At 39.8% G+C, this 57,152-nt stretch carries 66 protein-coding genes (1 of these 66 running past the window's edge); 18 read left to right on the plus strand and 48 right to left on the minus strand.

Translation table 11 applies throughout. The features are described 5' to 3' along the window. Positions 1-63: 63 nt before the first annotated feature. A complete protein-coding gene (rpmF, locus tag A374_RS12705) occupies positions 64-237 on the minus strand; it encodes a 50S ribosomal protein L32 (RefSeq protein WP_007202619.1) in 174 nt (57 codons plus the stop codon). Positions 238-295: 58 nt separating this feature from the next. Continuing rightward, a complete protein-coding gene (locus A374_RS12710; RefSeq protein ID WP_007202620.1) occupies positions 296-817 on the minus strand; it encodes a YceD family protein in 522 nt (173 codons plus the stop codon). A 144-nt stretch (positions 818-961) separates the two neighbouring features. On the opposite strand from A374_RS12710, the gene A374_RS12715 reads away from it, so the two are divergent. Then, positions 962-2,179 (plus strand): nucleotidyltransferase, encoded by a 1,218-nt coding sequence (locus A374_RS12715; protein WP_007202621.1) that lies wholly within the window; start codon positions 962-964, stop codon positions 2,177-2,179. Between the two features lie 47 nt (positions 2,180-2,226). On the opposite strand, the gene A374_RS12720 is transcribed toward A374_RS12715, so the two are convergent. Further along, entirely contained in the window at positions 2,227-3,273 is a 1,047-nt protein-coding gene (locus A374_RS12720; protein WP_007202622.1) for a SepM family pheromone-processing serine protease, read from the minus strand. Continuing rightward, positions 3,266-4,057: a patatin-like phospholipase family protein gene (locus tag A374_RS12725; protein WP_007202623.1), complete on the minus strand. Its 792-nt coding sequence runs from the start codon at positions 4,055-4,057 to the stop codon at positions 3,266-3,268. Before A374_RS12725 ends, A374_RS12720 begins: the two co-directional genes overlap by 8 nt. Positions 4,058-4,171: 114 nt before the next feature. Between A374_RS12725 and ylbJ the strand changes: the two genes are divergently transcribed. After that, entirely contained in the window at positions 4,172-5,374 is a 1,203-nt protein-coding gene (ylbJ, locus tag A374_RS12730) for a sporulation integral membrane protein YlbJ (protein WP_040340580.1), read from the plus strand. Here ylbJ and coaD read toward each other — a convergent pair. Next, positions 5,371-5,859 (minus strand): pantetheine-phosphate adenylyltransferase, encoded by a 489-nt coding sequence (gene coaD / locus A374_RS12735; protein WP_007202625.1) that lies wholly within the window; start codon positions 5,857-5,859, stop codon positions 5,371-5,373. The two genes, ylbJ and coaD, sit on opposite strands and share 4 nt — an antisense overlap. A gap of 2 nt (positions 5,860-5,861) precedes the next feature. Further along, a complete protein-coding gene (rsmD, locus tag A374_RS12740; protein WP_007202626.1) occupies positions 5,862-6,440 on the minus strand; it encodes a 16S rRNA (guanine(966)-N(2))-methyltransferase RsmD in 579 nt (192 codons plus the stop codon). A gap of 355 nt (positions 6,441-6,795) precedes the next feature. Between rsmD and A374_RS12745 the strand changes: the two genes are divergently transcribed. Then, positions 6,796-7,173 (plus strand): DUF7147 family protein, encoded by a 378-nt coding sequence (locus tag A374_RS12745; RefSeq protein WP_007202627.1) that lies wholly within the window; start codon positions 6,796-6,798, stop codon positions 7,171-7,173. Between the two features lie 38 nt (positions 7,174-7,211). Here the strand turns inward: A374_RS12745 and A374_RS12750 are convergent, their stop codons facing one another. Both A374_RS12750 and A374_RS12755 read right to left on the minus strand, forming a co-directional pair. Continuing rightward, positions 7,212-7,487, minus strand: coding sequence for a YlbG family protein (locus A374_RS12750; RefSeq protein WP_007202628.1), 276 nt, complete (start codon positions 7,485-7,487; stop codon positions 7,212-7,214). 257 nt (positions 7,488-7,744) lie between these two features. Continuing rightward, positions 7,745-8,185, minus strand: a complete 441-nt coding sequence (locus tag A374_RS12755) for a YlbF/YmcA family competence regulator (RefSeq protein WP_007202629.1) — start codon at positions 8,183-8,185, stop codon at positions 7,745-7,747. A gap of 148 nt (positions 8,186-8,333) precedes the next feature. On the opposite strand from A374_RS12755, the gene A374_RS12760 reads away from it, so the two are divergent. Further along, positions 8,334-9,098 (plus strand): ATP-grasp domain-containing protein, encoded by a 765-nt coding sequence (locus tag A374_RS12760; RefSeq protein ID WP_007202630.1) that lies wholly within the window; start codon positions 8,334-8,336, stop codon positions 9,096-9,098. A 22-nt stretch (positions 9,099-9,120) separates the two neighbouring features. Here the strand turns inward: A374_RS12760 and A374_RS12765 are convergent, their stop codons facing one another. Both A374_RS12765 and ylbD read right to left on the minus strand, forming a co-directional pair. Then, positions 9,121-9,372 (minus strand): YlbE-like family protein, encoded by a 252-nt coding sequence (locus tag A374_RS12765; RefSeq protein WP_007202631.1) that lies wholly within the window; start codon positions 9,370-9,372, stop codon positions 9,121-9,123. A gap of 15 nt (positions 9,373-9,387) precedes the next feature. Then, complete coding sequence (gene ylbD, locus A374_RS12770) at positions 9,388-9,828, minus strand: spore coat protein YlbD (protein ID WP_007202632.1); 441 nt, start codon at positions 9,826-9,828, stop codon at positions 9,388-9,390. A 167-nt stretch (positions 9,829-9,995) separates the two neighbouring features. On the opposite strand from ylbD, the gene A374_RS12775 reads away from it, so the two are divergent. Then, positions 9,996-10,496 carry a PaaI family thioesterase gene (locus A374_RS12775; protein ID WP_007202633.1) on the plus strand — a complete coding sequence of 167 codons (501 nt, stop codon included), beginning with the start codon at positions 9,996-9,998 and terminating at the stop codon, positions 10,494-10,496. A 49-nt stretch (positions 10,497-10,545) separates the two neighbouring features. Here the strand turns inward: A374_RS12775 and A374_RS12780 are convergent, their stop codons facing one another. Then, positions 10,546-11,562 carry a CAP domain-containing protein gene (locus tag A374_RS12780; protein WP_007202634.1) on the minus strand — a complete coding sequence of 339 codons (1,017 nt, stop codon included), beginning with the start codon at positions 11,560-11,562 and terminating at the stop codon, positions 10,546-10,548. Between the two features lie 233 nt (positions 11,563-11,795). Here A374_RS12780 and A374_RS12785 point away from each other — a divergent pair, with 233 nt between their 5' ends. Then, a complete protein-coding gene (locus tag A374_RS12785; RefSeq protein WP_007202635.1) occupies positions 11,796-12,143 on the plus strand; it encodes a YugN family protein in 348 nt (115 codons plus the stop codon). Positions 12,144-12,173: 30 nt separating this feature from the next. On the opposite strand, the gene A374_RS12790 is transcribed toward A374_RS12785, so the two are convergent. The 8 genes from A374_RS12790 to A374_RS12825 form a co-directional block, all read right to left on the minus strand. Further along, positions 12,174-13,025, minus strand: coding sequence for a cytochrome c oxidase assembly protein (locus tag A374_RS12790; protein WP_007202636.1), 852 nt, complete (start codon positions 13,023-13,025; stop codon positions 12,174-12,176). A gap of 78 nt (positions 13,026-13,103) precedes the next feature. Further along, complete coding sequence (locus A374_RS12795) at positions 13,104-13,445, minus strand: cytochrome C oxidase subunit IV family protein (protein ID WP_007202637.1); 342 nt, start codon at positions 13,443-13,445, stop codon at positions 13,104-13,106. A 3-nt stretch (positions 13,446-13,448) separates the two neighbouring features. Continuing rightward, on the minus strand, positions 13,449-14,069 hold the full coding sequence (locus A374_RS12800; protein WP_007202638.1) for a cytochrome c oxidase subunit 3: 621 nt from the start codon (positions 14,067-14,069) through the stop codon (positions 13,449-13,451). Next, the gene (gene ctaD / locus A374_RS12805) at positions 14,069-15,874 is read right to left on the minus strand and encodes a cytochrome c oxidase subunit I (protein ID WP_050979752.1); all 1,806 of its coding nucleotides are present in this window, start codon (positions 15,872-15,874) and stop codon (positions 14,069-14,071) included. The genes A374_RS12800 and ctaD overlap by 1 nt, the downstream gene beginning before the upstream one ends. 69 nt (positions 15,875-15,943) lie before the next feature. Further along, positions 15,944-16,918, minus strand: a complete 975-nt coding sequence (gene coxB / locus A374_RS12810; RefSeq protein WP_050979753.1) for a cytochrome c oxidase subunit II — start codon at positions 16,916-16,918, stop codon at positions 15,944-15,946. A 540-nt stretch (positions 16,919-17,458) separates the two neighbouring features. Next, entirely contained in the window at positions 17,459-20,905 is a 3,447-nt protein-coding gene (gene pyc / locus A374_RS12815; protein ID WP_007202641.1) for a pyruvate carboxylase, read from the minus strand. Between the two features lie 33 nt (positions 20,906-20,938). Next, positions 20,939-22,096 carry a putative lipid II flippase FtsW gene (gene ftsW / locus A374_RS12820; protein ID WP_007202642.1) on the minus strand — a complete coding sequence of 386 codons (1,158 nt, stop codon included), beginning with the start codon at positions 22,094-22,096 and terminating at the stop codon, positions 20,939-20,941. Positions 22,097-22,244: 148 nt separating this feature from the next. Next, the gene (locus A374_RS12825; protein WP_007202643.1) at positions 22,245-22,526 is read right to left on the minus strand and encodes an Fpa/YlaN family protein; all 282 of its coding nucleotides are present in this window, start codon (positions 22,524-22,526) and stop codon (positions 22,245-22,247) included. A 142-nt stretch (positions 22,527-22,668) separates the two neighbouring features. On the opposite strand from A374_RS12825, the gene A374_RS12830 reads away from it, so the two are divergent. After that, entirely contained in the window at positions 22,669-23,166 is a 498-nt protein-coding gene (locus A374_RS12830; protein ID WP_007202644.1) for a hypothetical protein, read from the plus strand. Between the two features lie 53 nt (positions 23,167-23,219). Here the strand turns inward: A374_RS12830 and A374_RS12835 are convergent, their stop codons facing one another. After that, positions 23,220-24,551 carry a PhoH family protein gene (locus A374_RS12835; RefSeq protein WP_007202645.1) on the minus strand — a complete coding sequence of 444 codons (1,332 nt, stop codon included), beginning with the start codon at positions 24,549-24,551 and terminating at the stop codon, positions 23,220-23,222. A 221-nt stretch (positions 24,552-24,772) separates the two neighbouring features. On the opposite strand from A374_RS12835, the gene A374_RS20070 reads away from it, so the two are divergent. Together A374_RS20070 and A374_RS19570 are read left to right on the plus strand one after the other, a co-directional pair. Continuing rightward, positions 24,773-24,973 (plus strand): YlaI family protein, encoded by a 201-nt coding sequence (locus A374_RS20070; protein ID WP_007202646.1) that lies wholly within the window; start codon positions 24,773-24,775, stop codon positions 24,971-24,973. Further along, on the plus strand, positions 24,963-25,400 hold the full coding sequence (locus A374_RS19570) for a hypothetical protein (protein ID WP_007202647.1): 438 nt from the start codon (positions 24,963-24,965) through the stop codon (positions 25,398-25,400). Before A374_RS20070 ends, A374_RS19570 begins: the two co-directional genes overlap by 11 nt. A gap of 36 nt (positions 25,401-25,436) precedes the next feature. On the opposite strand, the gene A374_RS12845 is transcribed toward A374_RS19570, so the two are convergent. The 3 genes from A374_RS12845 to typA are packed head-to-tail and all read right to left on the minus strand — an operon-like array spanning position 25,437 to position 27,917. Beyond that, a complete protein-coding gene (locus A374_RS12845; RefSeq protein ID WP_007202648.1) occupies positions 25,437-25,709 on the minus strand; it encodes a hypothetical protein in 273 nt (90 codons plus the stop codon). Beyond that, positions 25,706-26,056: a YlaH-like family protein gene (locus tag A374_RS12850; protein WP_007202649.1), complete on the minus strand. Its 351-nt coding sequence runs from the start codon at positions 26,054-26,056 to the stop codon at positions 25,706-25,708. Before A374_RS12850 ends, A374_RS12845 begins: the two co-directional genes overlap by 4 nt. Positions 26,057-26,078: 22 nt before the next feature. Next, positions 26,079-27,917, minus strand: a complete 1,839-nt coding sequence (typA, locus tag A374_RS12855) for a translational GTPase TypA (protein ID WP_007202650.1) — start codon at positions 27,915-27,917, stop codon at positions 26,079-26,081. A gap of 177 nt (positions 27,918-28,094) precedes the next feature. Here typA and A374_RS12860 point away from each other — a divergent pair, with 177 nt between their 5' ends. Continuing rightward, the gene (locus A374_RS12860) at positions 28,095-28,283 is read left to right on the plus strand and encodes a YlaF family protein (RefSeq protein ID WP_007202651.1); all 189 of its coding nucleotides are present in this window, start codon (positions 28,095-28,097) and stop codon (positions 28,281-28,283) included. Here the strand turns inward: A374_RS12860 and A374_RS12865 are convergent. The 3 genes from A374_RS12865 to A374_RS12875 all read right to left on the minus strand — a co-directional run bounded on the left by A374_RS12865 (position 28,280) and on the right by A374_RS12875 (position 29,913). After that, positions 28,280-28,753, minus strand: coding sequence for a GNAT family N-acetyltransferase (locus A374_RS12865; RefSeq protein WP_007202652.1), 474 nt, complete (start codon positions 28,751-28,753; stop codon positions 28,280-28,282). The two genes, A374_RS12860 and A374_RS12865, sit on opposite strands and share 4 nt — an antisense overlap. Then, a complete protein-coding gene (locus tag A374_RS12870; RefSeq protein ID WP_007202653.1) occupies positions 28,746-29,555 on the minus strand; it encodes an inositol monophosphatase family protein in 810 nt (269 codons plus the stop codon). The genes A374_RS12865 and A374_RS12870 overlap by 8 nt, the downstream gene beginning before the upstream one ends. A gap of 169 nt (positions 29,556-29,724) precedes the next feature. Next, positions 29,725-29,913, minus strand: a complete 189-nt coding sequence (locus A374_RS12875) for a hypothetical protein (protein ID WP_007202654.1) — start codon at positions 29,911-29,913, stop codon at positions 29,725-29,727. Between the two features lie 222 nt (positions 29,914-30,135). On the opposite strand from A374_RS12875, the gene A374_RS12880 reads away from it, so the two are divergent. After that, a complete protein-coding gene (locus A374_RS12880; protein ID WP_007202655.1) occupies positions 30,136-30,774 on the plus strand; it encodes a YktB family protein in 639 nt (212 codons plus the stop codon). Between the two features lie 78 nt (positions 30,775-30,852). Here the strand turns inward: A374_RS12880 and A374_RS12885 are convergent, their stop codons facing one another. Next, on the minus strand, positions 30,853-31,833 hold the full coding sequence (locus A374_RS12885) for an NAD(P)H-dependent flavin oxidoreductase (RefSeq protein ID WP_007202656.1): 981 nt from the start codon (positions 31,831-31,833) through the stop codon (positions 30,853-30,855). Positions 31,834-31,958: 125 nt separating this feature from the next. Between A374_RS12885 and A374_RS12890 the strand changes: the two genes are divergently transcribed. After that, positions 31,959-33,437 (plus strand): aminotransferase class I/II-fold pyridoxal phosphate-dependent enzyme, encoded by a 1,479-nt coding sequence (locus A374_RS12890; RefSeq protein WP_007202657.1) that lies wholly within the window; start codon positions 31,959-31,961, stop codon positions 33,435-33,437. A gap of 85 nt (positions 33,438-33,522) precedes the next feature. Here A374_RS12890 and A374_RS20075 read toward each other — a convergent pair whose 3' ends face one another. The 4 genes from A374_RS20075 to A374_RS12905 form a co-directional block, all read right to left on the minus strand. Then, positions 33,523-33,627, minus strand: coding sequence for a GapA-binding peptide SR1P (locus A374_RS20075; protein ID WP_007202658.1), 105 nt, complete (start codon positions 33,625-33,627; stop codon positions 33,523-33,525). Between the two features lie 146 nt (positions 33,628-33,773). Continuing rightward, positions 33,774-34,415 (minus strand): nicotinate (nicotinamide) nucleotide adenylyltransferase, encoded by a 642-nt coding sequence (nadD, locus tag A374_RS12895; RefSeq protein WP_007202659.1) that lies wholly within the window; start codon positions 34,413-34,415, stop codon positions 33,774-33,776. 12 nt (positions 34,416-34,427) lie between these two features. Continuing rightward, entirely contained in the window at positions 34,428-35,897 is a 1,470-nt protein-coding gene (locus tag A374_RS12900; RefSeq protein ID WP_007202660.1) for a nicotinate phosphoribosyltransferase, read from the minus strand. Positions 35,898-35,918: 21 nt separating this feature from the next. Further along, the gene (locus tag A374_RS12905; RefSeq protein ID WP_007202661.1) at positions 35,919-36,458 is read right to left on the minus strand and encodes a cysteine hydrolase family protein; all 540 of its coding nucleotides are present in this window, start codon (positions 36,456-36,458) and stop codon (positions 35,919-35,921) included. 162 nt (positions 36,459-36,620) lie between these two features. Here A374_RS12905 and A374_RS12910 point away from each other — a divergent pair, with 162 nt between their 5' ends. Then, positions 36,621-37,043 carry a DUF1885 family protein gene (locus A374_RS12910; RefSeq protein WP_007202662.1) on the plus strand — a complete coding sequence of 141 codons (423 nt, stop codon included), beginning with the start codon at positions 36,621-36,623 and terminating at the stop codon, positions 37,041-37,043. 49 nt (positions 37,044-37,092) lie between these two features. Here the strand turns inward: A374_RS12910 and lpdA are convergent, their stop codons facing one another. The 4 genes from lpdA to pdhA form a co-directional block, all read right to left on the minus strand. Continuing rightward, entirely contained in the window at positions 37,093-38,505 is a 1,413-nt protein-coding gene (gene lpdA / locus A374_RS12915) for a dihydrolipoyl dehydrogenase (RefSeq protein WP_007202663.1), read from the minus strand. Positions 38,506-38,509: 4 nt separating this feature from the next. Continuing rightward, positions 38,510-39,787: a dihydrolipoamide acetyltransferase family protein gene (locus A374_RS12920; protein WP_007202664.1), complete on the minus strand. Its 1,278-nt coding sequence runs from the start codon at positions 39,785-39,787 to the stop codon at positions 38,510-38,512. 101 nt (positions 39,788-39,888) lie between these two features. Then, complete coding sequence (locus A374_RS12925) at positions 39,889-40,866, minus strand: alpha-ketoacid dehydrogenase subunit beta (RefSeq protein WP_007202665.1); 978 nt, start codon at positions 40,864-40,866, stop codon at positions 39,889-39,891. Between the two features lies 1 nt (position 40,867). Next, a complete protein-coding gene (gene pdhA / locus A374_RS12930) occupies positions 40,868-41,947 on the minus strand; it encodes a pyruvate dehydrogenase (acetyl-transferring) E1 component subunit alpha (RefSeq protein WP_007202666.1) in 1,080 nt (359 codons plus the stop codon). Between the two features lie 531 nt (positions 41,948-42,478). Here pdhA and def point away from each other — a divergent pair. The 3 genes from def (at position 42,479) to rnjA (ending at position 45,267) form a co-directional block, all read left to right on the plus strand. Then, entirely contained in the window at positions 42,479-43,033 is a 555-nt protein-coding gene (def, locus tag A374_RS12935; RefSeq protein ID WP_007202667.1) for a peptide deformylase, read from the plus strand. Positions 43,034-43,383: 350 nt separating this feature from the next. Next, positions 43,384-43,593, plus strand: a complete 210-nt coding sequence (locus A374_RS12940) for a DNA-dependent RNA polymerase subunit epsilon (RefSeq protein ID WP_007202668.1) — start codon at positions 43,384-43,386, stop codon at positions 43,591-43,593. Between the two features lie 3 nt (positions 43,594-43,596). Next, a complete protein-coding gene (gene rnjA, locus A374_RS12945; protein ID WP_007202669.1) occupies positions 43,597-45,267 on the plus strand; it encodes a ribonuclease J1 in 1,671 nt (556 codons plus the stop codon). A gap of 92 nt (positions 45,268-45,359) precedes the next feature. Here rnjA and A374_RS12950 read toward each other — a convergent pair whose 3' ends face one another. Both A374_RS12950 and A374_RS12955 read right to left on the minus strand, forming a co-directional pair. Next, complete coding sequence (locus A374_RS12950; RefSeq protein WP_007202670.1) at positions 45,360-46,013, minus strand: potassium channel family protein; 654 nt, start codon at positions 46,011-46,013, stop codon at positions 45,360-45,362. A gap of 123 nt (positions 46,014-46,136) precedes the next feature. Further along, a complete protein-coding gene (locus A374_RS12955) occupies positions 46,137-46,679 on the minus strand; it encodes a peroxiredoxin (protein ID WP_007202671.1) in 543 nt (180 codons plus the stop codon). 228 nt (positions 46,680-46,907) lie between these two features. On the opposite strand from A374_RS12955, the gene A374_RS12960 reads away from it, so the two are divergent. Further along, entirely contained in the window at positions 46,908-47,729 is an 822-nt protein-coding gene (locus A374_RS12960; protein WP_007202672.1) for a mechanosensitive ion channel family protein, read from the plus strand. 32 nt (positions 47,730-47,761) lie between these two features. On the opposite strand, the gene A374_RS12965 is transcribed toward A374_RS12960, so the two are convergent. The 7 genes from A374_RS12965 to ccpC form a co-directional block, all read right to left on the minus strand. Then, on the minus strand, positions 47,762-48,340 hold the full coding sequence (locus A374_RS12965) for a DUF1648 domain-containing protein (protein ID WP_007202673.1): 579 nt from the start codon (positions 48,338-48,340) through the stop codon (positions 47,762-47,764). Next, entirely contained in the window at positions 48,337-48,609 is a 273-nt protein-coding gene (locus A374_RS12970; protein WP_007202674.1) for an autorepressor SdpR family transcription factor, read from the minus strand. The genes A374_RS12965 and A374_RS12970 overlap by 4 nt, the downstream gene beginning before the upstream one ends. A 100-nt stretch (positions 48,610-48,709) precedes the next feature. Continuing rightward, complete coding sequence (locus tag A374_RS12975) at positions 48,710-50,020, minus strand: hemolysin family protein (RefSeq protein WP_040340583.1); 1,311 nt, start codon at positions 50,018-50,020, stop codon at positions 48,710-48,712. A gap of 137 nt (positions 50,021-50,157) precedes the next feature. Continuing rightward, positions 50,158-50,403 carry a YkuS family protein gene (locus A374_RS12980; RefSeq protein ID WP_007202676.1) on the minus strand — a complete coding sequence of 82 codons (246 nt, stop codon included), beginning with the start codon at positions 50,401-50,403 and terminating at the stop codon, positions 50,158-50,160. Positions 50,404-50,544: 141 nt separating this feature from the next. After that, positions 50,545-51,672 carry an N-acetyldiaminopimelate deacetylase gene (locus tag A374_RS12985; protein ID WP_007202677.1) on the minus strand — a complete coding sequence of 376 codons (1,128 nt, stop codon included), beginning with the start codon at positions 51,670-51,672 and terminating at the stop codon, positions 50,545-50,547. Between the two features lie 10 nt (positions 51,673-51,682). Next, entirely contained in the window at positions 51,683-52,402 is a 720-nt protein-coding gene (gene dapD / locus A374_RS12990) for a 2,3,4,5-tetrahydropyridine-2,6-dicarboxylate N-acetyltransferase (protein ID WP_007202678.1), read from the minus strand. A 48-nt stretch (positions 52,403-52,450) separates the two neighbouring features. Continuing rightward, positions 52,451-53,338: a transcriptional regulator CcpC gene (gene ccpC, locus A374_RS12995; RefSeq protein ID WP_007202679.1), complete on the minus strand. Its 888-nt coding sequence runs from the start codon at positions 53,336-53,338 to the stop codon at positions 52,451-52,453. Between the two features lie 121 nt (positions 53,339-53,459). On the opposite strand from ccpC, the gene A374_RS13000 reads away from it, so the two are divergent. Next, positions 53,460-53,822 (plus strand): VOC family protein, encoded by a 363-nt coding sequence (locus tag A374_RS13000; RefSeq protein WP_007202680.1) that lies wholly within the window; start codon positions 53,460-53,462, stop codon positions 53,820-53,822. Between the two features lie 2 nt (positions 53,823-53,824). Here the strand turns inward: A374_RS13000 and A374_RS13005 are convergent, their stop codons facing one another. The 4 genes from A374_RS13005 to A374_RS13020 all read right to left on the minus strand — a co-directional run. Beyond that, entirely contained in the window at positions 53,825-55,327 is a 1,503-nt protein-coding gene (locus A374_RS13005) for an MDR family MFS transporter (protein WP_007202681.1), read from the minus strand. Positions 55,328-55,382: 55 nt separating this feature from the next. Next, positions 55,383-56,126: a glucose 1-dehydrogenase gene (locus A374_RS13010; RefSeq protein WP_007202682.1), complete on the minus strand. Its 744-nt coding sequence runs from the start codon at positions 56,124-56,126 to the stop codon at positions 55,383-55,385. 584 nt (positions 56,127-56,710) lie between these two features. Next, positions 56,711-56,923 carry a hypothetical protein gene (locus tag A374_RS13015; RefSeq protein WP_007202683.1) on the minus strand — a complete coding sequence of 71 codons (213 nt, stop codon included), beginning with the start codon at positions 56,921-56,923 and terminating at the stop codon, positions 56,711-56,713. 107 nt (positions 56,924-57,030) lie between these two features. After that, positions 57,031-57,152, minus strand: partial view of a hypothetical protein gene (locus A374_RS13020; protein ID WP_007202684.1) — the 3' end only. Its footprint extends 241 nt past the window's final position; 122 of the gene's 363 nt are visible here — the last part of the coding sequence; the start codon falls outside the window, past its right edge; it ends in the stop codon at positions 57,031-57,033.

Below are 57,152 nucleotides of genomic sequence, written 5' to 3' on the forward strand. Positions count from 1 at the left end.
AAAAAAAGGCCTTTAAAAAAAAAAAAAAAAAAAAACGAAGAGCGTAATGCTCTTCGTTTTTCTTTACTTGCTGATCACTTCTTTTCCTTTGTAAGAACCGCACTCACGGCATACTCGGTGAGAAAGTTTGTATTCTCCACATTGCGGACATTTAACCATACCAGGCATTTCTAATTTGTAATGCGTACGACGCTTTGCTTGGCGGGTTTGGGAAGTTCTACGAAAAGGTACTGCCATGTTATCCACCTCCTTAAAAAATAATGAATCAATTGGCTCACCATGAAGATGAACCAATTTATGATTTGTCTTTGTCAAAAAACTTTGCCAGATCCGCTAATCGTGGATCAATTCGGTTGTTCCGATCTTCATCCGTCACGATTTGCCACCCTTCACCTTCAGGCGGGGCCTTCACGTCTTTCGTGGCGGGATCAGCAACGACTTTCATCGGCTTCTCCAAGAGAATAAGTTCCTCAATACAAGGAAGCAAATCTAAATAATGTCCTTCCACTGTATGTAAGTTATCTTCTTCTGAAGGAACCGTGAAGCCAGGGTCTAGAAGAAAGATTTCAGTCGTTTTTATCAAAAACGGAGTAACAACGTCAGCCAGTGTATTGGCACAAGGAAGCGTCATTTCCCCTTGGATTGTGAAGTAAAATGTGGCTCTCTGACGGTTAATGTCCGCATGACCTGTAAGATGGACCGGTGTTATGCGGCGAATTTCCGGATCAAGTGATCGAATGTTAGAGACATCCACATACTCGTCAAATTCAAGCGGTTTTCGATAAAAATTCTTTAATTCCTGTAATGACCATTTCATCTAATTTCACCTCAAGGCAACAGTAATAATTATATCGACCATAAAAAGAAATGTCAACATAATATCTTTACAGTCTGTCTTTTCACTTCGTCCCTTTCCAGTTACACTAAAGGAGTCTATAACTTTGTAACGGGAGGGCTTCGTTTGAACACTTGTGGAATTGTTGTTGAATATAATCCGTTTCACAACGGTCACTATTATCATTTACAACAATCGAAAAAACAAACAAAAAGCGACGTAATGATCGCTGTGATGAGCGGTAATTTTTTACAACGGGGTGAGCCCGCCATCATTTCCAAATGGAAACGTGCAGAAATGGCACTCTACAGCGGTGTCGATCTTGTCGTTGAGCTTCCGTATGTGTTCGCAGTTGCTCCTGCACCAATTTTTGCGAAAGGCAGCATTTCTCTTTTAGCTGCACTTGGCGCAAATACCCTCTGTTTTGGTAGTGAGTCGGGGTCGATTGATTTATTTTATCATACGCTGGAGCAATTGAATACGAAAGGAGCACAATATGATCAGTTCTTGCAAACTTTTCTGAAACAAGGACAATCATTTCCAAAGGCTGCCTCTAATGCAGCACAAGCGTTACACATTAAAAATGGGGTCGATTTGACGTTACCAAATAACATTCTAGGCATGGAATATGTAAAAGCCATTCAAAAAGATCATCCATTGATTCAGGCTCAAACGATTTTACGGAAAGGAGCGTCCTATCACGAGACGAATTTAGAAGCGGATCCGATTGCGAGTGCAACAGCCATTCGAACGACGATCGCAAAGGAGGGCGCTCTAACAGACCGTGTATTAGCAACGATGCCTCCTTCTTCAGCCGCTGTATTACAGCAAGAATGGGAAAAGAATCACATAATGACATGGGATGCTTTGTATCCTGCTCTTCGCTACAAATTGCTATCAACTGATGAAAGTGCCATAGCCGCTTTATACGAAGTAGAAGAAGGGCTTGAACACCGTTTAAAGAAAGCTGCCCTGCAGTGTGATACCTTTACTGATTTTATGACGCATATTAAAACGAAGCGCTATACGTGGACGCGCCTACAGCGAATGTGCTTGCATATTCTTCACAATTTGGCGAGAGAACAAGCGAAACAGTGGATGGTTAACGGACCCGCTTACGTGCGCATTTTAGGGATGAGTAGCAAAGGCCAAGAGCATTTACGTCGCATAAAAAAAGCCATTCCTTTACCGCTCGTTACAACTGTTTCAAAATGTGATCATGAGATGCTCGCCTTTGAGCAACAAACCGCTGCCGTATACCATAATGCCAATGATCCAAACCATGCCTCAGAACTCATTAAAGCTGAATATAGCACTCCCCCTCTCCAACGAGAAAAAGCATAGCAAAAAATCGAACGCTTGCAAAAGCAAGCGTTCGATTAAGGTTATGTTTATAATTTTTTTAAATAATCAAGTGCATCTGACATCGTTTTAACAGGAATGATTTTCATTTTTGTATCAATGTCTTTAGCCGCTTCAACCGCATCGCGATAATTATGCTCGCGAACAGGCGCAAAGAAAATTTCTGCACCTGCTTGATCAGCAGCGACGATTTTTTGTTGAATACCGCCAATAGGACCTACTTCTTCTTTGACATTCATTGTACCTGTTCCCGCAATTTTATGACCTTTTGTAAGGTCACCTTTCGTTAATTGATTATAGATTTCCAACGAGAACATAAGGCCTGCAGAGGGACCGCCAATTTCACTTGTTTTAATAGTAATAGCTGGTGTGACTTTTACATCAACATCGGTTAAGGGATATGTAATGCCAATACCAGCGCGCTTTTCCTTACTGTTGCCCGCATATTTTTTCGGAAAACTAGCTAACGGCACAGTAGCCAAAAATAACTTTTTCCCGCGCTGAACTTTAAAATGTGCTTCCTCGCCGGCTTTTTTCTTCTCTAAAGCCGCTAGAAGTGCTTCTGATGTTTTAATTGTTTTTCCTTCTAAAGCGATAATTTCATCGCCAGCTTTTAATTTCTTTTCAGCCGGCATACCCGGAATCACACCTGTAATGTAGACCCCTTTATTGATTACTTTCACCGTTTTACCTGCTTTTTTGTATGCCACAATTTTCGCTGCAGTTTGAGAATCATGCATCATTTTTAATTGTCGCATGTTGTATTCTTCGTCACTTTCATTATCGAAACGCACGTTATCGATCGGTAAAAGTTCTCGATACTTACTAAACTTTGCGATCAAATATTGAGGAATATTGGCCTTACCAATCCGAACGGTCGTAAGCATAAACGAGCCCTTTTCATTATGGTCACCACCATCAACCTTAATGATGGGAGCTAATTCATTGGCACTACCCGGTGAGGTAACGTAATAAGGAAGCGGATAAAGGGCAATCACGAGTGCTAATACGAGCACCGCAAGCAGCGTGTAGCCGTTTAGCCATCTTCTTTTTTTACGTACTTGTCGATCATTCATGATTTTTCTCCTTCCAAACTTCAATGCTTTGAAGTATTGTATCAATTTGACGCTTACCCGCTTCTTCACCGATTGCGATTATTTCATTTACATTTTTAAAAGCAGTCGAGCTATATTGTTCTACCATCGGACGAATCATAACATCAGCAGAAATTTCATGGTATTTAACAATTTCTCTTTGCATAATATCAATGCTTTGAACAATTACATCGAGAATAGAAGTCATCATCGGCTGCGCCTTAAAATGAGAAATGTCAACAGCAATTACAATATCTGCTCCCATCTCACGAACTACTGCAGCTGGTACCCGCTCAATCACACCACCATCAACAAGCAATCGCCCATCTACTTTTTCAGGCACAAATATGCCAGGAATTGAAATGCTCGCCCGCACAGCGTCTGCTATCGATCCTTTACGAAATACAACCTTTTCCCCTTTTGCAAGATCGGTTGCTACAATGGCTAGTGGGATGATAGAATCTTCAATATTTTTGTGATGTGATAATAAACGTATGAGTTCTTTTACTTTTTTACCGGAGACGAAACCCATTTTTGGTACTGTATAATCCATATAATACTTTCTTTTAAACAAAGTTGCCATTTTTATGAGATTTTCATTGCTATGCCCGAGTCCAACCATCGCTCCAACGAGCGCACCCATACTGCTGCCCCCGATCAAATCAATGGCTATATTATTCTCACGAAGCGCTTTTATAACACCAATATGAGCAAATCCTCGTGCGCCTCCAGATCCTAGTGCTAAGCCGATTAGCGGCTTTTTCATACTGTACGCCTCCTCGCTCTTTCATTAACATATGGTCTAAAAAACAGCTCTATACGTATAAATATATAGCGATGGACAAGTGATTAAGATTTTTGCATGGAAACGGGGGATACGATGAAGTGGAGCGTTACTAAATCCGTCTTTTTGGCTATATGCGGCGTGACTCTAGCTATTTCAGTGATGATTTTTCCTAAGCAATCGTTTGAAGCGTCCTTAACGGGGTTAAAAATGTGGTGGGACGTTGTGTTTCCCTCACTGTTGCCATTTTTTATTCTATCTGAACTATTAATCGGCTTTGGTGTCGTTCACTTTGTCGGTGTCTTATTTGAACCACTCATGCGTCCTTTATTTAAAGTTCCAGGAGCTGGGGGCTTCGTATGGGCAATGGGTCTCTCTTCAGGGTTTCCTGCTGGCGCAAAGCTGACTTCGCGCTTATGGCAAGAAAAAGTAATTACAACAACTGAAGCCGAACGGCTCGTTTCTTTTACAAATAGCTCTAATCCTTTATTTATATTCGGTGCGGTATCCGTTGGTTTTTTTAAAGATCCTGCTCTTGGTATTATTTTAGCACTTGCTCACTATATTGGAAATTTTTTCGTTGGCCTCACCATGCGTTTTCATGGAAACGAACCGGGCACTCCACAACCAGAACAGCGAGAAAAAAGAAGTCCTCTGCAAAAAATGCATGAGGCACGCATCAACGATGGCCGGCCAATTGGTAAGCTACTAGGCGATGCCATTCAATCCTCTACCACTACGTTATTGGCGATTGGTGGATTTATCATTTTATTTTCCGTTATTAATAAAGTGCTAACACTTCTTCTTGTTACACCACTAGTGGCAGAAGGTCTTGGGCATATTCTTTCCATTTTTTCATTACCTGACTCGTTAAGCACACCTTTTATTAATGGGTTATTTGAAATTACAACGGGCAGTCGGTTAACGAGTCTAGCAAGCAGTTCTTTATTTGCTAAATGCATCATTGCTAGCTTTATTTTGGCGTTTAGTGGTTTCTCTGTACAAGCACAAGTTGCTAGCATTCTTGCCGAAACCAACATTCGCTTTTCTCCTTTTTTTGCGGCTCGTCTTTTGCATGGTCTATTCGCTAGCGTCCTTGCTGCTATTTTATTTCCAATACTGTATGCAAAAGAAACAAACGCCGCCATTACAACATGGGCAACAACGCACCTTTCTGCCAGTACAGATTCTCTTTGGGCTTTCGTTGTACAAGGAGGCGCCTATGTCACATTAGGAACGTTAGTTTGCTCTATTTTATTGTGGGGATTACGGCATTCAAAAAACCCTCGTCTTCATTAACGAGGGGATTGAAATTTCTGTTTTAAAGCGTCTTGGACACAAGGTGGCACAAGATCCTCAACAGAAGCATGATATTTCGCTGCTTCTTTTACAATACTAGAGCTTAAAAACGAATATTGCGGACTTGTCATCATGTAAAACGTTTCGATAGTATCATTGAGCTTCTTATTAATAGCATCAATTTTTAGTTCATATTCAAAATCAGATACAGCACGAAGACCCCTTAAAATAACATTTGCACCGCTTTGCTTCACGTAGTCTGTCACTAAACCATTAAAAGAATCAATGGATACATTGGGAAGGCCAGCTACCGCTTCTCGTAATAAATGAATGCGCTCCTCTACGGTAAAAAGCGGGCGTTTATCTTGATTATTCGCAACAATGACGATGATTTCATCAAAGATGGATGCCCCTCTTTTTATAATATCAAGGTGGCCAAGTGTAATCGGATCAAAACTACCAGGACAAACTGCAATACGTTTCATGATTAAGCCTCCTCCTTTTCCAGATCAGAAGCAAAGGCATAGATCGAGACTTGCGTTGTGTTTCCATACCGTTCTTCTTTTGTTTTTAGTAGCTCTCCGATATGATCTGGGACGTTCGCACTGGGATCATGCTCCACCATAATGACAACATTTCTATCTAACAATGAAAAATCAAGCAACATTTCGATGTCTTGAACGATTTTTTCTCGTGCATAGGGTGGATCTAATAGGACAAGGTTAAATTGTAAGTCACGTTTTTTTAATGCTTTTAAAGCACGCAGCGCTTCATTTCTATAAACCTCTGTCTGCTCCTCGTAACGACATGCAGCAAGATTTGTTTTTATCGTTTGAATAGCTTTCATTTCTTTATCAACAAAAATCATTCGATCCAAGCCACGACTGAGCGCTTCAATGCCTAAGCTCCCACTGCCTCCGTACAAATCTAGCCCTAGTCCACCATCAAAATACGGGCCGATCATATTAAAGATGGACTCTTTAATTTTATCGGTTGTCGGACGCGTGGAGTGTCCAGGTACTGCCTTTAGAGGATGGCCTTTACGTTCTCCAGAAATAACTCTCATTCCATTTTCCACCTATCTCTTCATCTCTTTGTCTTACACATAGCGTATCTACCATATCCTATCATAATTTTTTTCATTAGAAAATGAACGAACAGAGTAGACGAAGTATAGAATGACAAGAAGCGGTCATACTAATCACAACAGCATCCCTAAACTGATGTTGTTGCCAACCGCGGAGAAGACTTACATCCCCATAAGTCTTCCTCCGGTTTCTCCTCTCCCATTGCCCTTCGTTTGTACCGGATACAAGCTATAAGGGCTGCCCGCAATGAATGTGCGGGCTTTTTTTTGTGTAAGAAAGGCTTTTTTCCGTTTTCACAATATGCTACGCTCTTATAAGACAAGGAGGAGTATGATGATTCAACGTTTTATAGAGCTAGGTGAAGGCTATTCAGATCTTTATGAACTACTCGAAATCGCTCACAGTAATAAACATCGATTGGCACAAATGATCGTTTTACATACGACGATTCGAAATGAAAAACGTGCGTCTGTGCTCGTTGTATTGCATCCGGCCGCACAAGGAAACTTTCAACCACTGTACGTATGTCTTGAAGGAATTCCAGCACAATCAAAGCGCTTACAATTGTTTCTAGATGCAGCGCAAGAGCTTCATCAGCAAGTAATAACCTTTGACGTTCAACCTGCTGACACCTTTGGTGAAAAAGAGTTATATTTTCAGTACTTAACAGGTATTTTGCGTTTAAATTATTTAATTCCACCACTTCTATAATCAAAAAAATGACCCCGCAAAAGTGTTGGGTCATTTTTTTATAATCCCATTTTATAATCGTATTCTTTCGCCTTATCTGGGATTTTACTTTCATATTCTGTTCGAATAGCGTGTTTAAAAGATCGTTTAACCTCTTTTACAAAATGAAGCGATTCAAGCTTTGCCGCTACCTCGTCAATCTTACCTCCATCACAATACAAAACAGCATATTTCAGTCGTTTTGAAATATAATGAACGTTACCATATCGACGCAACTGCTTAGAAAATTTCAAAGAATGTAAATAAACCGCAAGCCCCATTCGATTACCTATCATCACGTGCTCCTTTAATCCTCTTTTTTTTAGTCTAGCATGAAATGTCGTTGCTCGCAATTTCCGATTGTACGAAAGCCAGCTTTGCTTATGATCAAAGTTGGATTGCTTTCGCACTAACAGTGCTGCCACGCCGAGAACTGTCATTACGCTCTTGTTACCATTAGCCTACAGTATAAAAAAAGGAGCTTGGTAATCCAAGCTCCTTTTGATCGTGTGCTATGAAACCTACAGCACATGAACGACGCTATTTAAGATGCTTAGCTGCACCCACAGCCACCACCAGTACTACAGCCACCGCTACAGCTTTTCGAATCAAAAAATGGATTTCCTGTTGGTACTTTAATTTGCTGTGAAACACTTCCAGCAATGAGTGTACTGCACTCTATTAATAAAGCTTCCAAATCCTTTTCTGCTTTCTTAAAGGAAGAAATCGATTCGTGAAAATCCAGCTCTCGCTTTAGTAACCGTATTTCCGTTGAGATTGTTTTATAATCAGGATGGTATTTCCCAAAACGTTGAACCTCATCATATTTATCTTTCAATACGGAAAACTCCGCAATTAAGTGCTGTGCCTGTGAATCTTCCTGAAGTTTGTTTTTACAAACTCGATATTGTTCAGCCGTTTCTGAGTCGGCAATCATTTTCCCGAGGAAATAGGACTCATCCAGCAACTGCACATCTAACATGGATTTGTGCATTCGTCTCACTCCCTATGGTACTTGCATATCATTCCACACTACTATTATTATAAAGGATATAGAATAGAGATGAAAGGTTAACACACTCATCTCTAAAAAAAACAAGAAAAATCCAACACGAGTAGCGTTGTTGAGAGTGAGGACATGAATGAAATTAGTTACCTTTAACCCTTTTCGTACGATCGGTTTACCAAATGTACGCTACATTAAGCCTGAACATATGTTCAAAGAACTAGAGGTTATTAAAGAAGCGGACGTGCTTCTGTTCCCTGAAAATTGGCAAGTTAATTCGCTCGTTTACGGTTTAAAAAAGCCCATATTCCCAAGCATTGAAAGTGTGCAGCTTGGCTTTAATAAAGTAGAAATGACACGCGCCTTATGGACGGTTTGTCCAGAAAATGTGCCTTATACCGAAATTGTTGGTAATACCCGGGAAACGCGTGAGAAAATTCTTGAAACCTTCCCCTTTCCATTCGTTGCTAAAGAAATTCGTAATTCCATGGGAAAAGGTGTTTTTCTTATTGAGGATGAAGAGGCTTTTCACCGGTATGCAGATCAAAACGACGTTCTCTATGTACAAGAATATTTACCGATCGATCGTGACCTTCGTGTTTGTTATGTCGGTGATCGTGTCATTGGCAGCTATTGGCGCATTGGTTCCAATGGTTTTCATAACAATGTTAGTCAAGGTGGCACGCTATCATTTGACGACATTCCAGAAGAAGCGATTGCGCTCGTACAGTCTGTTGCTTCGAAGCTTACTATAAATCATGCAGGCTTTGATATCGTAGTAGCGAACGACCGCTATTATATTTTAGAGTTTAATGTCTTATTTGGTAACATGGCCTTTAACCAATTACCGATTAAGCCAGAACAGGAAATTTATCGTTATTTACAAAAACAATATGACTAATAAGGAGAAGCCTATACTTTCGCTATAGGTCTTCTCCTTCACCTTTGCCCATCATGCTTAAAAAGTCCATCATTAAGCCGACAGTTTTTACTTGATTATGAAATTTATCAATTCGTTGCCCAAAGGTTCGACCGTAAAACACATTTGCTTCTTTTTCTAGTTCCTCTAAAAGGAGCGGATTTCTCGTGAGATCGCGATACCATTTTGGCTGTTCTCGAATAAAGAATTTTAAATCTGGACGCGTGCTTAAATACTCGATTAATTCTTTTCTCATGTTTCGATTCGCTCCTTAATCTTTAAAAATTGAAAAATAATCAGATGTATTTCGACCTTTATCAGGGGCTGACGATTTCGAGCCTTGGAATTGTTGTAACAGTTCATAAATTCCTTCTACAGCACCAGATACAGAACTAATATGCTGCTTTAAATCACTTAAACTCATATCTTTAAAAACCGAAAGAACATCTCCAAGGGTCATTTCTTTTTTTGACGACGCTGCCTTCTCCTGAGATTGCATGCGTTTTTTTCTTGCCTTGAGCCCTTTAAATCCTTGAGTAATTGAAGATTCTTGAACCTCCGCCTGATAGTCTTTCCAGCATTCGTCCTCCTCACCTAAGATGACCCAATCACTATATAAATCCTTCCATGAACGCTTATTAGTGCGAACATCGAGAATTAGCTTAGGATGCTTTTTGATAAAGGCACGAAAAGCCTCAACATCTTTTTTCAATTTACTCACCCCCGGCTGTTAGCTGTCCTTCATCAACAGCCATTTACCTATTACATGATACAAATTAACAGCGTAAAAGGTGCTTCAATTTTTAAATATTTTTAAAAAAACGCCACTCTTCATTGTACGTAGATGGGCTTTATGGCAAGATGTAAGAGGGAAAATCAATGACAGAGAGAGGACGAACGATGGAATTAATTCATAAATTACAATCATTTCTTAACGAAGCTAGCGAAGAAGAAGCACAGATTTTATCCAATGCCGTTGATAGCTTACAGAAAAAAAGAGAAACACCTTACGCTTCCTACATATCTAGTTTAATGAATATGGAGTATAGCCTCCATAAGAATGAAACACTCTCCATTACGATCCCTATTACGCCATTTTTGCATAATACACTAGGAATGGTTCACGGAGGGCTTACCGCTACCTTAATGGATACGGCTATGGGCGCCTTAGCAAACATCACCTTAGCTGATGACGAAGCTGCTGTGACGTCTGAAATGAAAGTGAATTACACATCACCCGGCGTCGGCAAAGCACTACGTTGCGACGCTAGCATTGTTCATAAAGGAAGACGCTCCATCGTAACAGAAGCTAGAGTATACGGAGACCACGAAGAGCTCATTGCCCTATCAACCGGCACGTTTTTTGTTGTTAAACAGTAGCTAGTAACTATAACAAAAGAAGGAACAGAAGTTCCTTCTTTTGTTAGGCTTATCGTGGAGTAATAAAATTTTGTGTATAGAATTTTTTATACACACCTGCTCCTAATTTTGTAAATTCTTTTTTTAATAGATTTTCACGGTGACCTTTACTATTAATCCACCCTTCAACAGCGGCTGCGCCATCAATATAATTAGCAGCAATATTTTCTCCAGCATACGTATACCCTACATGTCCCGCTTGTAAACGATCGCTAAGCTCCCCCTTAGTCGGTGACGTATGGGAAAAATAATGATTTTGTTCCATGTCGAGACTATGTCCTAAGGCTACTTCACCCGTTGCATGATCTGATGCTAGTGACCGTAACCCATGCTGAACACGGAAGATATTCGTTAGAGCCAACACTTGCTGTTCTTCTCCGCGATCGACTGCTTCTTGCTGTGCAGTTGTCAGCTTCAGTTCTGATGGCTTTTCACCACGAAATTCATAAGAATAGGGATGCATTTTTTTTAACACAGCCTGTGTAACATAACGAATGGACGAAAGCTTTTGCGTGAATTTATCAAAATATAAAATGGCATACAAGTCGTTTAATTGAACTAAAGGTCGGACGCTTTGATCTTCTGGACTTAATTTAAAAGATAAATAGCGAAGGCCTTGTGAAATCGTTACCTCGCGCTTAAAGGAAAGTTTCTGTTCTAGTTGTTTGCGAGACTCTCCTATTGCATATGGCTTAATCGGTACATCCTCTCCAGCGGCATAAACAGTTACGACTTTCCCCTTTTCTACCCCTACTTGCAAATACTTTGTTTTCTCATTTGTAAACACATACCAATCATAGCCATAGGCAGAAGGTGCTTTCTGATCGGGCTTTCCTAGGACGTGCAGCATGGCAGCTTTAGACTTTCCAATCAATGAAGACACAGAAGACTTTTCTATTTTGCTCGACGAAAAAGTTGATTTCTTTGGAATCGTTTCTTCCTTTTCTTGTATGGCATAATCCAGGTATCCTTTTCCAATATAAAAAGCAAACCCTAGTAAAAGTAAAAAAAACAATGCCCGCTTCACGGTCGATCACACTCCTTTCCTTTTGCATTCTATTTTACTTTACGAAAAACGAGAAGCTGTTGTCCACTTCGATCCTATCATTAGCATTCACCGTATCTCTCCATACAATACCTATTTTGGCACAAGAAAGAATGAATGGAAAAAATATCACGATGATGAGGTTGTCATGACTCGATTTTCATACTATCATAGAATGGTAAGTGTTTACATAAAGCACAAGGGGAGGCTGAAACATGCAATTTGAAGAAAGCAGACTCAATGGTAAAGTTTTGCCATTTTCCATGCTGGAGCATATTATGCATCAACACGGGATTATCCGTGCTGGCCAATGGGATTACGAACGAATTACATATGATTACAAATTCGAGGATATGACAAACGGAGATGTATACTACTTACGAATTCCTTGTCGTGTCGTTGAAGGAGAAGTCGAACGAGCACATGCTAAAATCGAAGTGCTCAATCCTTATCTAGGTAAACATTATTACCCTCATGGTGTTGAATACAATGAAGAATTCCCGAAAAATATTGTAAAACACTGTAAGAAATTAATTGATCAAATAGCAGCAGAAATTCACTAACGTTCTTGATATGACGAAAGCTGGAAGAATTTATATTCTTCCAGCTTTCGTTTTCATTTGTATAGCAGCTAGTTCCTCGCGATCTTTTGCTCGTTCACGCTTCACCCACTGATAAAATATACGTCCTAAAATAAGACCGTAAATCAATTCTTGCAACACTTTCATAATAATTCCACCTGTCGCCTGATCCTCAGCGGGTGGTAAATACGCTAAAAGCTGTGGTACGTGCTGATAGGTTTCATACATGACCGTTTTGGAAAACATAATAAGTGCACAGGCCGGAGTTAATAGCATTCCACTTCCAAATACATAAAAAACTTTTTTCAAATCTGTTAAGATGGCCAGCTCTTGAACCGGACATAACACAGGCCACCACATCGTTACAGCAGTAATAAAAAGCACAGTATGAGCCACAAATGCTAGAATTCCATACTTCATAATCGTGTCAAACACAATCGGCAGATGGTAGATTGAAAATAATGGAATGAATACGAGTAAGGCGATTAATGGTTTCGTTAGAAAACGGACACTTTTCATAACCGCATTGTTTTTTTGAAACAAACGAATAAATAACGCATGAGGTGTTCCTAGCAACAGTAAAGGCGGCACCACTAAATAACTAATGGCCATCTCAACCATATGAACGCTAAATAAATAGTGATGTCCAATGATACTCATCGGACTTCCTTTTGCAATGTATAAAAAAATAAGACCACTTGTGAAGAAAAATTTCTGAAGCTTCGTTGTTTCATACGGTACGCGCTGTTTTCCTGTATAACGGTAATACATCATCCCAAGTAACGCAATAAGAATGAAAAGATCTGGGCGATACAAACTAAAAAAGCTAAGTTGATCCACACTTTGCGCCATATGATGATTCATTGCTAACCACTCCTTTGTACTCACTTACCACAAATCATAACGAAAATGGCTGCATGTGCAGCCATTTTCGTATACTGATTATGATGTCCAAATAAGACCAGCGATGCCGGCAACTGTAATAGCTGCAATTAAGATTCCACTGATCATACCCCATAGCGGGAAGTCATGGCCTTTATGACTTAAATGCATCCAAATGTATAGTTGGAAAAATACTTGAATAACCGCTAAAACTAAAATGAAAAGAATCGCAAATGAGCTTGATACTTTGTCGCTCCAGATGGCATAAAAGGCAATAAGCGTTAACAAAATCATCATAATAAACGATACGTTATGATACTTACGCTCTTCTTTTATCGCAATTTTTCGATGCAATGCTTCATTTCGATGAACGGGTTGTTCCGTTTTCGTATGATCTGCCATCGTTTAGCCCACCTTCCCCATTAGATAAACGACTGTAAAGATAAATACCCATACGACGTCTACAAAGTGCCAGTAGAGCGCAAACAAATAATACTTAGGCGCGTTGGTAAGTGTAATGCCTCGGTTCCAGTTACGAAGTAAAAGTGTAACCAACCATAAACAACCGAATAGAACGTGCCCTCCATGAAAGCCAACGAGCGTATAGAATGAAGAACTAAAGGCACTTTTTGTAAATGTATGACCTTCGTGAACATATTCAATAAACTCATAAACTTCTAATCCTAAAAAGCCAAGTCCCAATAGTAGCGTAACCAAAAACCAACCGATCATGCTTTTTACTTTATTTTGTTTTAATGCCAACACAGCATAAACACTCGTTAACGAACTCGTTAATAAAAGCATTGTTGCTAAAAAGACGGTCGGAAGTTGAAAAAGTTCTTTAGCACTCGGACCATCCATATGATTGTCACGCAAGCCAATATAGACGGCAAATAACGTCGCAAAGAGAACAGTCTCACCACCGAGAAAAAGCCAAAAGCCAAGAAATTTATTCTTTCCATCTAATGTCGCTTTCTCAGGATTTTCCGGGAAATGATCATCTGTTAAGCGTTGATTTGTTTCCATTATGACCGTCCCTCCTTCATATCCTCTTCGACTTCTTTCTTATGAATATGGTAGCCGTGATCATCAATTACCGAGCGCAAGAACATACATAGGAACGTAATCGCTAAACCAATGACACCGACTAAGATTGATTTATAAATGGCACCAAATGCGGCCACGAATAACCCAATCGACATAAATAAAGGTAAGATAGAGCCATTTGGCATATGAATATCACCAACTGGTTCAGCAGGTGTCATCTTTTTGTTTCCTGCCATTTTTTCTAACCAAAATGGATCTAAGCCGCGAACAAGCGGTGTTTGCGCAAAGTTATATTCCGGCGTTGGAAATGGAATTGCCCATTCTAGCGTACGGCCATTCCATGGATCTTCAGACGGTGCATACTTTTTAGATGTTGATATAATGACGTTAATAAACAATACAATCGTTCCTACTGCCATCAACAATGCACCAACTGTACTAATTAAGTTTAAGTCATCTAAATCTTGACCAGAGAGGTATGTAAATACCCGACGCGGCATTCCCATTAGCCCTAAGAAATGTTGCGGGAAAAAGGTAAGATGGAATCCGATAAAAAATGTCCAGAAGTGGATTTTCCCAAGCGTTTCATTTAATACGCGATTAAACATTCTCGGATACCAATAGTACAATCCTGCGAAAAGACCAAGAACTACGCCCCCTACAATAACATAATGAAAGTGGGCAACAACGAAATAACTGTCATGAAACTGGTAATCTGCTGAAGGAATGGCTAGCATAACACCCGTTACGCCACCCATGACGAAGGTTGGAATAAATCCAACTGCCCATAGCATAGCGGTAGAGAAAACAATTTTTCCACCCCACATCGTAAAGAGCCAGTTAAATATTTTAACCCCTGTTGGTACAGCAATCGCCATCGTTGCCACGGCGAAAATGGAGTTTGCAATCGGTCCTAAGCCTGCTGTAAACATATGGTGAACCCATACCATGAAGCCTAAAAAGCCAATTAAAACGGTTGCAAAAACCATGGCGCTATATCCAAACAGTCGTTTTTTAGAAAAGGTTGAAACGACTTCACTGATCGCACCGAACGAAGGAAGAATCAAAATGTACACTTCCGGATGTCCGAAAATCCAAAAGATATGCTCCCAAATTAAAATGTTCCCCCCATTGTCTGGGTTGAAGAAATTGGCATCAAATACGCGTTCAAACATGAGCATAAATAAACCAATCGTAAGTGGTGGGAAAGCAAATAAGATTAAGCCAGAGGTTACGAAAGACGTCCATGTAAACAATGGCATTCGCATAAAGCTCATTCCAGGTGCGCGCATATTAATAATTGTTACGAGGAAGTTAATCCCCCCAATTAATGTACCAGCACCTGATATTTGTAATCCTAATACGTAAAAGTCAACACCGCTACCAAGTGAGGTGGTAGAAAGTGGAGCGTACCCCGTCCAGCCTGCGTCTGGCGCACCACCTAACAACCAACTTGCATTAAGCATGACACCACCAAAGAAGAAGAGCCAAAATCCAAGTGCATTCACAAATGGGAACGCAACATCACGTGCACCAATTTGCAATGGCACGACGGCATTCATAAAGGCAAATATGAGCGGCATCGCAGCAAAGAAAATCATGGTCGTTCCATGCATCGTCAGTAGCTGGTTAAACATATCAGCAGAAACAAAGTCATTTTCTGGTTTGAATAACTGAATCCTCATGAACATGGCTTCAATACCACCAATGATAAAGAACAGGCCGCCTGCTACAAGGTAAAGTATTCCTATTTTTTTATGATCGACGGTCGTTAACCAGTCCATCAATCCACTTTTCTTCGAATGACTTGCAAGAGTAGACACCGTATTACCTCCTTTTCCGAACAATTCCTATCATTTATTTTCTAATTTCATCTTTAGAAGATAATCCGCCACGGCTTCAATATCATCATCTTGAAGATTAAGCTTCGGCATATTATTGCCTGGTTTAATCTTTTGTGGATCACGAATCCATTTCTTTAAATTGTCTTTATTATGATCTAGAATACCAGCGATTTTCTCCTTGTCACCAAAGCCTGTTAAATTCGGTCCTGTCGAACCGCCTTCTTTCCCAATGGCATGACAAGATAAACAATTCTTTTTAAATACCTCTTGTCCTTGAGCTTGATCGGCACTTTTTGCCGTTGCGCTCTTAAAGTTTGTTTTCCAAGCTTCATAGTCTTCTTTGGAAACAACTTTCACTTTAAAGTCCATTAAGGCATGAGAAGCGCCGCAAAGCTCCGCACATTTTCCTTTATAGACGCCTGTTTTACTACCTGTATCAAGCCACATGTAGTTCTTATTGTGATCGCCTGGGTTCGTATCTGTTTTACCAGCTAAGGAAGGCACCCAGAAAGAGTGAATTAAGTCAGCCGACGTTAATTCCACGTGAACCTTTGTATTAACAGGTAATACGAGTTCTTGAGCTGTTGCTATTTCATCCTTAGGATATTCAAATTGCCACCAATATTGATGACCCGTTACTTTAATCGAAAGCTCATTTTTTCCTGCTTTCTCTTTTGCAGAAACGTTAAACGTATGAATAACCGTTGGAACAGCCAAAATGATTAACAGAACAATCGGAATCGCTGTCCATAATATTTCCAGCGTATGACTCCCTTCGACTTGTTCAGGAATAGAGTCATCTCCCTTCTTTTGTCTGAATCGTACAAGAACAATAGCATAAATGATAAAAACGACTAATAAAACGAAAATCATAATGGCTAAACTTAGCACCATTAAGGAATACTGACTTTTAGCTACTTCCCCCTGCGGCAGTAGCGTGGACAGTGTCGGATCTCCGCATCCCATGAGCAGAAGCGCCAGCATTGCAAACAAAAGGAAAAGTCGTCCTTTACGTAGCAAATTTCTCTTCACTTCATAAAACCCCACTTTCTCGTTGTAGTTCAGTAACTAATTATCTATTACCTACTATGAAACAAAAGTCATAGCAGCAAATAGCGATAAAAAAAGAAATCCTTCGTCCACCATCATTTTGATAGCGTTATCATTCCAAAATAAAGAAGTTAATTTCCTTTCATTTCCCTTTCATTTTCAACAAAAGAAAAAACGATTCAATGAAAATACCATATTTTATTCTAAATAGGAATGAATCGGAAATCAATATGTAATTTAATTGTGTTTGTTTCATGGTGTTGTAAAATATCACACAATAGTGTGCGATATTTGACATATTTATCATTATAAAGCAATTGTAGACGTTTGTATACTGACCGTAGAGAACTCGTTTACCTTAGATAACTCTAGGATTTACATCATTTTCTATTTTTATAATTTTTAACAATTTTGTGAATTATTTTGTTTTTGCCGATAAAAAAAAAAGCTAGCGAACATGCGCTAGCTTTTTTTTTATCGAATAAGTTCAACTAGTAAATCACCAGTAGCAATGGCCTCTAGCGTTGTCACATAAACATCCTTTATTTCTCCGTCAAACGGTGACTGGACAGTCGTTTCCATTTTCATGGCTTCTGTAATCATCAGTACGTCTCCCTTTTTGACACGTTGCCCTTTCCGTACCATTACTTGAAGAACGGTTCCTGGCATGGTCGCGCCAATCTGTGCTTCATCGCTAGGATTCGCCTTCCGTTTTGTTGCCAAAGAAACATGTACACTCTCATCTTTAATTAACACTTCACGATGCTGACCGTTTAATTCAAAATAAATAACGCGCATCCCGCTTTCATGGGGCTCTCCAATCGAAACGAGCTTAACAATTAACGTTTTGCCCCTTTCAATCTCGATCTCTATTTCTTCACCAAGCCGCATCCCATAAAAGAATGTAGGTGTGTCTACTACCGATAAATCTCCAAAGCTATCAAACAGCTTCTCTCGATCAAGAAAAACTTTTGGATACAAGATATAAGAAAGTACATCTTTCATCGTTACTTGCCGCTTCAAGGCCGCTTCGAGCTGCTCTTGTTGTTTTGTAAAGTCTACCGGCTTATATTGTTCTCCAGGACGCACCGTTAACGGCTGCTGATTTTTTAAAATAAGTTTTTGTAATTGTTTTGGAAAACCGCCATACGGTTGACCAATCTCTCCTTTAAAAAAAGCAACAACTGAGTCTGGAAAATCCATCGTTGCTCCTTTTTCCTCAATGTCACGAGCAGAAAGGTTATTTTGCACCATAAATAATGCCATATCACCGACGACTTTAGAAGACGGTGTTACTTTTACAACATCTCCAAACAGATCATTTACGGTCCGATACATTTTTTTAACGTCTTCAAAACGCTCCCCTAGGCCAACTGCCTTTGCTTGTTGCTTTAGATTGCTTAATTGGCCGCCTGGCATTTCATGTTCATATACTTGGGGATCAGGGGTCGTGCTCTGACTATCAAAGCCCTGATAATAGGTGCGAACACCTTCCCAATACGTACTTAGCGCTTGTAAATGCTCATGATTCGCTATTGGTTGGCGTTTATGACCACTCAGTGCATAAAGAAGAGAATTGGCGGAAGGTTGCGAGGTTCCACCTGCCATGGAACTTACGGCAACATCCACTATATCCACCCCGGCATCAATCGCTTTAGCATACGTATAAATCCCATTACCACTCGTATCGTGCGTATGCAAATGAATGGGCAAAGAGACAGCATCTTTTAGTGTAGAGATCAGCACATAAGCTGCTTCGGGCTTTAATAAACCAGCCATATCTTTAATGCCTAAAATATGAGCTCCTGAAGCTTCTAATTGTTTCGCCATAGCAACATAATAAGCAGTTGTATACTTTAATCGTGTTGTATTTAGAATATCTCCTGTGTAACAGATCGACGCTTCCGCCATCTTTCCATTTGCTCTTACCGCATCAATGGCTACTTTCATTCCATCTACTCCATTTAAACTATCGAAGATTCGGAAAACATCGATGCCCGCTTCACTTGCTTGCTCTATAAATGCCTCGACAACATTATCTGGGTAGTTTTTATAACCGACTGCATTGGACGCACGAAGCAACATTTGAAATAAAAGATTCGGAACTTGTTGTCGTAATGTCACAAGTCGTTCCCATGGATCTTCATTTAAAAAACGATAGGCTACATCAAATGTCGCGCCTCCCCATGTTTCTAACGAAAAAAGGGTTGGCCACAGCATCGCCGTAGGCTTTGCCACTTGCACTAAATCATGCGTTCGTACTCGTGTTGCTAATAAAGATTGGTGTGCATCGCGAAAAGTCGTATCTGTTAACAGTACATTCGTTTGCTGCTGAATCCAGTCTACTACGCCCCTTGCTCCATGCGCATCAAATACTTGCTTCGTTCCACTTAGTGGCGTTACGCCCTCGTCTACAAACGGAAGCTGCGCTTTTGGAAAATGTGGTTTTTCTTTCTGTTCTAGACCAGGAAAGCCGTTAATCGTCGTAGCAGCGATATAGTGTAACATTTTCGTTCCACGATCTTTTTTCTTTGGAAACAAAAATAATTCTTTTGTTACATCAATAAAGGACGTATCGTACTTTCCTAACAAAAAAGAAGGGTGCGTCACTACATTCTCTAAAAACTCAATATTCGTTTTAATTCCTCGAATTCGAAACTCTTTTAAGTTTCGAAGCATTTTAGCGGCTGCTTGTTCAAATGTTAACGCCCATGTAGATAATTTAACGAGCAAAGAGTCATAATACGGCGTAATAACAGCTCCTTGAAAGCCGTTTCCAGCATCCAATCGAACACCAAAACCGCCACCCGATCGATACACGGTAATCTTACCTGTATCTGGCATAAAATCTTGCGCAGGATCTTCTGTTGTTACACGACATTGTATGGCGTAACCATGACAAACGATGTTCGTTTGTTTTGGTATACCCATCACCTCATCATGCAACGAAAAACCTTGCGCTATGAGCAATTGGCTTTGAACAATATCCACACCCGTAACCATCTCTGTAATCGTATGCTCTACTTGAATACGAGGATTAACTTCAATGAAATAAAACTGTTCATCTTGAGTGACTAAAAATTCGACCGTACCAGCATTAACATAAGCAACACCACGCATCATTTCCACAGCAGCATCACACATTTTTTTCCGTAATGAAGGAGACAGGGAGACACTCGGAGCTACTTCAACAACTTTTTGGTGCCGGCGTTGCACAGAGCAATCTCTTTCAAATAAATGCACGATATTTCCTGTTGTATCAGCCATAATTTGAACTTCAATATGCTTTGGCTTTTCAATGAACTTCTCGGCATAAACAGCTTCTTCTCCAAAGGCCGATTTTGCTTCCGACTGCGCACGATGGTATCCTTGTGCGAGTTGCTCCTCACTTGTTACGATTCGCATGCCACGTCCTCCACCACCAAGGGAGGCCTTAATGATGATCGGATATCCGTGTTCGTTCGCAAACGCTTTCAGTTCATCAAGAGAAGAAACAGGTCCTCCTGTTCCTGGAATGACCGGAAGACCTGCATCGAGAGCAACTTGCCTTGCCCTTACCTTATCCCCAAACATATGAAGATGATGTATGTTTGGGCCAATAAAGACAATGTTCTCTTCTTGACAACGTTTAGCAAAGTGAATGTTTTCTGACAAAAATCCATATCCTGGATGAATAGCATCGATGTCGTTTTGCTTAGCGATGAGAATAATTCCTTCTATGTCTAAGTACGCATCAATAGGTTTCTTTCCTTCTCCTACTAAGTATGCTTCATCCGCTTTATAGCGATGATAGGACCCTGAGTCTTCTTTTGAATAAATCGCAACGGTACGCATACCTAATTCTGTGCAGGCACGAAAAATACGAATCGCAATTTCACCACGATTGGCTACTAACACTTTTTTAAACGTTTGCGATGACATCAAGTTTTCCTCTCCTTTAACCGTATCGGCGAATTATACAGCTTTTAAGGTCGTTTTTTCATCGATTACCTCTTTTACCGTTGAACTTCTTTTATAATTTACGTGGCAGGAAATATTCACTAAAATCCCCATGGAAATTAACAATAAAACAAGCGAAGAACCTCCATACGATACGAACGGCAAGGGGACCCCCGTAACAGGTAGTAACCCTATAGCAGCTCCTAGATTAACAATGGCTTGAATGCCAACAATACCCGACAATCCAAAAGCAAGAAGACTACCAAAACTATCACGACTTCTTAAACCAATAATGAAACCTTTCCAAACAACAAAGGCTAATAAACTCATGACGAATGCAACGCCCCAAAAGCCAAGCTCTTCTGCCACAATACTAATAATAAAATCAGTATGTGGTTCTGGCAGGAAACCATACTTTTGGATGCTTTGCCCGAGTCCACTACCATTCACTCCACCATGACCGATCGCTATGTAGGAATTGACAAGTTGAAAGCCATCACCTTGCGGATCTTGGAAGGGAGAATAGGCAGCAGTAAAGCGAGACAGTTGTTCGCTTGATAACACTTGAGAACCTGCACCAATAATTACGAGTGCAGCGACGATTAATAACAGTTTATGGCGTGCCCTCATATTTGAGCACAGTATAACAATGCCCGTTGCTGCCGCAATAATCATTCCCGTCCCAAGATCTGGCTGCTTCATAATCAGTAGGAACATAACCGCAAAAACAATGAGCGGTGGCGCACTTGCAGAAAACTTTTCTAATGAATCTTTGCGTTTTGAAAAAATAGCAGCTAAGTAGATTGTTAAACCTAGCTTTACAACTTCAGCAGGTTGAAAGCCAACACCACCGATATAAATCCAACTTTGCGCATTGTTTGACGTTTTACCAATAAGCAACACTACAAGTAGTAACAGGATACAGCCAAATACAATGCCGACAATCATTTTCTTATAGAGTTGAAAAGGAACCATCATAAAGAAACCAAACATGAGCAGGCCACCTGCTAAAAAGACCGCTTGTCTTGTGAAAAAATAATGGCTGTTATAGCCAAAACGGTTGATTGAAACAATCTCACTTGCGGAATATACCATGAGTAAACCAAGTGCACATAATAAAACAATTGCAACAATTAACGTATAATCATAGTGCTTAAACATCTTTTTTACCATTTTTTGTACTTCCTTTGCATTCTTTACTTACACAATACTTCGCACGATGATTTACGTTTCCCGGTGGTCATTTCTTAAAAAGTACCATTCACTGTTTTCTAAACAATAAAAAACTCAAACCATTATGCTTAACAGTTTGAGTCATCTATTATTTACGCATGGATGCTTCATGAAGTGCACTTAATTGACGTTCTAACGATTCAAGGATTGCTTTTCCCGCTTCCTCATCAATGAGATGAAGTCGTACAGCAAAATCAATTTCTCGGGAAAGTCCAAACATTTGTGTGTCAAGAACTTCCTCATAGAGGGGACATTGCGGCATCGTTAAATTTTCCATTTGAACCTCAATTAACTTAAGGATCTTCGCTGCGTCTGCCTGTAACACTTCTAAGGCCTTCTCCCGATGACCTGTTGCCATCTCAGGTGACAATATAATCCCTCCGTTCTGCTCAATCTTTCTACCTTTAAATATATCGTTTGCACGGTAAAAAATCAACATATTACAGCACTTCGTGGTAAAATGAAACTGGAAAATCTAAAAAATATTGAAACATGCTAGGAGCTTGATAGTGATGGACTTTGCATTAGAATTAAAAGGAAAGGTTGCGTATGACGTAACCATTGATCCCGGCGTTTTTATTTTTGATGACCGTAAATTTGATCTAACGACGTATTTTAATACGCCAAAAGAGCGTAATCAAGATGAAGAAAAATATTTAAGAAGTGTTTCTTCCCACTGGGATCGTGAAATTACAGAAGGTTCGGCACCTCCACCTCCGGAGAAAAAAAAGCCGACAACCTTAAAGGAACAGCTTCTCAACGGAACATTCGGTATTTTACTCGGTCACTTCATTAACAATGCAGAACCAACAAATGAAGCCACTGTCGTTGAAGTGCATACGAAAGATCGCGTCATCACCGTGTCGCTAGCAGAAGCAAAAGAAGCTGTACTTGGCTTTTCACTTAACGGAAAACCACTTAAAGAAGATGGACCTGTCCACTTTTATTATGGAGATGGTCGTAATCAAGCACAACCAATCAAGCACGTCAGAGCGTTTATCGTTAAATAAGCAGGAAACAAACCTCAAGTAAACACTATATTTACTTGAGGTTTGTTTTATCTTTAGAGCAAATCAGCTGCCAGTTGAGCTAAAGTAGAGCGCTCCCCTTTTTCTAACTTGACGTGACCACTGATTGCTTGATCTTTAAACTTTTCCACAACATACGTTAACCCATTCGTAAATTCATCTAAATAGGGATGATCAATCTGTTTTGGATCGCCAAGCAAAATGACTTTACTGCCTTCTCCTGCACGCGTCAAAATCGTTTTCACTTCATGTTTCGTTAAATTTTGCGCTTCATCAATAATAATAAATTGATCGGGTAAGCTTCTACCACGAATATACGTTAATGCCTCTACATGAATAGAACCGATTCCAGCTAATATTTTCTCAAGCTCACCTTGCTTTTTCGCGTTAAACAAATATTCAAGATTATCGTAAATGGGTTGCATCCACGGCTTTAACTTTTCATCCTTTTCACCTGGTAAATAGCCGATATCTTTGCCAATAGGCACGATCGGACGCGCAATAAATAACTTAATATAATTTTTTAAATCCTCTGTTTGTAACAAACCTGCAGCTAACGTTAACAGCGTTTTCCCTGTCCCAGCTTTACCAATCATCGTAACGAGCGGGATGTCTTTTCGTAACAACAATTCAATAGCCATTTTTTGTTGCACGTTACGAGGCTTAATTCCCCAAATGGCATCGCCTTCTGCTACAAGTGGCTTTAGCTTCTTTCCTTGTTCATCCACTTTTGCTAAAGCAGAGACAGACGTTCGATACAAATCTTTCATAATGACAAATTGATGAGGATAAAACGCCTGACCTGGGAGATCAGCTAATGTCAATTCATGCATATCGTAAAACTTATTCATCGTTTCGCCGCTAATATAAATTTCCTTATACCCTGTATACGTTTGATCATCTCGCTCAACGACTCGATCGCTTAAAAAATCTTCTGCAATAATACCGAGCGCATCTGCTTTTACGCGTACCAGCACGTCTTTACTTACTAAAATGACGTCTTTCTTTTGTTTAATGGTTTCTTCTTCGTTTTGTAAATGCAGCGTAACCGCTAAAATTTTGTTATCATTCGTCGGCTCTACAAATGTATCGCTTAGGCGATCAAAAGAACACCGATTTAATTCTACGCGCATAAATCCGCCATTACCGAGAGGCACTTTTTGATGAAGCGTACCCGACGTCCGCAATTTATCGATGAGTCGGGATACTTCACGAGCATTTCGACCAATTTCATCCATGTATCGTTTTTTTGAGTCCACTTCTTCCAGCACAATCGCTGGTAGCACGACTTCATTAGGACCAAAAGAAAAGATAGAATGCGGATCCTGTAAAAGAACGTTCGTGTCTAGGACATATATTTTACTCAATCCTGCACAGCCTCCTTCGTTTTTTGGCAGTGTCTGTGAAAGGCATTTTCCTCATGCTGCACGTCCAATGAATGAACGGAATTACTTTCAATGTATGAGAAAAAGACGAAAGATAGAAGGATTCCTTTGAAATTCACGATGGATTCCTTCTTTGGATGATTGCCTCATCATAGTGGTCTTGAGAAAATTTTGGTATAATACAAGGTAGAGGTGATAAAGCAATGAGAGTGAAATGTGTTTTATGCGACACGATCCAATCCATTGAAGATCAATCAACAATGGCTAAAAAATTACGTAATCGACCGATTCATACATTTATGTGTCAACCTTGCCAAGAGCGTATTACAGACAAAACCAATCAAAGAAAAGCAACAGGTCTCTTTATGTTATATCGTTCCCCACAGCAGGAAAATGACTGGTAGGCGGTGGCGATCCGGAGTTTTTTCCGGCTTTGTTGCTGGCCTACTGCTTGGTTTTTCTTTAAAAGTTGCTCAATGGCTAACTGGAGTAGGGGTTTACACCCTTCTTTTAAACATTGACTTTATTCCAGCACTTCCTTCTTTCTTTTCAACAGAAAGTGTTCAATTCCTTCTTCATCTGCTCGTATCCTGTGTGATCGGCATCATCGTTAGCTTGTTTCGTTTTCACTTTGCAACACTTAAAGCAATTTGGCCCTACGTTTTCAGCTTGATCGCAAGCCTCACTTATTTCCCTTTACTTGCGCTTGCCAAGCACACCATCATAACTTCTCAAATAACCGCTATGATCCTTTGGTTTACCGCCCACCTTCTTTATGCATTGCTTTTACACGGATGCCTGTGGCTGTGTGAGCGAAACAAAACAATATAAATAAAAAAAGGTTGCCTACTAACAGGCAACCTTTTTTTAACAATTGTATTTCGGTTCAGCTTCGATTGATTGCCATAAGGCATCTACTAATTCTGTGCGAAATTGTTTTTGAAACGCTTCGCCATTATAATCACCAGTAACAATATACCATCCATCTTTTTGCAAAACATGCAATTGAGATGTTTGATGATCTTCTGTTAACAGCTCTGTAAAAAAAGACAGTGTATCGCTAGCTGCCTCATCAGCGGGCCGTTGCTCGGCTACTTTTTTAATACTTAGCCAGTTAAAAAGCGCATCGTCCCACGTCATCGTTGTGCGCCTGTCGTTGTTTCCGCATTATTTTTCTTACTTTGACGCAACCTGATTTTATAGATAATCAGAACAGCTGCAGCACATACAAGACCTTCTGCAATTGGTAACCCAATGCCAAAGAAAGTTAATGGGAAACATCCAACAATAAGAAGTACATAGATGACTACCGATTTTAATACCGGCAATTTTTTTGCAAATCCTAACTTATAAACGACTATCGATAAAGCGGCAATGACAACATACAGTAAAAAGAATCCAGCAATCGGATGATCATTGATCCCTAGTAACAAGGCAATCGGAGAAGAATCTTCTCCGGTTGCTTTTGCAATGTTGCTCCCCTTCATTACCCGTCACCTCTATAGTAAATTAGTTTTGGGTTGCGATTTTCTTTTTCTTGCTTTGACGTTCACGTTCGTTCTTATCGAGAATTTTTTTACGAAGACGAATGCTTTCTGGTGTTACTTCACAGTACTCATCTTCATTTAAATATTCTAATGCTTCTTCAAGAGACATAACGCGTGGCTTCTTCATGCTAACTGTTTGGTCTTTGTTAGCTGAACGCATATTTGTCATCTGCTTCACTTTTGTAATGTTAACTGTAATATCATTTTCACGTGTATGTTCACCAACAATCATACCTTCGTACACTTCTGTACCTGGTTCTACAAAGATTGTACCGCGGTCTTCTACGTTTAAGATCCCATATTGACTAGCTTTTCCATTTTCCATAGACACAAGTACACCTTGACGACGTCCACCAACTTGACCGTCGTGCATCGGCTGATAGCTATCAAACGTATGATTTAAGATTCCGTAACCACGAGTTTGTGTTAAGAACTCTGTGCTATAACCAATTAAGCCACGTGCAGGTACCATAAATTCTAAGCGAACTTGGCCAGAACCATTGTTCACCATATTTTTCATTTCACCTTTACGCTCACCAAGTGATTCCATTACAGCACCTGTGTACTCTTCAGGAATATCGATTTGCACATGCTCAACTGGCTCACTGCGAACACCATCAATCATACGAACGATTACTTCAGGTTTCGACACTTGAAGCTCATATCCTTCACGACGCATGTTTTCAATCAAAATAGATAAATGAAGTTCTCCACGTCCTGATACAACCCATGCATCTGGAGATTCTGTATTATCAACACGAAGCGATACGTCTGTTTCAAGTTGTGCACGAAGACGTTCTTCAATTTTTCTTGACGTAACCCATTTCCCTTCACGTCCTGCAAATGGTGAATTGTTAACAAGGAACGTCATTTTCAATGTAGGTTCATCAATGCGAAGAACTGGAAGTGCTTCTTCTTGACCTTCTGGACAAACCGTTTCACCAACGTTAATCTCTTCCATTCCAGAAACGGCAACAAGATCGCCTGCTTTCGCTTCTTGAATTTCAACGCGCTTCAATCCTAAGAAGCCGAAGATTTTAGTGACGCGGAATTTTTTCATCGTTCCGTCAAGTTTCATTAAGGTTACTGCTTGTCCAACAGTCATCGTTCCACGGAATACACGACCAATCCCAATACGACCTAGGTAGTCGTTATAATCAAGTAGTGACACTTGGAATTGTAACGACTCATCGCTATTATCAACTGGTGAAGGAATGTTTTCGATAATAGAATCAAAAAGCGCCGTCATATCTTCATCTTGTTGGTTAGGATCATTACTTGCAGTTCCTTTTAATGCAGAAGCATATACGACTGGGAACTCTAATTGTTCTTCGTCTGCACCTAATTCAATAAATAAATCAATAACTTCATCAACGACTTCTTCTGGACGTGCAAAATCACGGTCAATTTTGTTTACGACTACGATTGGCGTTAATTTTTGTTCTAATGCTTTTTTCAATACGAAACGTGTTTGTGGCATACAGCCTTCATAAGCATCAACTACGAGAAGAACACCATCAACCATACGCATAATACGCTCTACTTCACCACCGAAGTCAGCATGTCCTGGTGTATCCATAATGTTAATGCGTGTGCCTTCATAATTAATAGCTGTGTTCTTAGCAAGGATGGTAATACCACGTTCTTTTTCTAAATCATTTGAGTCCATTGCGCGCTCATTTACTTGTTCGTTAGAACGGAACGTGCCTGATTGGTGAAGCATTTGGTCCACAAGGGTTGTTTTCCCGTGGTCAACGTGCGCGATAATCGCAATGTTTTTTATGTCTTGTCTAAATTTCAACTTAAATCTCTCCTTAAGATCCTATCTGGGTTATATTATTCGTCCAATTTTTACCTTGGTCGTTTTTTCTCTATGGATATTCAACTTTACTATTATACCACAAAGTACAACAAACTTTTTCTTTTTTGAAAAATTAAGTTACACTATACGTATAGTATTCTATTATTGGAGGCTTTTATGAAATACGAAAAACTGATTTTTTTACTGATTGCAGTACTCGCAACTTTTTGTATCGGAATGATTGGCGTAGCGATTGGCGTTCATAGCTGGCTTATTGCCATCTTGTGCATCGTGGCCGTTTTCTTCTTAATGGGCTTTGGCTTCACGTTACGCAAGAAATTTCGTGAAAAAAGAGAAGCACGCTAATTTGTAAGGGCTTTAACAAGCTTAATGTATTCTTTACCAAACTCATCTTTTTCAAAAGCCATCTGCTCAAATCCAAGATGATTTAGAAAAAGAAGCCATGACGAATACGGTACAGGACAGGCCGCAAAAAGAGCTGTATGATTGTTTTTTATTTCATCATTTATGCAGGCGATTATTGCATGTGCATACCCTTTTTTTTGAAAAAGCTCCGCAACTAGGAGTGTACCAAGCCATGGTTTGCCATTAGACGGCGCAGCGTAAGTTACATACGCTGCGCCGATTTTTTTATCGTTTTCTTCAAAAATAAACCACTCTCCACCACTTTCAACATAGCGCTGTAAATAAGCCGTCAGCTGCGCATCGTTTTCGGTTCCATCAATGCCTTCTTCTTGCTGCCAAAGCTTACCTGCTAACTGAAATAAGTGGCGAATAAACGGGAGATCGCTCCATGTAAATGCCCGCTTATTCACTCTTTGCTCCTTCATAAATAATGGAAAGAATTTCTTCGTGCAATCCTTTTTTGCTCGCAAAAATGCTGTTCTTTTCTAATAAATTGACAGATTCCCCTGAAACGGTTGAAATCGTGCCACCCGCTTCCCCAATTAAAATATAACCTGCCGCAAAATCCCATGGAGATAATCGCATCGTTATATACGCATCAATGCGACCACACGCAACATACGCTAGTTCTAGCGCCGCCGTTCCATACGAACGCGTCCCTCTCGATTTGCGCACGATAGGAATTAAAGATTGATGATCTATTTTCGGATTTGGCGTAAGCCATGTCCCATTAATAGCCACTACCGATTCTGCTAATACATTTGTACGCAAGGATGGAAGTTTTTGATCATTAAGATAGATCCCTTGGCCTTTTACACAGTGAAAAAGCTCGTCCCTTGCTACATCATATATAAAAGCAATAACGCCTACGCCATCAACAAATATACCAATGGAAATCGCAAAGTTACTCTGCTGATGAACAAAATTCGTCGTTCCATCTATAGGATCTATAATCCAAAGAGTGCCATCCATTTTCTTTACTTCGTCACCATAGCCCTCTTCACCGATAATTTTATGATCAGGATAGTGCTCATGTATCAATGTTGCAAAAAACTTTTCAATGTTTTTATCCATATTCGTCACAAGATCCGCTTGATGTGATTTGTATGTAATATCCAATTTCCGAGAAAAGGAGTCTTTAATCATCGCTCCAGCCTCATACACCCATTCTTTAGCTTGCTTGTACAATGCATCAATCATCGCATCGTTCATCTTATCAACTCCTAAATCCATCTTTCTTATATGTTACCACTTGTGACGTTAAACATAACTATAACTTGCTTATTTCTTCGTATCAAACATCGTTCTCTCCTTTTATTCCGTACAAAAAAACGCCCCTGATCATCGCCAGGTTCGTTTTTTTACCCTGATTCTGCTGTTTTCATGCTTCAAGTCTCACTAGCTCTTGACGAAATTTTTCCAACTTGCGCTTTGATTCATTCATTTGACGGATATTATTTGCTTGCATAGCTTCAAACAAAGTAGAAAGTTCATAATCAATCTCAAGTTTCAATACGGGAATCCTACGTTCAGCATCCGTACGTTTTAACGTTTGAATGACCTGTTTCATCCTCTCCACATCCTTTCTATTTTTTGTAAGAAAACTAAATTTTCTGATTTTATATTGTCTTCTATCATATGTTTCACTTTTCTTTAATGCAACCTTCAGACATTATTTTTTAAAAAAGAGTGCTTTTTACTTAGAAACACGGAATGCTCAGGGATTTTAATTTTTTAAAAAGCTTGTGGTAAACTACTAATTATACGAGTTATTCGATACAGGAGGATTACAATGGAATTTACAGGATTTACAGAAGAGGATTTTGCTGTTTTTACAATTGATGGACTAGAAGCTCGCATGGAGAAATTAATAGAGCAAGTGCGTCCAAAACTGCAGCTATTAGGCGAATATTTTGCTCCCGAACTTTCTGGGCTTACAGGAGAAGAAATGTTTTATCATGTCGCAAAGCATGCTCGTCGGACGGTGAATCCTCCAAAAGACACATGGGTTGCCATCGCAAGCAGTAATCGTGGCTATAAAAAACTTCCTCATTTTCAAATTGGCTTATTTGAAACACACCTATTTGTTTGGTTTGCCATCATTTATGAATCGCTTGTAAAAGTAGACTATTCGAAGGCATTGGGACATCAACTACAAACCTTAACCAAGCACATACCAGACTCTTTTGTGTGGTCTGTAGACCATATGAAGCCAGATGCAGTCAGTCATGCCTCTGTAAAAGGAGAACAGCTAGAACAAATGGTAAAACGCTTAGGAGAAGTAAAGAAAGCCGAACTGCTATGTGGCATTCATGTGAGCAAAGAAGAAGCTGTTAAAATGGATGGTGCTTCCTTTATAGCAAAAGTGGAGGAAACATTTAAAACCTTACTACCGCTATATGACCTTAAAAAACAAGTGTATTCTGCATAACATTTTTCTTTGGGTAAGAAGGGGAGATGTCTCCTCTTCTTACCCTTAGTATATTAAAAACATAGCATTTGGTTTGGGTCATTGCTTAACTTCTTTTGATTTCAACATGTCTTGTAGCCTTTTATTAGTATCATGCATTTCTTCCTGTATCCGCTCAAAAAGTTGCTGTACAGAGGGACTGTCGAAAATTTGCCCCATCACTTGTCCTGCCCATCCAAAGCCTTCCTCTTCTTTTCCTTCATAAATAAAGCGTTGATTGCGTTCACCACTAATCCATTCTTTGAGATGATCGTAAGAAGCTTCCACTTTCTCTTGTTCAAGAATCTGTTTCGTATACGCAGAAGCAATGGCTCTAGCTGGAGCACCAATGCTTCGTTTAATAACAACCGTTCCTTGTTCAGTGCCATTTATAAGCGCTTCCTTATAAAGAGGATGTGCATGTTCGCATTCTTGCGTTGCTATAAACCGAGTGCCCATTTCAATGCCTTCTGCTCCTAAGCTTAGCGCAGCCATAAACCCTTTACCGTCTCCAATACCGCCAGAAGCAATAACTGGAATGGAAACAGCTTCAACGACACGCGGTATTAAACAAATCGTTCCTACGTCATCTTTCCCTAAATGCCCCCCGCCTTCTTGACCCACTGCCATAACAGCGTCTGCTCCTAGTGCTTCTGCTTTGATAGCTTGACGAACGGAGGAAACTAATACGAGTGTTTTCACTCCTGTCCCTTGAAGCATTTGTAGTACGGGTGCGGGATTCCCCCCTGTAATGCTTATAACGTCTACCTTTTCATGGAGAGCAGCTTCCATCATGTCTTCATAAGGTTTGCCATGCTGACTAATGGCAAAATTAACACCAAACGGTCGATTGGTAAGCGCTTTTGTTCGGCGTATTTCTGTTGTTAGTGCTTCGGGTGAAGGTAAGGACATTGCCGTAATTTGACCTAACCCTCCAGCATTTGAAACGGCTGCAGCAAGCTTTGCATAAGCAAGGTAAGCAAGCCCTCCTTGTATAATGGGCCAATCAATATTTAACAATTGGGTGACTCTCGTTTGCATCTACATTTCTCCCCTTTCTTCTTCCTTAAAAAATTGCTTACAAAAGAGGTAAATTCTGATATACTTCATTTGTTTTCTACATTTAGAAAACAATTGTTACGATAATTATAGATGAGGTGTCGCCATTGTCACAACATGAAACCCCCTTATTTACCGGTTTGAAACAACATGCAAAAAGAAATCCACATCAGTTTCATATTCCTGGTCATAAGAAAGGGCATGGGATGGATCCGGACTTCCGTCAATTTATGGGGGAAAACGCATTAAGTATTGATTTGATTAACATTGCACCATTAGATGATTTGCATCACCCAAAAGGCATGATTCATGAAGCGCAAGTATTAGCTGCCGAAGCCTTTGGTGCTGATCATACCTTTTTCTCAGTTCAAGGTACGAGCGGAGCAATTATGACAATGATTCTTTCTGTTGTGGCTCCGGGGGATAAAATCATTATCCCGCGAAATGTTCATAAATCGATTATGACAGCCATAGTGTTCTCAGGTGCTACACCTATTTTCATTCATCCGGAAATTGACAAAGAGCTTGGGATCTCACATGGCATCACACCGCACAGTGTGAAAAAAGCATTAGCGCAACATCCTGATGCTAAAGGCGTCCTTGTCATCAATCCAACATATTATGGGATCAGCGCAAATTTACAAGAAATTGTTACGATTTCCCATAGTTATGGCGTCCCTGTACTAGTGGATGAAGCACACGGTGTGCTTATGCATTTCCATGAAAAACTCCCTCTTTCTGCGATGCAAGCAGGCGCAGATATGGCCGCCACCTCCGTTCATAAATTAGGAGGCTCACTAACTGGGAGTTCCATCTTAAATGTACGAGATGGCTTAGTATCTTCACAACGCATTCAAACCATCTTAAGTATGTTAACGACCACATCAACGTCTTATTTATTATTAGCGTCTCTTGATACGGCACGAAAGCGCTTAGCTACAGAAGGCTTTACCATTATTGAGCGCACCATTTCATTAGCGGAAGACGCACGCTTAAAAATTAATACGATTCCTTTTCTTCACTGCGTTGGTCGTGAAATTCTTGGCAATGAAGCCACGTTTGATTTAGATCCAACGAAATTACTAATTTCCGTTAAAGACTTAGGAATTACGGGCTATGAAGCAGAAGTATGGTTACGTGAAGAAAAGAATATTGAAGTAGAATTATCCGATTTATACAACATTCTTTGCTTAATTACGACGGCTGATCATGAGAAAAATATAATGATTCTTGTTGCTGCACTTCAAGAATTATCAGCGTATTATCAAAAAGGACAAACAGAACAAACAACGCAACCCTTGGCTGTTCACGTTCCGGATATTCCGGTATTAGCGCTGTCACCTCGAGATGCATTTTATGCTGAAACAGAAAGCATTCCTTTTCATGAATCTGCAGGCCGCATTATTGCTGAATTTGTTATGGTGTATCCACCTGGAATTCCAATTCTTATTCCTGGCGAGATTATTACACAAGATAATTTAGATTATATTCAGGAAACGATTGAAGTAGGGCTACCTGTTCAAGGTCCTGAGGATCCACAACTCCAAAAGCTAAAAGTCATTAAAGAACGCGTTGCCATCTTCTAAAGCTACTAATGCAAATTCACGTCAATGAATATCCTATTACGAAAAAAGAAGCAGTGACCCTTTGGTCACTGCTTCTCTTCATATATTACTTCCCGCAATTCGGGCATTGATCTGTATAAAGCTTTGTTACTTTTTCATCTTCAAAGTGTTCGATCGTGCAATCACATGTTTGGCAAATAATTTCTCCCATTATATAACAGCCCCTTTTCATGTAAGCGCTTTATTTATCTTGTTGGCTTTATAATAATGTATCACAAATCATTTGTCAACCATAATTAGAATAACTTATTTGCTAAATAGGTTATTCTAATTACGACCTTTACTTGCACACCTTTTTCACTTTAACTCATATAGTTTATGCTGCTTGATATAGTCATAGCACACTTCAGGTAATAAATAGCGAGGCTCCCCTCCCATCGCCAGCTCTTCACGAATATAAGTAGAACTAATTTCCATAGAAAGTCCTTTATCTAAGAGATGGAACCTACCGTCGTCATGATTTCTAAGTAATGGACTTTTTGAAATCACCTTTAATAAATCAATTTGATTCCTTGCCATTACAATAAACCGGTTGTTTTTAATAAGATCTTCACGATATTTCCAGCGTTTTTCAACGGGTAATTCAGGATGATCTAAATCCCGTAAGAGATCGGCACCCATAATAAAAAAAACATCATCATCCGGAAAGCATTGTTTAAAATATTCCATCGTAAAATACGTAAACTGTTTACCAACGCCTGCGCGTTCCTTTATTTCATAATCATTTGAAACAAAGCAATCATTTTCAGCAATGGCGAGTTGAAGCATTGCCCATCGATGCTCATCCGTCGTGTGAAGCTTTTTATCACGACGGTTATTTGCACATGGTAAAAAAATGACTTGATCTAATTTCGCACGATGAGCAATTGTTGACGCTGTCCATAAATGTACATTGGTTATAGGATCAAACGATGAACCATAAATCCCAATCCTTGCCACACGCTCTCCTCCTTATGTCATCTTTTCAATTGTCTTTTGAACTTTTTCTTGAACTTCTGTAATACACGCCATTTTGTTATTCCAACACTTTTGACTTAGATCCACTGGATATTCTTCCGGATTCATCGTTCGTTTGTATTCATCCCACAAAAGGTCTAAATTATCTTTTGCATAGCGTTGAGAAGAAAGAAGGCTCGGTAGTTGATAAACCACGGTCCCATTTTTCACAACGTCTACTTGTAATTTTTTCGCTTCAAAGTTCGTTACGAATTTTGAAATATATGTATGGGTCGGATGGAACATTTTTAATCGTTCTTCCTTTTCCGGACGTTCTTCATCTAACGCAATATAATCTCCTTCAGACTTTTTATTGACCATATTAATAATCCGATAGACGTGTTTAAGACCGGGGGTAGAGACTTTTTCTGGATTCCCACTAATTTTAATCGTGTCTGTCATTTTTCCATTTTCTTCAATTGAGACGAGTTTGTAAACAGCGCCTAAAGCCGGTTGGTCAAAAGCAGTAATTACCTTTGTACCAATGCCCCACGTATCAATTCTTGCTCCTTGTGATTTTAAATGATGAATGGTGTATTCATCCAAATCATTAGAGGCGATAATTTTTGTGTGATGAAATCCAGCGTCATCTAACATTTTTCGTGCTGCTTTTGATAAATACGCTAAGTCACCACTATCTAACCGTATGCCTTTAAAATGAATAGCATCGCCTAATTCTTGAGCTACTTTTATAGCTGCTGGCACACCTGATTTTAAGGTGTCATACGTATCAACTAGAAATACACACTCTTTATGCACCGATGCATATTTCTTAAAAGCTGTATAGTCATCCCTATACGTTTGTACCATTGAATGGGCATGTGTTCCCGCTACAGGGATCCCAAATAACTTCGCAGCCCGCACATTTGATGTTGCTTCAAAACCACCAATATAGGCTGCACGTGTTCCCCAGATGGCTGCATCAAGCTCCTGTGCTCTTCGGGTCCCGAATTCCATCACTACATCAGTACCGACCACTTGTTTAATGCGCGACGCTTTTGTTGCGATTAACGTATGATAATTGACGATATTAAGAACCGCTGTTTCAATTAATTGCGCTTCTATTAACGGTGCTTCAATGCGCAAAATCGGCTCGTTTGCAAACACAAGCTCCCCTTCAACCATCGAGGTGATGTTTCCCGTAAAGGAGACAGTACGTAAATAGTTAATAAATTCTGGATCGTACCCTAACTCTTCTTTTAAAAACGCCAAATCACTATCTGAAAAGCGAAATTGTTGAATATACTGTAAGATTCGTTCGAGACCGGCAAAAACGCCATAACCATTACCAAAAGGAAGCTTTCGGAAGTATACTTCAAAAACGGCTCGATGCTCATGAACATGATCTCGCCAATACGTTTCTGCCATATTAATTTGATACAAATCGGTATGAAGGGTAAAGCTATCGTCACTGTATGTATTCATGATTGATTCCCCTTTTCTTCTCTATTGAATAATGGCATTGAGACTGTTTTTAAAATGAGTTAATGCCCAGTCATGACCAGCTTGATTGAAGCTTGCTACCGCTTGTTCATGAACGACAATTGTAAACCCTTTGTTATAGGCGTCAACCGCTGTATGCAGGACGCAAATATCAGTACATACACCGACTAAATGAAGTTCCGTTATGCCTCGTTCTCGTAATTTCAACTCAAGATTTGTACCAGCAAACGCACTATAACGCGTTTTATCCATCCATTGAACATTGTCTTTATCTTTATGTGTCTCGTATACTTCATGTAATTTTCCATATAAATTCCGACCAGCTGTGCCTCTTATATTATGAGGTGGATACAATTTCGATTCCGGATGATACGGGTCATTTTGTTCATGAAGATCCACAGCGAACACAACATACTCATCCTGATTAATAAAAGAATTAGTAAGCGTAACTACCTGATCTTCAATAGCTATTCCCGGATCTCCACACGGCAAAGCTCCTGTAATAAAATCTAACGTATAATCAATGACAATTAATGCCTTCATGAACACTCCTCCTACACTGTCACCTCTTTAAAAAGGTGCTTGTTCTCATCATACTACAACCTTATTTGGTTTTAAATGGGAAGGTTTTTCGTAAATACTGTAAAAATGAGGAAGACAATGCTACTATAGTAGTAGTAGATAGTACGATTGGGGGAGAGAAAATTGGAAGCAACAAGCTATATTAAGTTACGCCCTGGCTCCACTCAACAAACCATTTCATTAGCCGACGTTGTTCGTTTATTTCGCTATTATCAAGAAATAACGGAAAAGACAGGTGAGCAATTAGATTGGGCCTATGAAAATGCTGCTTTTCCTTATGAGGTTCATGAAAAAGAAGATCATACACAAAAGTGGCTCTATTTGAAAGGACGAGATCCTGATCAGTATCGCTATTTATTAGTCGCCGTTGATTGTGAGCGTGAGGAAGATCATGTTGTTTCCTACGTACAACTAACGATTCCTTCTCTCGCTACGCATGGTGATAAAGCAAAAGCCAATGAATTTGCTAAATTTTTAGCGAAACAGTTACAAGGTGAATTGCATTTATTTAATGGCCGGATTATGCATTTCGAAAAAAGAAAGTAAAAAAAAGCTTACGAGAAAACGAGTTCGTTTTGTCGTAAGCTTTTTTGTATTATTTAACGATATGAATTGGCATACCAAGAGCAACTTCAGCTGCTTCCATGGAAATTTCACCAAACGTTGGATGGGCATGAATTGTCATTGCGATATCTTCAGCAGTCATTCCTGCTTCGATTGCAAGACCAAGCTCAGCGATCATATCAGATGCGTTACCACCAGCGATTTGTGCCCCAAGTAGTAAACCATCTTCTTTACGCGTAATAAGCTTCATGAATCCGTCTGTTTCATTCATAGAAAGAGCACGTCCGTTTGCAGCAAATGGGAACTTAGAAGCTTTTACATCATAACCAGCTTCTTTTGCACTTTTCTCATCATAACCAACTGTTGCTAGTTCTGGATCTGTGAAGACAACAGCAGGAATCGCAAGATAATCAATTTCTGCAGGGTGTCCACTGATCGCTTCAGCCGCTACTTTACCTTCATAAGAAGCTTTGTGAGCAAGAGCAGGTCCCTCAACGATATCACCAATTGCATAAATGCCTTTGATGTTTGTTTGCGCTTGTTTATCAATTTTGATAAGTCCACGCTCAGTCATTTCAATTCCTACTTGCTCAAGACCAAGTTCTTCTGTGTTTGGACGACGTCCAACAGTTACAAGTACATAGTCTGCTTCAAATGTTTTTGTTTCGCCTTTAATTTCAGCGGTAACAACAACGCCATCTTTCGTTTCTTCTACGCCTTTAGCAAGAGCTTCTGTGAAAACTTCCACATTGCCTTTCTTTTTAAGACGCTTAGAAACAACTTGGCTCATTTGTTTTTCAAAGCCAGGAAGGATTTGTTTAGAACCTTCAAGTACTGTAATTTCTGTACCGAAGTTAGCAAATGCTGTTCCAAGCTCCATTCCGATATAACCGCCACCGATTACAACCATTTTCTTAGGCACTTCTTGAAGAGCTAGCGCTCCTGTTGAAGAAATGACACGGTCGCTCCATTTGAAACCAGGAATTTCAATTGGACGAGATCCCGTTGCGATAATACAGTTTTTGAATGTATACGTTTGAGACGCTTTATCGTCCATAATACGTACTGTATTTTCGTTAACGAAGTAAGCTTCGCCAGAAATAATATCTGCTTTATTTCCTTTAAGAAGACCTTGTACTCCGCTTGTTAATTTTTTTACGATTCCAGCTTTCCATTCTTGAACTTTCGAAAAGTCTACTGTTACGTTTTCCGCTGTAATCCCCATATCATCGGAATGTTTTGCATGTTCGACACGGTGACCAGCATTGATCAATGCTTTAGAAGGGATACACCCCACGTTTAAGCATACGCCGCCCATTTCACCTTTTTCAGCAACGGCTACTTTTTGTCCTAATTGTGCGGCACGAATTGCTGCAACATATCCCCCAGGACCTGAACCAATTACTAGTGTGTCTAATTCAATCGGAAAATCACCTACTACCATTTCTCTACGCCTCCATTACTAATAGTTGTGGATCGTTCAACAAACGTTTAATGTGATTCATTGCGTTTTGAGCAGTTACCCCATCAATTAAACGGTGGTCAAAGCTTAATGATAACGCAAGAACTGGTGCTACGACAACTTCTCCATTTTTCACAACTGCTTTTTCAGCAATTCGGCCAATCCCTAAGATGGCAACTTCTGGATGATTGATAACTGGAGTGAACCATTGTCCACCTGCAGAACCGATGTTAGAGATCGTAATAGATCCGCCTTTCATCTCATCTGCAGCTAGTTTACCGTCACGCGCTTTAACAGCAAGCTCATTGATTTCACCAGAAATTTTAAAGATGGACTTGCGATCAGCATCTTTAACAACTGGCACCATTAAGCCGTTATCTGTATCAGCAGCGATTCCGATGTTGTAATAATGTTTCCAAACGATTTCTTCGTTTGCATCATCGATTGAAGCATTGATTGCTGGGAATTCACGGGCTGCAGATACGAGCGCTTTTACTACGTATGGAAGATACGTAAGTTTAACACCTTTATCTTGAGCCATTTGTTTGAATTTCTTACGATGAGCAACAAGCTCTGTTACATCGATTTCGTCCATTAATGTAACGTGTGGTGCCGTTTGTTTAGAGTTAACCATTGCTTTAGCAATCACTTTACGAACACCTTTTAATTTTTCGCGTGTTTCTTGTTCGCCAGCAGGAATAGCTTTTGGTGCTTCTTTCGCTGGTGTTGCTGCTTTTGGTGCTTCTGTCGTTTCTGCGTCTTCTTGAATCATCGCAGATCCACCATTTAGGAACGCATCGATATCTTCTTTCATTACGCGACCATTATCACCAGATCCAGCAACTTGACGAATGTTTACACCTTTTTCACGCGCATATTTACGAACAGATGGCATCGCAATAACACGTTTGCTTTCATCAACAGGTGCATCAGCAGATGGTGCTGCTTTTGGTGCTTCTTCTTTTTTCTCTTCTGCTTTTGGTGCCTCTTCTTCGTGGTCACCATGAGCAGATGGTGGTGGCTCTTGATCAGATTCAATCGTTACGAGAACATCGCCAACGATTGCAACTGTACCTTCGTCCACTTTCACTTCAAGAATTTTACCATCAACTGGAGCAGGAATTTCTACTACAGCCTTATCGTTTTGTACTTCAAGAAGGATATCGTCTTCTTTTACTTCATCTCCGGCTTTTACAAACCATTTTACAATTTCGCCTTCGTGGATACCTTCACCAATGTCGGGAAGCTTAAATTCAAATGCCACTAACAACGCCTCCTATAATTCAAATTCTATATATACAAGTAGAAATGCCGAAAAAGAAATCCATAAATGATTCCTTTTTCAGCCCTCCCTTGTTAAAAAGCTTAGAAGTTATAAACAGTCTTCGCTTTCACAACAATATCTTTATAATCTGGAAGCCAAACGTCCTCTGCTGATGCAAATGGGAACACTGTATCTGGTGCTGTTACACGAAGAACAGGTGCTTCTAGACTAAGAATTGCACGGTCATTAATTTCAGCTACTACGTTCGCTGCAATACCTGCTTGTTTTTGTGCTTCTTGAACAACAATTGCACGACCTGTTTTTTCAACAGAAGCAATAATTGTATCAATATCAAGCGGACTTACTGTACGAAGGTCAACTACTTCAGCAGAGATGCCTTCTTTTTCAAGCTCTTCTGCTGCTTTAAGAGAAGAGTGAACCATTGCACCGTAAGTAATGATGGAAACGTCAGTACCTTCACGTTTCACGTCTGCTTTTCCAATTTCAATTGTGTACTCTTCTTCAGGTACTTCGCCACGGAACGAGCGATAAAGCTTCATATGCTCGAGGTAAATAACTGGATCGTTATCACGAATCGCAGAAATTAATAGTCCTTTTGCATCGTAAGGTGTTGAAGGAATAATTACTTTTACACCAGGTGCTTGAGCAACTAAGCCTTCTAAGCTATCTGCATGAAGCTCAGGCGTTTTAACGCCACCACCAAATGGTGAACGGATGGTAATTGGTGAATGATATGCTCCACCAGAGCGGTAACGCATACGTCCAGCTTGAGCAACAACAGAGTCCATTACTTCAAAAATGAAGCCAAAGAATTGAATTTCCATAACCGGACGGAATCCTGTTAGACCTAGTCCAATTGCTAGTCCACCAATCCCTGATTCAGCAAGAGGCGTATCGAATACTCGGTCTTCGCCGAACTCTTGTTGAAGTCCTTCAGTCGCACGGAAAACACCACCGTTTTGGCCAACATCTTCTCCAAACACGACAACATTTTCGTTGTTTTTCAATTCAGTGCGCATCGCATCTGTAATTGCTTGAATCATGGTCATTTGAGCCATCTTATTTCGACTCCTTTGCTGTGTATTCTTCCATTTGTTCTTTTAAGTTGTGTGGTAGTTCTTCAAACATAAATCCGATAAGGTCCGTTACTTTTTGTTTTGGCGCACCATCAGCTTTTTTAATCGCTGCTTTAATATCTTCTTTTGCTTGATCGACTACTTTGTTTTCTTGATCTTCACTCCATAGTCCTTTTTCCTCTAAGAACTTACGGAAACGAACAAGCGGATCTTTTTTCGTCCACTCATTGTCAAGATCCTCAGTACGATAACGAGTTGGGTCATCCCCAGCCATTGTGTGTGGTCCATAACGGTATGTTAATGTTTCGATAAGCGTTGGGCCATCACCGTTAATCGCACGGTCACGCGCTTGTTTGGTAGCTGCATAAACAGCAAGCACGTCCATTCCATCTACTTGAATGCCTTCGATACCGGCAGCAACAGCTTTTTGTGCAATTGTTTTTGCAGCAGACTGTTTTTCTACAGGTACAGAAATGGCAAAACGGTTGTTTTGAACGATAAAGATTGCTTGTGCACCGTATGCTCCTGCGAAGTTAATACCTTCATAGAAGTCACCTTGAGACGCACCACCATCACCTGTGTACGTCAATGCAACATTCTTTTTCCCTTTTTTCTTAAGACCAACACCCACACCTGCTGCTTGAATAATTTGAGCACCGATGATGATTTGTGGCATAAGAACGTTAACACCTTCAGGAATTTGTCCACCTTGGAAGTGTCCACGAGAATACAAGAACGCTTGATATAATGGAAGGCCATGATAAACGATTTGAGGAATATCACGGTATCCTGGAAGAATCCAGTCTTCTTTGTCTAGGGCGTATTGAGATCCGAGCATAGAAGCTTCTTGGCCAGCAACTGGCGCATAGAAACCAAGTCGTCCTTGACGGTTTAATGAGATCGCACGCTGATCCCAAATGCGTGTGTAAACCATACGCGTCATTAATTCTTGTAACTGTTCATCGGAAAGTTCCGGCATAGCAGCTTCATTTACTACTTTCCCGTCTTCTGATAAGATTTGAAAGGTTTTGAATTGGTTTTCAACCTGTTCAATCATACTCATTAACTTTCACCTATCCTTTCTTACACCAAATATGATCCGCCATGAGACACATGGACGCTCGGTATAGATTGCCCGAAATGTACCATTGCCATGACAAGTTTATGATAAAAAGCCGAAAAGGTTGGAATGCACAAATCACTTTTTAGTTACCCTCAATTTCTTCAAGTAAACATGAGTCGTTCTTCCCAGCACTTTTCGAAGAGCTTTCACAAACTGTATTACCGTATGTAATCATCCTCAGTAATACAATTTAATTCAACACATGTTTTAGTTTACACCACTGGTTTTTCATCGTCAATTGTTTAATATCAATATGTTACGTGCAATTTCATTGAACGTAATCCTTTATCTACCATTTCAATACTACATCTGTATCACTCATTAACGAAATCTGTTTCAGCAACTTTTTTTCCATGCAAAAACAAGACCAAAACGCACGAATGAACGCGCCAACGTGAATTTATGATAGAATAATGTAAGATATTATTCATAATCATTGAACTAATCATTGATATTACAGGAGGAAACTATATGATAACAATGAAAGATATTGTTCGAGAAGGACATCCTGCACTTCGTGAAAAAGCTCAAGCTGTTGCTGTTCCTCCATCAAAAGAGGATATCGAGCTTGCAGAGCGCTTACTTCAATTCGTAAAGAACAGTCAAGATCCTGCCTTAGCAGAGCGCTATGATCTACGACCGGGCATTGGACTGGCAAGCCCACAAGTAGGAATTTCAAAACGCATTATCGCTGTTCACGTAGAAGACGAAAACGGTCATCTGCACAGTCATGCGCTTCTTAACCCGAAAATTGTTAGCCACTCTGTTAAAGTAACCTACCTTGAAGGAGGCGAGGGCTGTTTATCTGTTGATCGTGAAGTGCCTGGCTTTGTGCCGCGTTACGAAAAAATTACGGTCAAAGGAATTAATACGAAAAGCGAGCCTGTTGAATTAAAATTAAAAGGACTTGTTGCCATCGTTTTTCAGCATGAAATCGATCATCTAGATGGCATAATGTTCTATGATCGCATCAATAAAGAACAACCGTTTGATCCCCCATCAACCGTCAGCCTAACAAGACCTTAGAAATTTCAAGAGCCCTATTTTAGGGCTTTTTTTAGTTTCTTCCCACAAATTACCTCGTAAGAGAAAAGCGTCCAAGCATATACTATAGGTACTCAAAAATTTGTGACACATAAAGGACGGATTAGCAATGAAACGTAAGCTCCGCTTAAAAAGACGCTTAAAAAAATTGTTTCAAGAGGTGCCTTTTTTAAAAAAGAAAGACCCATTTTGCCGGCCATAATACACTCTCTCCTGTACCCTTCCAACTCTTTAAAAAAACACAGAAATGAAAAATACATGAAATAGAAGTCTTTTTCATTTATAATAGAACGAAGATATCGATTAAACTAGTACGGTAAGGAGACGAAAACATGATTTTTAAAGTATATTTTCAAGTAGACAAAGCTGAGGTACCTATTCGCGAGAACACAAAAACGATTTATATGGAAGCGAATACGGTCGAAGAAGTAAGAAAAAAATTAGCCCATACTAACTACAACATTGAGTTCGTACAAGAAATTACCGGGAAATTTCTTGAATATGAGCAATTGGGCGAGCAGTATAAAGTGGAGAATCAATAATATATGAAATTTGTCAAAAATCATCAAACGGCAGTGTTCGCACTTGGAGGCCTCGGTGAGATTGGAAAAAATACGTACGGTGTGCAATTTCAAGACGAAATTGTCTTAATTGATGCTGGTATTAAATTTCCTGAAGACGAACTACTCGGAATTGACTATGTTATTCCCGATTATACGTATCTTGTAAAAAACGAAGATAAAATTAAAGGATTATTTATTACGCACGGTCACGAAGACCATATTGGCGGTATTCCTTATTTACTTCGTCAAGTAAACATCCCGATCTATGGGGGCAAGCTTGCTATTGCACTCATTAAGAACAAATTAGAAGAACATGGTTTACTACGTCGTGCCAAGCTTCATGAAATTTCTGAAGACGATGTGATTAAGTTTAGAAAAACCGCTGTTTCGTTTTTCCGAACAACGCACAGCATCCCAGAATCATTTGGGGTTGTTGTCAAAACACCGCCTGGCAACATCGTTCATACAGGAGACTTTAAATTTGACTTTACGCCTGTTGGTGAACCTGCCAACTTAACAAAAATGGCCGAAATCGGAAAAGAAGGTGTTCTTTGCCTCCTTTCTGATAGCACCAATGCAGAAGTTCCAGGCTTTACTCTCTCTGAACGAAAAGTAGGAGATAGCATTAATGATATTTTCCGCAAAGTACCTGGTCGCATTATATTCGCAACGTTTGCTTCTAACATTCACCGCTTGCAACAAGTGGTAGATGCTTCTGTGCAAAATAATCGAAAAATTGCTGTCTTTGGCCGCAGCATGGATTCTGCCATTGCCATCGGTCAAGAGTTAGGCTATATTAAAGCTCCAAAAAATACGTTTATCGAGCCTTCGCAAATTAATCGTCTGCCTGATCAACAAGTAACCATTCTTTGTACTGGTAGTCAAGGCGAGCCAATGGCTGCACTTTCACGCATCGCTAATGGTACGCACCGTCAAATTCAGATTATCCCTGGTGATACGGTTGTCTTTTCTTCTTCACCGATTCCAGGAAACGCTATTAGCGTAAACCGAACCATTAACTCTCTGTATAAAGCAGGAGCAGATGTTATTCACGGTTCTTTAAATGATATTCATACGTCTGGACATGGTGGGCAGCAAGAGCAAAAACTAATGCTTCGCTTAATGAAACCAAAATACTTTTTACCGATACACGGCGAATATCGCATGCTTAAGATGCATATCCAATTAGCAACAGAGTGCGATGTACTTCCTCAAAATTGCTTTACAATGGATAATGGTGATGTGCTAGCGCTATCTGGTAATGAAGCAGCAATCGCTGGTAAAATCCCTTCTGGATCTGTATACGTTGATGGTAGCGGAATCGGTGATATCGGAAACATCGTCCTACGCGATCGCAAAATACTTTCAGAAGAAGGTCTTGTCGTCGTCGTTGTCAGCCTGAATATGAAAGAGTTTGTCGTAGAAGCTGGCCCTGATATCATTTCTCGTGGCTTTGTCTACATGCGAGAATCAGGGGATTTAATTAATGATGCACAAAGCTTGTTAACTAAACATCTTAATGCGTTAATGGAAGAAAAACGTACGAAACAATGGTCAGAAATTAAAAATGAGATTACGGATGTACTTTCACCATTTCTGTATGAAAAAACACGCCGTCGTCCAATGATTTTACCGATCATCATGGAAATATAACGAAATATAAAAGAAAGATCCTCAGCAATGATTGAGGATCTTTTTTTTAAAAGATATTTAGTTTCTCTAACTTCTAAAAATCGCTCATACCGTTAAATCGAATTCTCAAACCTCGCTAAATCTCGTTCGGCGCCAATCATGATTAACACATCGTGAAGGCTAAGTTGTTGGTCGGCACTTGGTGAAACAAGGATGTTTTCATTACGTTTCATCGCCACAATATTACAACCATACGTTGCTCGTAAGTTTAATTCACGAATGGTTTTTCCTGAGATTTCATCCGTTACACTTACTTCTGCCACTGTATATTCATTAGAAATTTCTAAATAATCTAATATATTTTTCGAGACCACTTGATGAGCAATCCGCACACCCATATCCCGCTCAGGATGAATAATACGATTGGCCCCAATTTTTACTAGCACTTTCTCATGATAGTCGTTTTGGGCTTTCACCGTAATTTTTTCTATTCCTATTTCCTTAAGAAGCAGCGTTGTTAGGATGCTAGCTTGAATGTTTTCTCCAATAGCTACAATGACATGTTCCACATTACGAATGCCAAGACTTTTCATTACAGCCTCGTCTGTGGAATCTGCCACTACAGCATGAGTCGCAATGGAGGCGTATTCATTTACACGCTCTTCATCCACATCGATTGCTAACACTTCTAAACCTTGATCGCTTAGTGCTTTACACATGCTTCCCCCAAACCGTCCAAGACCAATCACTGCAAATTGACGTTTCAACAAACTCCGCCCCCTTTTCATTCTCATTTTAACATAGCATTTCTCATTTTCACTATAACCAATAACTAAAAAAAGCAGACAAGAGTTAACCTCTGTCTGCTTTTACATAAAAAACAATCGTATTTATAGAGTAGCTTGTCCTGGTTTCCAGTTTGCTGGGCAAAGTCCACCAGTTTGAAGTGCTTGAAGTACGCGAAGTGTTTCATCAACATCACGACCAATGTTGTTATGGTTAACAACAGAGTACATAAGCTCACCTTCAGGAGAAATGATGAACAATCCACGAAGAGCAACCCCTTCTTCTTCGATTAGAACACCGAAGTCACGAGATACTGTGTGGTTTGTATCAGCTGCTAATGGATAGTTAAGTTCACCAAGACCATTTGTGTCACGTGGTGTGTTAATCCAAGCTTTGTGTGTATGAATTGTATCCGTAGATACACCGATTACTGCTGCATCAAGATCTTCAAACTCATCATAACGATCGCTTAAAGATGTAATTTCTGTTGGACATACAAATGTAAAGTCCATTGGATAGAAGAAAAGAACTGTCCATTTGTCGTTTTTCATATTTTCTTCGAGACTTACTTTCCCGAATTCTTTGTTTGGTAATACTGCATCCATTTCAAAGCGTGGTGCTTGTTTTGCTACCATACGTTCTGCCATGATAAAATCCCTCCAACTAATAATTGCTATCTTCAATAGTTATTATAAAACAACCTTATTTTTTAGTCAATGTTAAATGATAATTAGTGTAAATAAAGCCTAACTATTGATTTCACCTTCTCCATCATAACAAGTTATTCAATAGATGTGAAATAATTGGATTCTATTCTTTCTTTCGTTATACTGAGAATTACAACTTTTATGTAGCAACAGAAGGAGGACACAATCATGGATTACATTCAGCAACTTCAAAACGTTGACTGGGCAACACTTGGTATACACACAGGTATCTTACTCATAAAGTTGATTGCGATCTTACTTATTTATGTGATTGTACGAAAAATTGGTGTTTCCATTATTCGATCTACGTTTGGCAAGGTAGCAAAGGGAAAAAATATGACAAGCTTTCGAGCGAAAACTCTCGAAACGCTCGTTGTGAGTGTTTTTACATACGCACTCATTTTCATGGTCTTTGTAGCTGTATTTAGTGTTTTTGATATTGATATTCGTGGTTTATTAGCCGGAGCTGGCATTGTCGGTTTAGCCATTGGTTTTGGGGCACAAGGTCTAGTAAATGATATCGTGACAGGTTTCTTTATCCTTCTAGAAAAACAAATTGACGTTGGTGATTATATTACGACCGGGAACTTCACCGGTATTGTAGAAGATGTTGAACTTCGTACGACGAAAGTACGTGGCTTTGACGGAACCCTTCACTATATTCCTAATCGTCTCATTACGAGTGTAAGCAACCATTCACGAGGAACGATGCGCGCCCTTGTAGATTTTAAACTTCCATCCACTGAGCAAGTAGAGCATGCGCTTCTGGTGATTAAAACGGAAAGTGAACAACTGCGCCAAGAGGAACCCTCCATATTAGAAGGTCCCAATGTTCTACCTGTTATCGATCCTGACAGTGGCGATACAGTCTTACGCATTCTCGCTCGCACGGAAACACTTAAACAATGGAGCATGGAACAAAAAATTAGAGAGCGGTTGACGAAACGTTTTCAAGAAGAAGGTATCTCCTTACCAGCAAGAGAAGCTTAACATAAACCGCGGGTAACTTCCCCCGCGGTTTTTCATCGTGTTTTTGGCGTGTATAGCGCAATCACTACAAGACTACCGCTAAACGAAAAAAAGCATAGAAAAATCGCAACAACGAGCGGCAAAAAAGCGCTCACGATAAAAATTAAGCCTAAAAGGCAATACGTAAAACCTTGCACGCGTCGCTGTTTATATGGATTACCTGCTGTATTCCGAAACGTGGGTATATCATTTCCTGTAATTATTAGAAATGCGCCAATCACTACAAATAGAAATTGCCCTGATGTAGCGTGTTCGTTCATTGCTGAAATCATGACGATGCTCGTTAAGCCGATCGACAACAAACTCATACATAGCGTAAAACTTTTATTAGCCTTACGTTTGTTTTCGCGTTTATTCCCAACGAGTAAAAATACGCAGGCTATTAACAGAGGCAGCATGCTTAGCAATCCGATTAGTACACTTGCTGTTAGTTTGTCACTATAGCGATCTGGGTTGCCTGCTCCATTAAAATGCATCGCTACTCGCTCTGGTAAATACCGATATGAACCCATAACAATGGCTATATTACTCAACAAACTAAAAATAAGAACACTCAATTGGCTTTTCTTCACGATCGTTCCTCCCCTTTGTGCATAACGGTTAGCATCCATTTGAGCACTTCTTGAAAAACCGTCATATTTAAGGAATACACAATGTACTTGCCTTCTTTACGTGCTTCTAGTAAACCACTGCTTTTTAGAAGAGCTAAATGCTGAGAAATGCTCGGCTGGGAAATGGTAAAATGTTCGGCAATTTCCGTAACGGTCCTATCTTGTTCACTTAATAACTCAACGATTTTCCGACGATTTGGATCAGACAACGCCTTAAATGCTGCTAACACTTTGTCACCTCACATAACATATAGTCAGATACTTATATGTAAGAACATACCACAAAATTACATATTATAGCAATTAAAATAACAAAAGACGGCTCCCTATCTACGTAAGAGGGGAATCCGTCTTTTGTTTCTTTTCAATCACTTTTAATTTTTTAATTTGATGACCGTCCATTGTTATTACTTGAAAAACGTAGTTATCATAAGGCACTTCGTCTCCTTCAGCAATCGTACTTCGTTGTGAAAGAAGCCAGCCCCCAATCGTATCAAGATCCGAGTCATCTAAATCAAGATAAAACATTTCATTGACTTCTGATATTAATACTTTCCCTTCAAGCTCTGTTATCGTATCACTAATTTTCACAATGCGTGGCTCTTCATCTTCATCAAATTCATCGCGAATTTCACCAACAATTTCTTCAATAATGTCTTCTACCGTTACAATACCTGAAGTTCCGCCATACTCGTCAATTAATACCGCCATGTGCACCCGTTCTTTTTGCATTTTCACTAATAACTGTTGTATTGGAAATGTCTCATGAACGGAAATGATAGGACGTATGTATGGCTCAAGCTGCTCTTCTTCGTCGTTCACATGTTCATTAAAAAACTGCTTAATATTCACAAGTCCTATGATTGTATCTTTGTCTTCTACAGCAACAGGATATCGGGTAAACTTCTCTTCGCGCATCACATTTAAGTTTTCTTTAAAGCTCTTTTCTTTATATAAACAGACAATTTCAGTACGAGGAACCATAATTTCTTTTGCGAGACGATCGTCAAACTCAAAAATGCGGTTTACATAACGATATTCTGAAGGATTGATTTCTCCACCTTCAAGACTTTCAGATAATAAATGCCGAATTTCCTCTTCATTATGGGCAATTTCATGCTCTTCTCCCCGCTTCAGCCCAAGCATACGTGTAAGTACAGCTGCTGACCGATTTAAAACAAAAATAAAAGGAAACATAATATAACTAAAAAGCATTAACGGTCTTGCCACAAACAAGCTAATTTCTTCAGCCTTTCGAATGGCAAATGACTTTGGTGCTAACTCCCCTAATACAACTTCAAAATAAGTAATGGCTACAAATGCAATAATAAAGGAGAGAGTATGCATAACAGATGCTGGCAAGTCAATGCGATGAAAAAGGGGTTTTAAAAGGGTTTCCACAGTTGGTTCTCCTAAACCACCAAGTGCTAACGACGTAATCGTAATGCCCAACTGAGTAGAAGATAGGTATCCGTCAATATTTGAAAGAATTTTTTGTACGGCCTTTGCTTTTTTGTTTCCTTGTTCGGCAAGGTAATCAATCCGCGTCGGCCTTACTTTAACAATGGAAAATTCCGAAGCTACAAAAAAGGCCGTCACAAAAATTAGAAAGAGAATCATAAAAATATTAAATAATGCCATGTACTCATTTTCGTCAAAACGAAAATGACCCACCTCCTGCTTAGAGTGTATTCGTATAAGATTACCCTCTCTTTTTTGCAGTTAAACGCTTATAAAAAGGGGACTGGCCAATGGTGACCGATCCCCGCAAGAGTCTACTAGTGAGGTAATTTACCTTCCACCGCTCGACAAACGTCTTCTGCATTCATACCATCAGCATTTACTACCGCTCCGTCAATGAGTACATTTTGAATACCCATCATATTTTGATGAGCGCCAGAAACGATACAGCAGTCACAGCCTTTTGCATCCTGTTCATTTGTAATGGTCACAACCTCGTGTCCCATCGCTTTTAATGCGTCGGAAACATTCGTTAATGATTGTTCTACACCGATTTTAGCCATTGTTTCCACCTCCTTAACATTTTCTTAATTTGCCCCGTTCACCAGTAAGCTATCCATTTTCTCTTTAAAAGAAACCTGTAGGAAATATGATATACCGCACAAAAAAACCTCATCTCTTTAAAGATGAGGTTTACAACAATTTTATTGTAAAGCTTTCCACTCAATATAAGAAATTAGCGTAGAAACAGCAACTTCAATTGCTGCTTCATTAGGCATTAATTGCTCATGATGTAACCCATGTTCACATTCAACACCTAGCCAAAACATAAATCCTGGAATTTCTTTTAGCATATAGCCAAAATCTTCACCCGTCATCGCTTCTTTACATTCATAAAGGGCGCTTGGGTGTTCTTTTTTTAGAAACGCCATAAATTCATTGGTTACAGCAGGATGATTATACACTTGATAATAGTTGGCACCATAATCAATGGTAGCTTGACATGCAAACGACGTTTCAATCCCTGCAACAACGGCTTCAATGCGCTGTTTCACATGGTCCATGGAAGAAGCTGATAACGTGCGAATCGTTCCTTCTATACGTGAATCAGCAGCAATGATGTTTTGCCTTGTTCCACCTGTTATTTTCCCAACAGTAACAACGGCTGAATCCAGAGGATCCACATTGCGCGCTACTATGGATTGGAGCTGAACAATCAGATGACTCGCAGCTACTACCATATCATTTGCCGTATGCGGATAAGCAGCATGACCACCTTTGCCTTTTAAATCAATAAACAATTCTGATGTGTTCGCAAAAAGGAGACCTTCCTTAACTGCAATCGTTCCGACTGGATATTCTGGTGCAATGTGCAATGCGATCATCAAATCTGGCTTCATACGCTGAAATTCTTCACTTTGTAACAACGGCAATGCGCCGCCTGGACCTTCCTCTGCCGGTTGAAACACAAACAACAAATGGTCATTTACGGGGTGCTTCGCAAAATACGTAAGCAAACCGAGAGCAATGGTCATATGAAAATCATGACCACATGCATGCATTTTCCCTTCGTGTTGGGAAGAAAAAGCGTATCCGGTTTTTTCTTGAATGGGTAAGCCATCCATATCCGCACGATAACCGATCGTACGTTTAGGCTTTCGTCCTTCAACAAACACTAAAATACCGGTCTTCCACGTTACAATACGTAATCGTTCTTGCGGTAACGAAGCAATATAGTCTAGTAAATAGCGTTGCGTTTTAAACTCTTGGAAACCAAGCTCAGGAATTTGATGAAGTTCTCGCCGAATAGAACGTAATTCTTCCATCTTCATATTCATGAACTTACTCGTCGTTTAACTGACGTAATTCTTGTTTGATCTCCGTCTTAGACTTTGTTTTTTCATCGATTTCTTTAATGACACGAGCTGGTGTTCCCGCTACTACTGTAAAAGGAGGTACGTCTTCAATAACGATTGCTCCCGCAGCAACAACCGCGCCTTGTCCAACTGTTACGCCTTCAAGTACGACAGCATTTGCTCCGATTACAACGTCATCTTCTACAACAACCGGCTTTGCTGATGGTGGTTCAATAACGCCTGCTAATACAGAACCCGCACCGATATGACAGTTTTTACCGACCGTTGCACGGCCACCCATCACCACGTTCATATCAATCATCGTACCTTCTCCGATAACCGCACCAATATTAATCGATGCACCCATCATAATAACGGCATTGTTTCCGATTTCCACTTGATCGCGAATAATTGCACCTGGCTCAATTCGTGCATTAATATGCTTCATGTCAAGAAGAGGAATCGCTGAATTACGACGATCGTTTTCCACGACAAAGTCTTCAATGTTATCTTCATTGTTTTTCAGTGCTGCTTCAATCTCTTTCCATTCTCCAAACAAAACACCCGTTGTACCATTTACAAACGCTTGTGTTTGTTCACCGAATTGGAGCCCGTCTAAGTTACCTTTTACGTATACTTTTACAGGTGTTGATTTTTTACTATTTTGTATAAATGAAATAATTTCGTTCGCATCCATCATTTTCATGTGTGTGCTCCTCCTTTTAGTTGTTCTGTCTTGTATTAAACCATGATTTCAATGAACATTCAAACCAAAGTTTCCACTCTGGTTATTCACAAGCTTCACAAAAGCTTCTACTTGCTTCAATTCTAGCGAAGATGCTTGACTAATCATCCACGTATCGCGCTTCATCCGCTCACCATCGCGATTGAATAAGGGTACTTTATGAAACGCATCGGACGATTGCAGCGATATGGACGGCAAAATCGCATACCCAATCCCATGCAAGGCCATTTGCTTACATGTCTCAATCTGATCGACAATAATTGTTTTTTTAGGTGGGACATTAAAGTGATCTTGCCACCATTCTTGAATGTCTTGATAATAGGTGGAATGACTTTTAAATTGAATAAATGGTTTATCTGTACTTTGCAATTCTTCAATGGATGAAATATCTGTATCTACTAAGTATAAGCTGTCGGAAAAGAGGTGTATTTTCTCACCACGCCATTCTGGATTGCCTCGTACAATTCCAATGTGTATTTGGTCTTCATATAAATGACGTATAATTTCTGAACTCCAGCCTGTAATGAGTGAAACGTTTACTTGCGGATATAGACTTACATACTTCTTTAGTGATTGTGGCAACCAATATTGACCGATAATTGAAGCCACCGCTAAACGTAACGTACCGAAAATTTCTCGCGAAAGTGATTCTAACTCTTCCCGTAAACGCTCTTCATCTTGAATAACTGCGTTCACATGAGCAATAATTTTCTCTCCAGCCGCCGTCACTGCCAGCCCTTTTTGAGAACGTAAAAAAATCTTCGTTCCCCAGCTATTCTCAATCGTTTGCAGTCGTTGACTTAATGCCGGTTGCGACACATATAAACGCTCTGATGCTTTGCGCATGTTCAGTTCTTGAGCAAGAACGTGAAGAATTTTAAATTCTGATAAATGCAACGCTCTCCCTCTTTCTATTCTTCAAGATATATAAGTAAAACTTATCATACTTTCTTATTATATTCTAATTTTCTTTTCAGTACGAATTTCGTATCATGAAAAGGAAAGGAGTCGATGATCAATGATTATAGGATTTCATCATATTCAGCTATGTATTCCCATTGGTGAAGAAGAACGGGCTCGCGCTTTTTATAGTACTATTTTACAGTTCACAGAAATTGAAAAGCCAGCAGCACTACGAAAGAACGGTGGTCTTTGGTATAAAGTCGGCGAAGCTGAACTGCATATAGGAACAGAGCAGCCTTTACCTAAAGGAAAAGGTCACCCCGCCTTTAAGGTGACCGATTTATCTGAGTGGCGAGCTCTATTAGAGAAAGCGAACATTGCTATAACAGAAGAAATACAAATTCCCGGTTTTGAACGTTTCTCTTTTTATGATCCCTTTAACAATCGCATTGAAATGATTGAAGCACTTGAAACGTAAGCTTACTTTTTGTGCGAGAAGTTCGGCTTCGGCAATAATAGCGCAAAGATTAATGTGCCAATTGCTAGCAACAGCACGCCTTTATACACATCTGCAAGCGCTAAAGATAAGCCTTTTTGCAGTAGATGAAGCATAGTAGCACTGAGCTCTCCTCTTTTTTCGTGATCTAATAATACATTTGCCGCATCAATGCTATGACTTTTTTGTCCATGCGCAGCTAAATAACGAAAGAGTTGATTGTTTAGAACACCGCCCAGAATCGCCGCTCCGAGCGCACTCCCCACAATGCGCATAAACATATTCGACGCGGTCGCAATTCCGCGCATTTTCCAATCAACATGATTTTGGATTGCTACGATAAATGTTGTATTCGTTAATCCCATACCACAACCAATTAAAAAGGAACCAGCTCCTGCCCAAACGGGGCCTTTATCTGGTGTCATAAAGACAAAAAAAAGCGCACCCGCAATCAACGCTACTCCTCCGCTTGCCGCTACCGGGCGGAACCCGATTTTCAAAACGAGTCGACCACCAATCGTCGAAAAGATCGGCCAACCAATTGACATCACTGTGAGAGCAAAGCCTGCTACGACAGGCGTTTGTTCCATCACACCTTGTAAATAAGCAGGTAGAAAACTCGAAATGCCAATCAATAATGCTCCATTGGTTAAAGAGGCGATATTCGCGGTAGCGACTAACCGACTTCGCCATAGCGCAATGGGCATTAGCGGTTCAGCAAATTGGCGTTCCCTAACGATAAAAAATACAAATAACAGACAGGCGCTTCCCCCTAACGTCAACGTCTCCCAAGATAGCCAGGCCCAGGCGGTTCCTCCTTGTATGAGCAAAATCATAAGAGAACTTACACCAAAAAACACATACAGTGAACCGCCATAATCAATCGCTCCGTGCTTTCGGTCAATATTTTCATGCAAATACTTCCCCGTACCAATCATCGCCAAAATGCCAAGTGGAATGTTCATCCAAAAGACGAGTGACCAATGAGAATATGTAACAAAAAAACCGCCGAGCAACGGACCAAGAATAGCTGATATGCCCCATACGCTCGATAAGTACCCTTGGATTTTCGCTCGTTCTTTAATACTATACATATCGCCAACAATCGTTGTTGCAATTGGCTGAACAGCACCCGCGCCTAGCCCTTGAACTAAACGAAAGAGAATGAGCTGCACCATAGAAGTAGCCAATCCGCATAGTATGGATCCCACTAAAAAAATGGTGATTCCAGTTAGAAAGATCGGCTTTCGTCCATATAAATCTGCCAATTTACCGTAGATTAAAATTGTAACCGACTGCATTAATAAATAGGCTGAAAATATCCAGCTGTATAACGAAAATCCTCCTAAGTCACTCACAATACCTGGCATTGCTGTCGATACAATCGTACCTTCAATCGCTGCCATAAACATTGAAATCATAACCGCAATTAATACGAGGGGACGCCTCGTCTGGTTGTGCGCTCGTGTTGGGATGGGGCTCGCCATGCTCTTCCTCCTTTCCTGTTGTTGTTAGCGTGTGCGTTCCGCAATCGAATCATGCTTAATCAGCGTAAATCATTTTCCGTGTCATTCCCCCATCAACCACTATATTTTCTCCATTAATAAAGTCATTTGCTTCTTGTGCTAAAAACAAACACGCTTTTGCTATATCAGATGGTTTCCCTACACGCCCAGATAAGTGCTGCTGATGGTCGACTTCTCGTAAACTAGCATAATCTCCGGTTTCAATCCATCCCGGACTCACTGCATTGACGGTAATACCTTGATTGCTAAATGACGCGGCCAATGCGTGAGTTAACGCTAATATGCCACCTTTTGTTGCCGCATAGGATTCGGTATGCGGCTCTGACATTGTTGCACGTGTAGATGCGATATTGACAATTCTTCCACCCCCAGAAGCAATCATTTGCTTTGCCGCTTCTCTAGCACATAAAAACGTACTGCGCAAATTCGTATGAATGATGTCTTCCCATTCTTCGACCGTTACTTCTAACGGTGACTTCCACTGCACTTTACCTGCGTTGTTAATTAAGACATCCACAGGACCAAACTTTTGTTTCGTAATCTCCATTAATTCTGTAATATCTTCCGGTTTACGCACATCACATTTTACAAAGATTGCGGTGCCACCTTGTTCGAGGACTTCCTCGACGACCGCTTGTCCACATTTTTGTGCAACATCCGCCACAACAACTTTTGCACCGGCTTTTGCAAATTCAAGTGCCACTTGACGACCAATTCCTTGACTTGCTCCCGTAACAATAACAACTTTCTCCTTAAACATGTATTCTCGCTCCTTTAATGATCTTTATTCTCTAGTATTTCCTATACGATTGTACACGAAACAAATAAAGGGAATGAAGTTTTGTAGATGTACAAACAAAAAAGATGGATCAAAGTATCCATTAAACCATTTAGATACCACAGTTGTTGCAGTCGATTTTTGTTAATATTCTATCCAGTCTACTTTATACAGAAAAAGATCCTCGCTATCCTTGATAACGAAGATCTTCATAGATTTATTTTTTATCCATTTTAGAATACTGTTATTCTATAACCTTCCTGTTGGACTCAATAATCATTGATTTAATAAAAGTTACATCAACTAGTCCAAAACAAATAAAAGAACCCCGTAGTTCAATAACGATGCAATTTATCTGTTATCACACCCTTGAAACGATGGCGTTCTTCCTTATCTCTTAGCAACTTTCTAACCATTTTTCTCGATGAAAATTATTTCATCCATTTTTAATGTGTTATCTACAACATTGAGAAACAGGTTCACTCTTTCCGCTATATCATTACATTTCTGTGAGTTGAACGTATTACCTTTGAATATCTCTAGATATTCATCTTCATCAGGTAAGTTTAGTTCCTTTTGAAGATCCGGAGAGTTTCTCTTATTAGCAAAAGCAAAGAATACTTTTTCTTTGCTTTATCTTCATCGTAATAAACATCCAAATATGCATTTGGTGTCTTCAAATCAAAGACATTCCCTTTTCTGAGTATTTGTTCCTCAGTAATATTTAAATATGAATCAATTATATTATCCCAATCTCTCTTTGTTAAAGAAATAAACATAGTGTAATACCTCCTTGTTGTTATACAAGAAATGATATTACACCACTACATTTAATCCGTAAAAAATTCAGTTATTTAATAAATTATAAAATTATATCCACTCTATTTTAAATTGAGTAATTATAATATTGAATCGTTTCATAGTCATACAGACTAATGGAATTATTTCTTACAGTGCCAGAAAAATGATATCCACTTTCGTAATCATATCCATCAAATTTTTCTCCGT

The sequence above is a fragment of the Fictibacillus macauensis ZFHKF-1 genome, assembly GCF_000269865.1.
Taxonomy (GTDB): Bacteria; Bacillota; Bacilli; order Bacillales; family Fictibacillaceae; genus Fictibacillus_C; species Fictibacillus_C macauensis.

Excerpts from the sequence above, each read along its gene's own strand:
- A374_RS12710 (WP_007202620.1), bottom strand. The coding sequence starts at position 817 with ATGAAATGGTCATTACAGGAATTAAAGAATTTTTATCGAAAACCGCTT.
- A374_RS12960 (WP_007202672.1), top strand. The coding sequence starts at position 46,908 with ATGGATTACATTCAGCAACTTCAAAACGTTGACTGGGCAACACTTGGT.
- rpmF (WP_007202619.1), bottom strand. The coding sequence starts at position 237 with ATGGCAGTACCTTTTCGTAGAACTTCCCAAACCCGCCAAGCAAAGCGT.
- A374_RS12755 (WP_007202629.1), bottom strand. The coding sequence starts at position 8,185 with ATGCACAAATCCATGTTAGATGTGCAGTTGCTGGATGAGTCCTATTTC.
- A374_RS12885 (WP_007202656.1), bottom strand. The coding sequence starts at position 31,833 with ATGCAAACGAGAGTCACCCAATTGTTAAATATTGATTGGCCCATTATA.
- A374_RS12830 (WP_007202644.1), top strand. The coding sequence starts at position 22,669 with ATGGACTTTGCATTAGAATTAAAAGGAAAGGTTGCGTATGACGTAACC.
- A374_RS12795 (WP_007202637.1), bottom strand. The coding sequence starts at position 13,445 with ATGGCAGATCATACGAAAACGGAACAACCCGTTCATCGAAATGAAGCA.
- A374_RS19570 (WP_007202647.1), top strand. The coding sequence starts at position 24,963 with ATGACTGGTAGGCGGTGGCGATCCGGAGTTTTTTCCGGCTTTGTTGCT.
- A374_RS12725 (WP_007202623.1), bottom strand. The coding sequence starts at position 4,057 with ATGAAAAAGCCGCTAATCGGCTTAGCACTAGGATCTGGAGGCGCACGA.
- ctaD (WP_050979752.1), bottom strand. The coding sequence starts at position 15,874 with ATGGACTGGTTAACGACCGTCGATCATAAAAAAATAGGAATACTTTAC.
- A374_RS12985 (WP_007202677.1), bottom strand. The coding sequence starts at position 51,672 with ATGAAGATGGAAGAATTACGTTCTATTCGGCGAGAACTTCATCAAATT.
- A374_RS12870 (WP_007202653.1), bottom strand. The coding sequence starts at position 29,555 with ATGAACGATGCGATGATTGATGCATTGTACAAGCAAGCTAAAGAATGG.
- A374_RS13005 (WP_007202681.1), bottom strand. The coding sequence starts at position 55,327 with ATGGCGAGCCCCATCCCAACACGAGCGCACAACCAGACGAGGCGTCCC.
- A374_RS12760 (WP_007202630.1), top strand. The coding sequence starts at position 8,334 with ATGAAATTAGTTACCTTTAACCCTTTTCGTACGATCGGTTTACCAAAT.
- A374_RS12940 (WP_007202668.1), top strand. The coding sequence starts at position 43,384 with ATGATTTTTAAAGTATATTTTCAAGTAGACAAAGCTGAGGTACCTATT.
- A374_RS12850 (WP_007202649.1), bottom strand. The coding sequence starts at position 26,056 with ATGAAGGGGAGCAACATTGCAAAAGCAACCGGAGAAGATTCTTCTCCG.
- A374_RS12900 (WP_007202660.1), bottom strand. The coding sequence starts at position 35,897 with ATGAATACATACAGTGACGATAGCTTTACCCTTCATACCGATTTGTAT.
- rnjA (WP_007202669.1), top strand. The coding sequence starts at position 43,597 with ATGAAATTTGTCAAAAATCATCAAACGGCAGTGTTCGCACTTGGAGGC.
- A374_RS20075 (WP_007202658.1), bottom strand. The coding sequence starts at position 33,627 with ATGGGAGAAATTATTTGCCAAACATGTGATTGCACGATCGAACACTTT.
- A374_RS12800 (WP_007202638.1), bottom strand. The coding sequence starts at position 14,069 with ATGGAAACAAATCAACGCTTAACAGATGATCATTTCCCGGAAAATCCT.
- coxB (WP_050979753.1), bottom strand. The coding sequence starts at position 16,918 with ATGCTGGCGCTTCTGCTCATGGGATGCGGAGATCCGACACTGTCCACG.
- A374_RS13000 (WP_007202680.1), top strand. The coding sequence starts at position 53,460 with ATGATTATAGGATTTCATCATATTCAGCTATGTATTCCCATTGGTGAA.
- A374_RS12880 (WP_007202655.1), top strand. The coding sequence starts at position 30,136 with ATGGAATTTACAGGATTTACAGAAGAGGATTTTGCTGTTTTTACAATT.
- ftsW (WP_007202642.1), bottom strand. The coding sequence starts at position 22,096 with ATGGTAAAAAAGATGTTTAAGCACTATGATTATACGTTAATTGTTGCA.
- coaD (WP_007202625.1), bottom strand. The coding sequence starts at position 5,859 with ATGAAACGTATTGCAGTTTGTCCTGGTAGTTTTGATCCGATTACACTT.
- A374_RS12765 (WP_007202631.1), bottom strand. The coding sequence starts at position 9,372 with ATGAGAAAAGAATTAATCGAGTATTTAAGCACGCGTCCAGATTTAAAA.
- A374_RS20070 (WP_007202646.1), top strand. The coding sequence starts at position 24,773 with ATGAGAGTGAAATGTGTTTTATGCGACACGATCCAATCCATTGAAGAT.
- A374_RS12790 (WP_007202636.1), bottom strand. The coding sequence starts at position 13,025 with ATGAATCATCATATGGCGCAAAGTGTGGATCAACTTAGCTTTTTTAGT.
- A374_RS12720 (WP_007202622.1), bottom strand. The coding sequence starts at position 3,273 with ATGAATGATCGACAAGTACGTAAAAAAAGAAGATGGCTAAACGGCTAC.
- pyc (WP_007202641.1), bottom strand. The coding sequence starts at position 20,905 with ATGTCATCGCAAACGTTTAAAAAAGTGTTAGTAGCCAATCGTGGTGAA.
- A374_RS12905 (WP_007202661.1), bottom strand. The coding sequence starts at position 36,458 with ATGAAGGCATTAATTGTCATTGATTATACGTTAGATTTTATTACAGGA.
- A374_RS13015 (WP_007202683.1), bottom strand. The coding sequence starts at position 56,923 with ATGTTTATTTCTTTAACAAAGAGAGATTGGGATAATATAATTGATTCA.
- A374_RS12980 (WP_007202676.1), bottom strand. The coding sequence starts at position 50,403 with ATGGCTAAAATCGGTGTAGAACAATCATTAACGAATGTTTCCGACGCA.
- A374_RS12745 (WP_007202627.1), top strand. The coding sequence starts at position 6,796 with ATGATTCAACGTTTTATAGAGCTAGGTGAAGGCTATTCAGATCTTTAT.
- A374_RS12955 (WP_007202671.1), bottom strand. The coding sequence starts at position 46,679 with ATGGCAGAACGTATGGTAGCAAAACAAGCACCACGCTTTGAAATGGAT.
- A374_RS12785 (WP_007202635.1), top strand. The coding sequence starts at position 11,796 with ATGCAATTTGAAGAAAGCAGACTCAATGGTAAAGTTTTGCCATTTTCC.
- pdhA (WP_007202666.1), bottom strand. The coding sequence starts at position 41,947 with ATGAGTATGATTGAACAGGTTGAAAACCAATTCAAAACCTTTCAAATC.
- A374_RS12925 (WP_007202665.1), bottom strand. The coding sequence starts at position 40,866 with ATGGCTCAAATGACCATGATTCAAGCAATTACAGATGCGATGCGCACT.
- A374_RS12750 (WP_007202628.1), bottom strand. The coding sequence starts at position 7,487 with ATGATAGGTAATCGAATGGGGCTTGCGGTTTATTTACATTCTTTGAAA.
- dapD (WP_007202678.1), bottom strand. The coding sequence starts at position 52,402 with ATGAAAATGATGGATGCGAACGAAATTATTTCATTTATACAAAATAGT.
- A374_RS12860 (WP_007202651.1), top strand. The coding sequence starts at position 28,095 with ATGAAATACGAAAAACTGATTTTTTTACTGATTGCAGTACTCGCAACT.
- lpdA (WP_007202663.1), bottom strand. The coding sequence starts at position 38,505 with ATGGTAGTAGGTGATTTTCCGATTGAATTAGACACACTAGTAATTGGT.
- A374_RS12875 (WP_007202654.1), bottom strand. The coding sequence starts at position 29,913 with ATGAAACAGGTCATTCAAACGTTAAAACGTACGGATGCTGAACGTAGG.
- A374_RS12775 (WP_007202633.1), top strand. The coding sequence starts at position 9,996 with ATGACAGAGAGAGGACGAACGATGGAATTAATTCATAAATTACAATCA.
- A374_RS13010 (WP_007202682.1), bottom strand. The coding sequence starts at position 56,126 with ATGTTTAAGGAGAAAGTTGTTATTGTTACGGGAGCAAGTCAAGGAATT.
- def (WP_007202667.1), top strand. The coding sequence starts at position 42,479 with ATGATAACAATGAAAGATATTGTTCGAGAAGGACATCCTGCACTTCGT.
- A374_RS12845 (WP_007202648.1), bottom strand. The coding sequence starts at position 25,709 with ATGACGTGGGACGATGCGCTTTTTAACTGGCTAAGTATTAAAAAAGTA.
- rsmD (WP_007202626.1), bottom strand. The coding sequence starts at position 6,440 with ATGAGAGTTATTTCTGGAGAACGTAAAGGCCATCCTCTAAAGGCAGTA.
- A374_RS12975 (WP_040340583.1), bottom strand. The coding sequence starts at position 50,020 with ATGGCATTATTTAATATTTTTATGATTCTCTTTCTAATTTTTGTGACG.
- ylbJ (WP_040340580.1), top strand. The coding sequence starts at position 4,172 with ATGAAGTGGAGCGTTACTAAATCCGTCTTTTTGGCTATATGCGGCGTG.